The sequence below is a fragment of the Aeromonas cavernicola genome (assembly GCF_002795305.1).
Lineage (GTDB): Bacteria > Pseudomonadota > Gammaproteobacteria > Enterobacterales > Aeromonadaceae > Aeromonas > Aeromonas cavernicola.
Genome location: NZ_PGGC01000079.1, coordinates 1 through 41069, shown reverse-complemented (window position 1 = coordinate 41069; position 41069 = coordinate 1). Strand labels below are relative to the sequence as shown.

Annotated in this window: 40 protein-coding genes; 18 read left to right on the top strand and 22 right to left on the bottom strand. The window is 54.3% G+C overall.

The window, feature by feature from the left end; all coding sequences use genetic code 11:
• Positions 1 to 1358 (bottom strand): bifunctional phosphoribosylaminoimidazolecarboxamide formyltransferase/IMP cyclohydrolase (gene purH, locus CUC53_RS09085; protein ID WP_100293857.1); only part of this gene is annotated, 1358 nt, incomplete at its 3' end.
• Between the two features lie 420 nt (positions 1359 to 1778).
• On the opposite strand from purH, the gene zntR reads away from it, so the two are divergent.
• Entirely contained in the window at positions 1779 to 2213 is a 435-nt protein-coding gene (gene zntR, locus CUC53_RS09080; RefSeq protein WP_100293856.1) for a Zn(2+)-responsive transcriptional regulator, read from the top strand.
• A gap of 163 nt (positions 2214 to 2376) precedes the next feature.
• Positions 2377 to 2601, top strand: coding sequence for an alternative ribosome-rescue factor A (locus tag CUC53_RS09075; RefSeq protein ID WP_157798237.1), 225 nt, complete (start codon positions 2377 to 2379; stop codon positions 2599 to 2601).
• Positions 2602 to 2939: 338 nt separating this feature from the next.
• On the opposite strand, the gene CUC53_RS09070 is transcribed toward CUC53_RS09075, so the two are convergent.
• Both CUC53_RS09070 and CUC53_RS09065 read right to left on the bottom strand, forming a co-directional pair.
• Complete coding sequence (locus CUC53_RS09070) at positions 2940 to 4298, bottom strand: NCS2 family permease (RefSeq protein ID WP_100293854.1); 1359 nt, start codon at positions 4296 to 4298, stop codon at positions 2940 to 2942.
• A gap of 178 nt (positions 4299 to 4476) precedes the next feature.
• Positions 4477 to 4944, bottom strand: a complete 468-nt coding sequence (locus CUC53_RS09065; RefSeq protein WP_100293853.1) for an Rrf2 family transcriptional regulator — start codon at positions 4942 to 4944, stop codon at positions 4477 to 4479.
• Between the two features lie 110 nt (positions 4945 to 5054).
• On the opposite strand from CUC53_RS09065, the gene hmpA reads away from it, so the two are divergent.
• Positions 5055 to 6248 carry an NO-inducible flavohemoprotein gene (gene hmpA, locus CUC53_RS09060; protein WP_100293852.1) on the top strand — a complete coding sequence of 398 codons (1194 nt, stop codon included), beginning with the start codon at positions 5055 to 5057 and terminating at the stop codon, positions 6246 to 6248.
• A 98-nt stretch (positions 6249 to 6346) separates the two neighbouring features.
• Here hmpA and CUC53_RS09055 read toward each other — a convergent pair whose 3' ends face one another.
• From CUC53_RS09055 to CUC53_RS09045, 3 genes are all read right to left on the bottom strand, one after another.
• Positions 6347 to 6958 (bottom strand): tetratricopeptide repeat protein, encoded by a 612-nt coding sequence (locus CUC53_RS09055; protein ID WP_100293861.1) that lies wholly within the window; start codon positions 6956 to 6958, stop codon positions 6347 to 6349.
• A gap of 459 nt (positions 6959 to 7417) precedes the next feature.
• Complete coding sequence (locus CUC53_RS09050; protein ID WP_100293851.1) at positions 7418 to 8008, bottom strand: LysE family translocator; 591 nt, start codon at positions 8006 to 8008, stop codon at positions 7418 to 7420.
• 127 nt (positions 8009 to 8135) lie between these two features.
• Positions 8136 to 8732, bottom strand: coding sequence for a LysE family translocator (locus tag CUC53_RS09045; RefSeq protein ID WP_100293850.1), 597 nt, complete (start codon positions 8730 to 8732; stop codon positions 8136 to 8138).
• Positions 8733 to 8849: 117 nt separating this feature from the next.
• Here CUC53_RS09045 and CUC53_RS09040 point away from each other — a divergent pair, with 117 nt between their 5' ends.
• From CUC53_RS09040 to CUC53_RS09020, 5 genes are all read left to right on the top strand, one after another.
• The gene (locus CUC53_RS09040) at positions 8850 to 10232 is read left to right on the top strand and encodes an aminotransferase-like domain-containing protein (protein ID WP_100293849.1); all 1383 of its coding nucleotides are present in this window, start codon (positions 8850 to 8852) and stop codon (positions 10230 to 10232) included.
• 190 nt (positions 10233 to 10422) lie between these two features.
• A complete protein-coding gene (locus tag CUC53_RS09035; protein WP_100293848.1) occupies positions 10423 to 11337 on the top strand; it encodes an SAM hydrolase/SAM-dependent halogenase family protein in 915 nt (304 codons plus the stop codon).
• 366 nt (positions 11338 to 11703) lie between these two features.
• The gene (gene zur / locus CUC53_RS09030; protein WP_100293860.1) at positions 11704 to 12162 is read left to right on the top strand and encodes a zinc uptake transcriptional repressor Zur; all 459 of its coding nucleotides are present in this window, start codon (positions 11704 to 11706) and stop codon (positions 12160 to 12162) included.
• Complete coding sequence (locus CUC53_RS09025) at positions 12152 to 12613, top strand: chemotaxis protein CheX (RefSeq protein WP_100293847.1); 462 nt, start codon at positions 12152 to 12154, stop codon at positions 12611 to 12613. Before zur ends, CUC53_RS09025 begins: the two co-directional genes overlap by 11 nt.
• Before the next feature lie 4 nt (positions 12614 to 12617).
• Positions 12618 to 12845 (top strand): hypothetical protein, encoded by a 228-nt coding sequence (locus CUC53_RS09020; protein WP_100293846.1) that lies wholly within the window; start codon positions 12618 to 12620, stop codon positions 12843 to 12845.
• 208 nt (positions 12846 to 13053) lie between these two features.
• Here the strand turns inward: CUC53_RS09020 and hutZ are convergent, their stop codons facing one another.
• Both hutZ and CUC53_RS09005 read right to left on the bottom strand, forming a co-directional pair.
• On the bottom strand, positions 13054 to 13629 hold the full coding sequence (gene hutZ, locus CUC53_RS09010) for a heme utilization protein HutZ (RefSeq protein ID WP_100293844.1): 576 nt from the start codon (positions 13627 to 13629) through the stop codon (positions 13054 to 13056).
• Between the two features lie 254 nt (positions 13630 to 13883).
• On the bottom strand, positions 13884 to 15260 hold the full coding sequence (locus tag CUC53_RS09005; RefSeq protein WP_100293843.1) for an endonuclease/exonuclease/phosphatase family protein: 1377 nt from the start codon (positions 15258 to 15260) through the stop codon (positions 13884 to 13886).
• Positions 15261 to 15519: 259 nt separating this feature from the next.
• On the opposite strand from CUC53_RS09005, the gene CUC53_RS09000 reads away from it, so the two are divergent.
• A complete protein-coding gene (locus CUC53_RS09000; RefSeq protein ID WP_100293842.1) occupies positions 15520 to 15975 on the top strand; it encodes an RNA methyltransferase in 456 nt (151 codons plus the stop codon).
• Positions 15976 to 16059: 84 nt separating this feature from the next.
• Here CUC53_RS09000 and CUC53_RS08995 read toward each other — a convergent pair whose 3' ends face one another.
• Positions 16060 to 16683, bottom strand: coding sequence for a TetR/AcrR family transcriptional regulator (locus tag CUC53_RS08995; protein WP_100293841.1), 624 nt, complete (start codon positions 16681 to 16683; stop codon positions 16060 to 16062).
• 405 nt (positions 16684 to 17088) lie between these two features.
• Between CUC53_RS08995 and leuA the strand changes: the two genes are divergently transcribed.
• The 5 genes from leuA to CUC53_RS08970 all read left to right on the top strand — a co-directional run bounded on the left by leuA (position 17089) and on the right by CUC53_RS08970 (position 22824).
• On the top strand, positions 17089 to 18651 hold the full coding sequence (gene leuA / locus CUC53_RS08990) for a 2-isopropylmalate synthase (protein WP_100293840.1): 1563 nt from the start codon (positions 17089 to 17091) through the stop codon (positions 18649 to 18651).
• Positions 18648 to 19733, top strand: coding sequence for a 3-isopropylmalate dehydrogenase (gene leuB / locus CUC53_RS08985; protein ID WP_100293839.1), 1086 nt, complete (start codon positions 18648 to 18650; stop codon positions 19731 to 19733). Before leuA ends, leuB begins: the two co-directional genes overlap by 4 nt.
• Before the next feature lie 32 nt (positions 19734 to 19765).
• Positions 19766 to 21163, top strand: a complete 1398-nt coding sequence (gene leuC / locus CUC53_RS08980) for a 3-isopropylmalate dehydratase large subunit (protein WP_100293838.1) — start codon at positions 19766 to 19768, stop codon at positions 21161 to 21163.
• A 12-nt stretch (positions 21164 to 21175) separates the two neighbouring features.
• Entirely contained in the window at positions 21176 to 21775 is a 600-nt protein-coding gene (gene leuD, locus CUC53_RS08975) for a 3-isopropylmalate dehydratase small subunit (protein ID WP_100293837.1), read from the top strand.
• A gap of 113 nt (positions 21776 to 21888) precedes the next feature.
• Complete coding sequence (locus tag CUC53_RS08970; RefSeq protein WP_100293836.1) at positions 21889 to 22824, top strand: hypothetical protein; 936 nt, start codon at positions 21889 to 21891, stop codon at positions 22822 to 22824.
• A 137-nt stretch (positions 22825 to 22961) separates the two neighbouring features.
• Here CUC53_RS08970 and CUC53_RS08965 read toward each other — a convergent pair whose 3' ends face one another.
• The 3 genes from CUC53_RS08965 to pepA all read right to left on the bottom strand — a co-directional run bounded on the left by CUC53_RS08965 (position 22962) and on the right by pepA (position 28028).
• The gene (locus CUC53_RS08965) at positions 22962 to 25826 is read right to left on the bottom strand and encodes a valine--tRNA ligase (protein ID WP_100293835.1); all 2865 of its coding nucleotides are present in this window, start codon (positions 25824 to 25826) and stop codon (positions 22962 to 22964) included.
• A gap of 64 nt (positions 25827 to 25890) precedes the next feature.
• Complete coding sequence (locus tag CUC53_RS08960; protein WP_100293834.1) at positions 25891 to 26346, bottom strand: DNA polymerase III subunit chi; 456 nt, start codon at positions 26344 to 26346, stop codon at positions 25891 to 25893.
• Positions 26347 to 26519: 173 nt separating this feature from the next.
• A complete protein-coding gene (pepA, locus tag CUC53_RS08955; RefSeq protein WP_100293833.1) occupies positions 26520 to 28028 on the bottom strand; it encodes a leucyl aminopeptidase in 1509 nt (502 codons plus the stop codon).
• 172 nt (positions 28029 to 28200) lie between these two features.
• On the opposite strand from pepA, the gene lptF reads away from it, so the two are divergent.
• From lptF to ybaK, 3 genes are all read left to right on the top strand, one after another.
• Positions 28201 to 29313, top strand: a complete 1113-nt coding sequence (lptF, locus tag CUC53_RS08950) for an LPS export ABC transporter permease LptF (protein WP_167386723.1) — start codon at positions 28201 to 28203, stop codon at positions 29311 to 29313.
• Positions 29314 to 29416: 103 nt separating this feature from the next.
• Positions 29417 to 30487, top strand: coding sequence for an LPS export ABC transporter permease LptG (gene lptG, locus CUC53_RS08945; protein WP_100293832.1), 1071 nt, complete (start codon positions 29417 to 29419; stop codon positions 30485 to 30487).
• 191 nt (positions 30488 to 30678) lie between these two features.
• On the top strand, positions 30679 to 31149 hold the full coding sequence (gene ybaK / locus CUC53_RS08940) for a Cys-tRNA(Pro) deacylase (protein WP_100293858.1): 471 nt from the start codon (positions 30679 to 30681) through the stop codon (positions 31147 to 31149).
• A gap of 128 nt (positions 31150 to 31277) precedes the next feature.
• Here the strand turns inward: ybaK and CUC53_RS08935 are convergent, their stop codons facing one another.
• The 9 genes from CUC53_RS08935 to CUC53_RS08900 all read right to left on the bottom strand — a co-directional run bounded on the left by CUC53_RS08935 (position 31278) and on the right by CUC53_RS08900 (position 39573).
• Positions 31278 to 31640, bottom strand: coding sequence for a DUF2061 domain-containing protein (locus CUC53_RS08935; protein ID WP_100293831.1), 363 nt, complete (start codon positions 31638 to 31640; stop codon positions 31278 to 31280).
• 272 nt (positions 31641 to 31912) lie between these two features.
• Positions 31913 to 32440: a hypothetical protein gene (locus tag CUC53_RS08930; protein ID WP_100293830.1), complete on the bottom strand. Its 528-nt coding sequence runs from the start codon at positions 32438 to 32440 to the stop codon at positions 31913 to 31915.
• A 220-nt stretch (positions 32441 to 32660) separates the two neighbouring features.
• Positions 32661 to 33734, bottom strand: coding sequence for a PIN domain-containing protein (locus tag CUC53_RS08925; protein ID WP_100293829.1), 1074 nt, complete (start codon positions 33732 to 33734; stop codon positions 32661 to 32663).
• A gap of 94 nt (positions 33735 to 33828) precedes the next feature.
• Positions 33829 to 34440, bottom strand: a complete 612-nt coding sequence (locus tag CUC53_RS08920; protein ID WP_100293828.1) for a hypothetical protein — start codon at positions 34438 to 34440, stop codon at positions 33829 to 33831.
• A 38-nt stretch (positions 34441 to 34478) separates the two neighbouring features.
• The gene (locus tag CUC53_RS08915; protein WP_100293827.1) at positions 34479 to 35624 is read right to left on the bottom strand and encodes a DUF3800 domain-containing protein; all 1146 of its coding nucleotides are present in this window, start codon (positions 35622 to 35624) and stop codon (positions 34479 to 34481) included.
• Positions 35625 to 36199: 575 nt separating this feature from the next.
• Positions 36200 to 36367 carry a hypothetical protein gene (locus CUC53_RS18970; RefSeq protein ID WP_167386722.1) on the bottom strand — a complete coding sequence of 56 codons (168 nt, stop codon included), beginning with the start codon at positions 36365 to 36367 and terminating at the stop codon, positions 36200 to 36202.
• Positions 36343 to 37212, bottom strand: coding sequence for a 23S rRNA (adenine(2030)-N(6))-methyltransferase RlmJ (locus CUC53_RS08910; protein ID WP_100293826.1), 870 nt, complete (start codon positions 37210 to 37212; stop codon positions 36343 to 36345). The genes CUC53_RS18970 and CUC53_RS08910 overlap by 25 nt, the downstream gene beginning before the upstream one ends.
• Positions 37206 to 37652: a DUF2390 domain-containing protein gene (locus CUC53_RS08905; protein ID WP_100293825.1), complete on the bottom strand. Its 447-nt coding sequence runs from the start codon at positions 37650 to 37652 to the stop codon at positions 37206 to 37208. Before CUC53_RS08905 ends, CUC53_RS08910 begins: the two co-directional genes overlap by 7 nt.
• Positions 37653 to 37659: 7 nt before the next feature.
• Positions 37660 to 39573 carry an ABC transporter ATP-binding protein gene (locus CUC53_RS08900; RefSeq protein ID WP_100293824.1) on the bottom strand — a complete coding sequence of 638 codons (1914 nt, stop codon included), beginning with the start codon at positions 39571 to 39573 and terminating at the stop codon, positions 37660 to 37662.
• 152 nt (positions 39574 to 39725) lie between these two features.
• Between CUC53_RS08900 and CUC53_RS08895 the strand changes: the two genes are divergently transcribed.
• Positions 39726 to 40139 (top strand): CBS domain-containing protein, encoded by a 414-nt coding sequence (locus CUC53_RS08895; RefSeq protein WP_100293823.1) that lies wholly within the window; start codon positions 39726 to 39728, stop codon positions 40137 to 40139.
• 70 nt (positions 40140 to 40209) lie between these two features.
• Here CUC53_RS08895 and CUC53_RS08890 read toward each other — a convergent pair whose 3' ends face one another.
• Positions 40210 to 40749, bottom strand: coding sequence for a gamma carbonic anhydrase family protein (locus CUC53_RS08890; protein WP_100293822.1), 540 nt, complete (start codon positions 40747 to 40749; stop codon positions 40210 to 40212).
• Positions 40750 to 41069: the final 320 nt, after the last annotated feature.

Sequence of the window (41069 nt, the reverse complement as noted above, 5' to 3'; positions counted from 1 at the left end):
TAAACGCGGCTCATCTGGCCATCGCCGACGCCGATGGTTTGGCCATCTTTGGCGTAGACAATGGCATTGGATTTGACGAACTTTGCCACTTTCCAGCAGAACAGCAGATCTTGCAGCTCGGCGGCTGTTGGCTGGCGCTTGCTGACCACCGTCAGGTCGCCCAGGGTCACCATGCCGAGATCCCGCTCCTGCACCAGCAGGCCGCCATTGACGCGTTTTAAGTCAAATCCTTGCGCCGGTGCCGTCCATTGACCGCATTCGAGCAGCCGTACGTTCTGCTTGGCAGCGACCGCGTCGCGGGCCTCCTGACTCACGCTCGGGGCGATGATCACCTCAACAAACTGACGCTCGACGATGGCCTTGGCGGTGGCGCCATCAAGCGGCCGGTTGAAGGCGATGATGCCGCCGAAGGCCGAGGTGGGGTCGGTCTGGTAGGCACGATCATAAGCGCTGAGCAGTGTCTCCCCGATAGCGACGCCACAGGGATTGGCGTGTTTAACGATGACACAAGCAGGCTCGCTGAACTCCTTCACACACTCCAGCGCTGCATCGGTATCGGCGATGTTGTTGTAGGAGAGCGCCTTGCCCTGCAGCTGTTGGCTGCTGGCGATGGAACCGGGGGCGGCATCTGCTTCGGCGTAGAAGGCGGCAGCCTGATGGCTGTTTTCGCCGTAGCGCATGTCCTGTTTCTTGATGAACTGGCTGTTGAAGGTGCGCGGGAAGCGGGACTCCTCGTCACCCTCCTTGTTGTCACCGTAGGAAGGAACCATGTTGCCAAAGTAGTTGGCGATCATGCCATCGTAGGCGGCGGTGTGCTCGAAGGCCGCAATGGCCAGATCGAAACGGGTCGCCAAGGTCAGGCTGTTGCCGTTGCTATCCATCTCGCGAATAACCCGATCGTAGTCGGCAGCATTGACCACGATGGCCACATCTTTGTGGTTTTTAGCGGCGGAGCGCACCATGGTCGGGCCGCCAATATCGATGTTCTCGACCGCATCGGCGAGGGTGCAATCGGGCTTGGCCACGGTGGCGGCGAAGGGGTAGAGGTTGACGACAACCATGTCGATGGGGGAGATAGCGTGCTGGGCCATGATGGCGTCGTCCTGATCGCGACGGCCCAAAATGCCACCATGCACCTTGGGGTGCAGGGTTTTAACCCGACCGTCCATCATCTCGGGGAATCCGGTGTAGTCGGAGACCTCGGTCACCGGTAGGCCCGCCTCCGCCAACAGCTTGGCGGTACCGCCCGTGGAGAGCAGGGCCACCCCACGCTCATTGAGTGCCTTGGCAAATTCCAACATGCCAGTCTTATCAGACACACTCAGCAGTGCACGGCGAATGGGTCGAGCTTGTTCCATCACTCTATCGTCCTCAACATAACGGGGACCATTCCATGGGCGCTGAGGCTCAACACAGAGAGTCCCCAAATAAATGGAAGTGGGGGATTTCGCAAACCACTCTTCGCCAGCGGGCCTGTTGCTGATAAAAGTGTTTTAAGAAATGCCCGTTTGACACGGCGCTCTCTTGTGGGCGCGTATTCTACACAAAAAATGAGATGCGTGGTGAATTTTTTGCAACGGCAAAGCCTTGTCCGACAAGGTGTTAAACGTTTTCTGATTGATTTTTCGAAACGTTTGTATTTTCAGTGTTTTCAGCAAAATAAAGTCCTGATAACGGCTTTTATCTATCTCTTTTACCCTCTTGGCTGGTAATGCACGGGTAAAGTAGTAATAGTGAATGCCACTGCTTGGGTGGCTGGGTACGTAAGAGGGCAAGGGATGTATCGAATTGGAGAATTAGCCAAGGTCTGTGGGGTGAAGGCGGATACCCTGCGCTTTTACGAAAAAAATGGCCTGATTGCGCCAAGCGTTCGTAATGAGTCTGGCTACCGCCTCTACAGCGAGCAAGACAAGCGGCGCTTGGAGTTCATCATTCGTGCCAAGTCAGTGGGGTTTTCCTTGGCCGATATTGGTGAGCTACTCGATCTTGATACCCATAAAGCCAAGGTGACCTGCCAAGAAGTTAAAGCGGTGGCTGACAGTAAGTTGGCTCAAGTGGAGCAAAAACTAAGTGAGCTGAGCCGCTTTCGTGACAATTTGCGCGAGCTTTCCAACATCTGCTGCGGCGGGCCTCGCTCGGCAGAGCATTGTGCGATTTTAGAGGTGTTAGAGTCAGGAACTCCCGCTCGCCATGAGCAGCATGCCCATGAATAGCTCTGGCTACGGTGAGTGTGGGGGCGGTTGTTGCCTTGGGCGTTTACTGCCACAATCGTCGCCGCGTTAGCCCATACAAGGGCTGATGTGAGGCTGTGTGTGCCGTTCAGTCTCCCGTATTCAGGTTTTATCATAAGGAGCCACTGTGGCTAAACAACGGGGTATCCCCGCAACTCTCGCCTCCCGTCAGGAAGCACTCCCCACGGTCAGTTATGCCCATCAGCGCGGCGTGATTAACGATAACCACCAGCACGCGTTACTGGGCGATCCGCTGTTTCGCAGCCGGGTCGAACCGAGCAAGAAGGGGAAGGGCAGCTATCGGCGTCACGCCAAGCACGGCACGCGGTGGGAGCCCGGCCAACAGCGGATGGTCATGGTCTGCTGCTGAGCGGGTTTCTGGCGTAGCGGTCGTCACTAGCGGGCGACAGGCCCAATAAAAAAGCACCATCACGGTGTAATGCCAGTCAGTTAAGCACTTTTATGACTAAATATTCGAGATATTGAATATCAAAAGTAGCTCCATGATTAAAGAGTCAATTTGGCTCCAACCCTTGCCCTGACTGGCATGCAATAAAAAGAGGGAGGCATCATGCCTCCCTCACTCGTTAGCCCTTATACCCCGCGGGTTGGGACTCAAATTCTCTTAACTGACTTGCATTAACCATCACGGTGCTTTTTTATTGGGTGTTCCCCCACTCTGCATAACAGGTGGGGGAAGGTGGCCGGTTAAATTGCCCAGCCGCCGGCGTAGAAGGTTACCAGTGCAACGGCGATGATAACGGTGCCGAGGTTGAGCTTGCGCCACTCGGCCGCAAACAGCCGGCCGACCACTAGCGCCACAAAGCCCAGCATGATGCCGGTGACGATGTTGCAGGTCAGGACGATAAACACCGCGCATAACATGCCAGCGAGTGCATCGATCGAGTCGTTAAAGTCCAGCTTGGTGACGTTGCCTAGCATCAGGAGACCAACGTACATCAGGGCCGGTGCGGTGGCGTAAGCCGGTACCAGATAGCTCAGTGGTGAGAGGAAGATCATCAACAGAAACAGCACGCCAACCAACACTGCGGTTAAGCCAGTTTTGCCTCCGGCGGCGGTGCCCGCAGCGGATTCGATGTAGACAGCCGCTGGGGCGCCACCGACGGCACCAGCCACCAGGCTACTGACGGAGTCGGCAGTGAGGGCCTTGCCGCCGCTGATGATGTGACCACGCTCGTTGATCAGGCCCGCTTGACCTGCCACGGCGCGGATGGTGCCGGTGGCATCAAACACCGCCGTCATCACCAGTGCCAGTACGGTGGGCAGTACTACCGGATTGAGGGCGCCCAGCAGATCCATGCTACCGACCAGCGAGCCTTTCTCGCCAGTCAGGCTTGGCATGGCGAAGAAGCCTTGCCAGGTCACCTTCGGATCGAAGATAAGGCCAAGGATCGAGATGGCGATAATCACCATTAAGATGCCGCCGGGTACTTTGCGCCGCTCCAGACCGAAGATGGCTGCGAGTCCCAATACGGTCATGATGACAGGAAAGGCGGTGACTTCACCGAGCTGGACCGGTAGCCCAGCCCCGTCATTCTTGATCACCATTCCTACCCCGTTGGTGGCGATCAGCAGCAGGAACAGGCCGATGCCAATACCGGTGCCGTGGGCAATGCCGGAGGGCAGGTTATCTAAAATCCACTGACGCACCCCAGTCACACTGATCAGGGTGAACAAGATCCCCATCAGGAAAATAGCGCCTAGCGCGACCGGAATACTCAGCCCCTGACCCAGCACCAAGCTGAAGGCGGTAAACGCGGTCAGGGAGATGGCGCAACCGATAGCCATCGGCAAGCGAGCCCATAGCCCCATCAGCAGCGAGCCAAAGGCGGCGATCAAGCAGGTGGCAACAAACACTGGGCCTTGCTCAAAGCCGGCAGCTCCCAACATGTTGGGCACGACTATGATGCTGTAGACCATCGCCAGAAAGGTGGTCAACCCCGCGACCAGCTCTTGGCGTACGCTACTACCGCGGGCAGAAATGGAAAAATAAGCGTCCAAAAAGCCGCGTTGCGTCGAGGGAGCGGCCGTATCTTGCTGTGCCATGACTAATCCTGAAAGTGTGAGGGAAATCGTTTGCGTTAAGTGGCGCGCAAAATAGCAAAAATTTGTGGAAAAGGCAGCGAAAAACCACCTTCCTCTTGATAAAACTGCGATTTGACGTCGTTCGGCACTGGCTCAATACCCGCGATCTGACAGTTGGTCACTTCCGTTTAACATCGGCTTAGCAGTCTTGCTCATCTGGCTCGAGTGACAGGGTGGGGATCACCGCACCAAACACCTGCTGTAACTCGCTACGATTAGCCAGCAAGTCTTGCAAGGTATAGCCATCCATCACCGTTAAAAATGCCGCCATTGCCTGTTTTAGCGCCCCTTTTAGCAGACAGACTGAGACGATATGGCAGGTTGGGGCATGACAATCAATCCCATCGAGGTTCCCTTCTAACCCTCGGATCACCTGGCCGATATTGATGGTTGCTGGCGCGCAGGCGAGGCGGATACCGCCATGCTTCCCCCGCTGGGATTGCAGATACCCCAGTTTTACCAATTGGTTCACTACTTTCACCATGTGGTTGCGTGAGACGTCATACATGGCGGAGACCTTGGCCACGCTAGAGAGTTCGCCCTCCGGCAAAGTGGCTAAATAGATCAACGCTCGCAAGCCAAAGTCGGTATAGCTAGTTAGTTTCATAGTGGCGGTATCGTGTCGCGTAAAAATGGATGATTGCATCAAATAAAATAAGCATTTAGGATGTCACTTATTAAGTGGTATTTGAAATGTTCAATTAAGTGAGGCTCCCAATGCTAGATCAAACCACCATTGCCGTCATCAAAAGTACTATCCCTTTGCTGGAATCCGCTGGTCCAGCGTTAACCCAGCACTTCTATCAGCGGATGTTCAGCCACAACCCTGAGCTGAAAGATATTTTCAACCTCGCGCACCAACGTAGTGGTGGTCAGCCTTTAGCGCTGTTCAATGCAGTCGCGGCTTACGCGAAGAATATCGACAACTTGGGCGCACTGACTGGCGCGGTGGAGCGGATTGCGCACAAGCATACCGGATTCCTGATCCAGCCAGAACAATATCACATAGTAGGTAGTCATCTGCTTGCGACGCTCAAAGAGCTCGGTGGAAGTGCCGTCACTGACGAGGTGCTGGAGGCTTGGGCTAAAGCCTATGGCGTGCTGGCTACTATCTTCATTGGTCGAGAAAGCGAAATCTATCAAGAAAAGGCCCGCCAAGCGGGAGGATGGCAAGGCACTCGCTTGTTTACCATCCAGGAGAAGCGAGCCGAGAGTGAGCTGATTACCTCGTTCGTGCTGACCCCCAGCGATGGCCAGCCGGTACTGGCTTATCAGCCGGGGCAGTACCTCAGTATTAAGTTGACCCATCCGACCCTTGAGTATCAGGAGATCCGCCAATATTCCCTGTCGGATGCCCCCAATGGCCGTGACTATCGCATTAGTGTCAAACGTGAAACGCAGGGGCAAGTCTCTAACCTGCTGCATGATCACGTGCAGGTTGGTGATCACATCGCGGTGATGCCGCCGACGGGGGATTTCTATCTGCAAACCGACCGCCACACCCCAGTGGTATTGATCTCGGCGGGGGTTGGCCTCACTCCCATGCTGAGTATGCTCAATCAGCGGCTCGCCGAGCCGAGCGATGCTGATCTGACGTGGCTGCATGCCTGTGAGCATGGCGCCTTACATGCGTTCAAAGAGGATATCGCCGCCAAGTGCCGTCAGCATCCACGACTCGTCAGCCGAGTTTGGTATCGCGTGCCCGCCGCAGGGGATCAACAAGGGCAGGATTATGACTTCAGCGGCACCATGACGCTCGCCGCTGTTAGCGAGCGGATTGACCCCAAAGCCCACTACTACTTTTGTGGACCGCTGGGTTTTATGCAGGGGATAAAACAGCAGCTCCTACAAGCGGGTATCCCTACCGAGCAGCTCCATTATGAAGTTTTTGGGCCGCATCAAGATCTGTAAGCGAGGAAACACCCTATAACAAGATGAGGGACTGGCCTGTCACGGCACGGCGGCTAGACCCGGGCCCATGGCGTAACTGCCATGGGCCATTTTGTTGATCAACGCATCGACTTGGCGCGAGTCACCACCGCAGCAGGCATACGATCCGCTAATTGGCTCAACAGGCGGGTTGCTTGCTGATGCATGGCTTGATCCCCAATGACTGATTGATGTAACCAGCGGTAGGCATCTTCATAATCGAGTGGGCTGCCCATGCCCTGTAGCAGCATCTCAACCCATTGGATCTGCGCTCGTAAGAAGCCTAAGTTAGCGGATTCGCGCATCAGGGTTTCAGCTTGCGCCAAATCCTGTTGTACCAAGGTGCCTTTCCAGTAGTAGCGACCGAGCTGTTCTAAGGCGGGTGCTAAGCCCTGATTCGCCGCATCCCACAAATATTGCACCCCGAGCTCGGGATTAGCCTTGGTGCAGACCCCCCAAGACAACATGTCGCCCCAGAGAAACTGGTAAGCAGGCACCTTCATCACCGAGGCGCGTGCTTCAATATCTTGCACTAGTTGGCAGCGATCTCGCGTGAGCTGCTTAAGATGACGCCCTTTCTCAATCCAATTGAGGAGATCGTCTTGGCGATAGAGCGGCACAGCCTGCAAATCACCTGCTGCCAGCGGGGTGCTGGGGGGAGGAGACGATGTTGTTGGCTTATCTTTCGTCACTGGTGCAACCAAAGGGATAGCTGCCGCTGGTGGCGGTGCTCCAGCGGCATCAGATGGCTTGCTTGCCACGGCCGAAAAAGAGGGCGGGGTCGCCCCGCTAGCGGCAGGGGGGAGCAGCGTACTGATAGTGGCTGGCTGACTGGTGGTCACGGCTGGACTAGGCGCGGCTGCTGAGGCAGCGTCGGCGCCATAAAGCACAGGGGTGAATGAGGCAAAGATAATAAGGATCAAGGTTTTCATGATAAAGATCTCCTGCTGCCCTCTGTTATCGGCGCCATCTTTCATCCCCTTAATGCTGCGATCTCTTTCACTGACCACCGTGGTGAGCAATGTGGCGCTGGGGGAGGCCGTTTTTTGCGCTTGCACTCACTCCTGCGCTTAATCAGTAGCGTTGCCTGCGCTCGTTGCCATCAAGGCCACTCGTTGTCATAAAAGTTACCCACTAGCCAGCTGCAGCACCTAAAGCCAGATCATCAATACGCAGGCTGCTGTTGCGAGCCCCATGCCAAGGTTAAAGCGGCGCCAGCCACTGGCGGTGCGGATGAGGCGGCGAACTTGAGCACCAAAAAGCACCCAAAAAGCCCCCGTGTAGAGGCCGGTGATAAAAAAGACCCCCAACACCCAACTGGCAGAAGGCCAATAAGTATCGCCCGCCAAGGTGAAACCGCTGATCGCCGAGATCGCCATCATCCAGGCCTTCGGATTGAGCAGTTGTAACATAGCCCCTTGATGTGCGGGGATCAGTGGCCGATTACCGTCGGCAGGGCCACTGGCGGTTGCCACTTTCCACGCAAGCCACAGTAAGTAGGCGGAGCCGATAAGCTTAAGGCCCTGATGCAGCAGGGGGATTTTTTCAAACACGACCCCCAACCCGAGTGCAGTGGCCAAGATCATCAGATTGATCCCCCCCACCACCCCGACCAATAAAGGAAGGGTACGGCGAAAGCCCTGCGCCGCGCCCGCACTGGTGAGCAACATATTGTTGGGCCCCGGCGTACCGCAGGTGATCAGGGCGAAACCTGCTAAAGGCAGCAACCAATTCAGATCCATCTCAACCTCTTGCGTGATAGAACACGTCAGCCACGCTGACCAAGGGTGCCAATATGCAGAGTCCTCGCCCTTATCACAAGTCAGGAAATTCGTATTTTTTGCATAACTATCCAAACTCTCCCCAATGTTAGTACCACAGCATCACCACACACAGCGCGGTTAACAGGCCAAGGGAGCCATTAAATCGGTGCCAGCCGCGATCGGTGTTGATCCAACGACTTAATTGGTAACCAAATAGCACCCACACAAAGCAGATCGGAAAACCGGCGAGTGGGAATGTCAGCATAATGCCCCGCAAACTCGGCCAATAGCTGGTGCCGGGCAGACTGAAGAGACTGATGGCAGAGATCCCCATCATCCACGCCTTGGGGTTAATAAACTGAAATGCCAGCCCTTCTAGCAAGGTCAATGGACGAGCCCGCCGCGCAGGATCGCTAGGGGCCCCAGCGATAGCAATTCGCCACGCTAGCCATAGCAGATAGAGGCTACCAAAGATCTGCAGCCCGAGCCGTAGCAGGGGCCAGCGCTCAAACAGGGGATAAAGCCCCAGCGCCAGCACCAGCTGCAACACCGGTTGTCCTAATGCTACCCCGACCAGATGAGGCAGGGTACGGCGTACGCCGAAGTTGGCGCCAGACGCAGTGAGCATCAAATTGTTGGGGCCTGGTGTGCCACAGGTGAGCAAGGCAAAACCAAACAGGGTGGCATACCACTCAAACGTCATATTGAACTCCTTACAGTGCACATATTGTATCGATACAATGTGCTGATTGTGGTTGTTGATGGGCTGAAATCCACGCTATATTGCCGATAAACTTCGATCAATGGATTTATTGTCACCATGACAATCTGGACCCCAGACCTCACTGCCTTCAGTGGCCCCCTCTATCTGAAACTGGTTAAGGCCATCGAGCAGGCCATTCATGAGGGGGAACTCCCTCCCCAAACCCGTTTGCCCACCCACCGAGCGTTAGCTGATCGCTTAGGCGTCACGGTCGGTACAATCACTCGGGCTTATAGTGAAGCAGAGCGACGCGGATTACTGGCTGCTCGGGTGGGGCGCGGTACTTGGGTCAAGGGGGCACAAGATGACCCTGTCAATGGCTGGGTGATCCGCAAAGACGAGCAGGAAGGGACCCGCATCGAGTTATGGCAAAACCTGCCCGTCCCGCTGGATCGAGCCGCGATCATCCGGCCCATGCTGGCAGAGATAGCCAATGGGGAGCTCAATAGCCTGCTCGGCTATGACAATGAGGCGGGCAAATCAGGCCAGCGCCAGTTGTTTATCAACTGGCTAGCGGATCAAGGGGTTAACGGCAGTGAAGAGTGCTTGATGTTCAGTCATGGTGCTCAGCACGGCATTATGTTGGCCTTGGTTGCGACGGGGTGTGTGGGGGAGACGCTACTGTGTGAAGGGCTCAGCTATCCGGGGATGTTGGGGACGGCGCGCCAGCTAAAAAATCAGGTGGTCGGAGTAGCATTGGATGACGAGGGGATCGTGCCTGATGCGCTCGACGCCACTTGCCGCACACGGCGTGCCAAATTGCTCTATTTGACCCCTACTTTGCAAAATCCCACCACCGCAACCATGAGCTTGGAACGGCGCCACGCCATTGTAGCGATAGCTCGTCGCCATGATCTATGGATCATCGAGGATGATGTTAATGGCCTCTTACCGCAGGATCCCATGATACCGCTGGTTAATTTGGCGCCTGAGCGGGTTATCTATCTGGGCAGTTTGGCCAAGATAGCCTGTGGCGGGCTGCGGGTTGGTTTTGTGCTCACCCCGCCAGCGTTGCGCAATGCTTTTGCCCAAGCCATGCGGCTATCAAGCTGGATGGTCAGCCCCATCTTAATTGAGCTGGCATGCAAGCTCGTCAGTGAGCGCCACATCATGCACCTAGTGGAACAGCAACGGCGAATTTTAACCGGCCGTGGCGAGCTGTTGCGCCACTTACTGCCAGAAGCCCGCTGGCAGATTGGCTCCATGCACGCATGGCTCCCACTACCAGAACCTTGGCGCAGCCAAGAGTTTGCCGATGCTGCAGATGCGCTTGAGGTCGGGGTAGCCAGTGGTGAGCACTTTGCAGCTGGCCAGTTTGCAGCAGTTCAAGGCGTGCGTTTGAGCCTGAGTCAACCCGCCAGCGACCAGCGTGTTGCCGAGGGGTTGAGCCGGCTGGCGCAGCTGCTGCGAGGCAGCTTGCCGACTAATCCACTGCTCTAGCTAGCGATCATGTCAGCCAAGATACCCATTGGTTAAGCGAGCCCACACTGTGTGTGATAACCATAGGTGGCATTACTAACAAACTGAACATAAAGGATTTCCTCTATTTAGCCCGCAGATAAAGATTGCAAAGTCAGCGTTGAATGGCATTCTAGCCATCTAAATGGCTGTAATAGATAGGAGAGAAAAGATGGATTTTCGCCGTGTTCCCCAGGCCGTCGCGCTGGCGCTGCTGCTGACCAGTGGCATCGCCTCTGCTAATCAAGCACTGGTATTCCAAACCGATTTTGGTCTCAAAGACGGGGCTGTCTCCGCGATGAAGGGGGTTGCATTTGGTGTAGACCGCACTCTACCCCTCTATGACCTGACCCATGAAATCCCAGCTTATAACATCTGGGAAGGGGCCTATCGCCTTTATCAGACCCTCAATTACTGGCCCAAAGGCACGGTCTTTGTAAGCGTGGTCGATCCCGGTGTCGGCACAGATCGCCAATCGGTGGTGCTCAAGACCAAGAGCGGCCACTACATTGTCTCGCCGGATAACGGCACCCTGACGCTGGTGGCCGAGCATTTTGGCATTGAGGCGGTGCGCAAGATTGACGAACAAACCAATCGCCTCAAAGGGTCTGAGAAGTCTTATACCTTCCATGGCCGTGATGTTTACGCATATACCGGTGCACGGCTCGCCTCCGGCTCCATCAGCTATGAACAAGTCGGCCCCTTGCTTGCCGCAAACGTCGTGCAAGTTCCCTATCAACCTGCGGTAGCAGAAGCTGATGGCACCCTCAAAGGCACCATCCCTATTCTTGACGTGCAGTACGGTAATGTCTGGACCAACATCGACGACGTGCTGCTCAGCAAAGCGGGGATTAATAAAGGCGATACCGCCTGCATCAAGATCCGTGAAGGGGCTGTGGTGAAATATGAGGGCAAAGCTCCTTACGTCAGTAGCTTTGGCGATGTTGCAGAAGGGCAGCCACTGGTCTACCTCAACAGCTTGTTACAAGTCTCTATCGCGCTGAATATGGAGAGTTTTGCTGCGCAGCATCAGGTTTCCTCTGGTGCCAACTGGCATGTCAGTCTGAAGAAGTGTAACGCGACCTAAGTGTTCAACAAACACCCTGCCGATGGTAATAAGCGGCAATGGTCACTGAGCCGTGTCAGCCTGCACCTTACCCTACTGGTGTCGGCCGACAGGACGTATTAATCCAGCGGTAAAAGATAGGATTTGGGCATGAGTGGCGTAATCCGCTGTGCCCATCTTGGCGATCTTAGATACGCTGCGAAAACGATATGTCACGCAATAACGCGGCGTGCCGATATGGTGTCAGTCATGAACCAGCAACAATAACAGTGCCGTATCGATATAAGGTCACCGAATATGCGCGCACCAGCAAATGAAGTTTGTCGCCGAGCCATGCCACCCCCTATGATAATATTCGCCTAATTAAGGGGGGGTATTTGGGCGATGATGAAGCAAGAACAACTTTTACAACAAGCAGAACGAATTTGTGGACAACGTGGCAGCCGTTTCACTCCCACTCGACGTCAGGTGTTTCGCCTGCTGGCCGCTCATGGTAATGCGATCAGTGCCTACGATTTATTGGCACAATTGCAACAAACCGAAGCGCATGCCAAACCACCGACGGTTTACCGAGCCCTTGATTTTTTGCTTGAACAGGGTTTTGCACATAAAGTGGAATCTCTCAACGCTTTTATTATTTGTTGTCACTTTGACCATGCCCACCCAATGCAGCTATTAATTTGCGATCGCTGCGGTGATGTGGTTGAGCTAAATGATATGGCGATTGATCACGCATTTACTAAACAGGCTTTGCAGTACGGCTTTACGATTACCAATAAGACCTTAGAAGCCCATGGCCAGTGTGCACATTGCACATCCACCTTAGGAGAACAACATGAAGGCTGATTTCATTAATCCGTTTCTGATCTCCCTGCTCAACGTGATCTCAACCATGGCGCAGCTGGAGCTGAAACCCGGCACGCCAAAACGAAAGGTTGACGAAGTGGCTCGCGGTGATGTGTCTGGCTTGATTGGTATGGTCGGCCCGCAGCATCGTGGCTCACTCTCGATAAGCTTCGAAAAAGGGCTGGCACTGGAAATAATGCGCCGGATGTTGGGTGAAACCGCCACCACCATCAATGAGGATGTGACTGACATGGTGGGGGAGATCACCAACATGGTCGCCGGTGGCGCGAAGCGGATGCTGGATGAGAAGGGCTATGAGTTTGGGATGGCGACCCCGATTATTGTCTCAGGCCCCAGCCATACCATTACCCATGGTGCTGACGGCACCAAAATCATGATGCCTTTTGAGTCAGAATACGGTCGCGCGACCATCGAAATCTGCTTCGAGTGATCCTATGTGGTGGGCACTGAAATGGTTCTTTATTAGCTGGGCCTTGTTGCTGATGCTGTCAGATATCCAGATCAGCACCTCGCTCTACCAGTACCAGCAGAACCGGGTGCTGATTAATATCCCCCGCTGGCAAGCCAACCGGCCTTGGGCGACGCTGCAATGGCATGTCGGACGCATAGAGGCGCATTGGTATGGCCTAGCGGGTAAACCGGCGGCGATATTAGATCAATGATATAGCAGGCCAAGCCTTGCTACATAAGTGGCTCGGTGCCATTGACCAACCGACGTTGCAATCCACATCAGCTCACGATCAGCCCATCCCACCTGGCTGCCATACCATCTCAGGTCATGCTTTCCTAGCCCTAGCCCTAGCCCTAGCCCTAGCCCTAGCCCTAGCCCTTGGCATTGCCAGCTCAGCAGAGCTGGCGAGCTAAGTCGCATCAGTGCTTAGTTGCAGGATCAGGAGGAGCCCGCTTGGTAGCACCTTTGGTTGGGGCGGGCCCGATAGCTTGATGTCCTGTGATCAACTGAACTGGGCCGAGTAATTGATCGCCGGAGACGCAAAATGCTTGGCCAAAGCCTTTGACGAACAACCCTTGCTCGGGGGTGAGGCAATACAGCACAAAATCTTGCAGCTGAGCGAGTCCTAACACTATTTCTCCAAAGCGCTCTTCGAGTGCCTCGATCGCCTTGGCCCCGCGTTCACTATCTCGCGCAACCCAGTGTGCTTGTGCATCGAACGTCAGGCGTTGGCGGGCAAATAGCTGGCGGGCTGAGCCTTCATCTTCGATCAGCATCAGGGACACCTTCGGCACCAGCTGCAAGTTCCGCCCATGGCGAGCGAGCTCTGAGATCAGGACGTAATAACCATCTTCTAACAGCACAAAGGGGGCATAACTGGCATTAGGACAGCCAGCGTGGTCGACCGTGGCCAGCTGCAAGGTTCGGCAACGATCGCGAAAGTCGTCAATTTCTGCTTGCAAACGGCTCGATTGCCGCTCCTGATACTCGCTCATGCGTCGACTTCCTCTTGAGATAGGTGGCTTGATGTGGCTGGCTATCGCACCGATAGTGCGACCCAAATGGATTTTATCTCAACGGTACCCTAGGTTGCCCCTGTTCTCCATCGTCATCTCTGGTGGTCACCTGTGGTGGCAGGCCTGGTGTGCAGCGGTCGTCACGGTTGTTCCCTCTCAAGGTAATCCTCAAGGTAATAGATAACGGGGCGCCACACTGGGCGCCCCGTTGTTCACTGCGGCAGTGCGCTGAGTTAGTCGAGCTTCAGATCGACCCACACCAATCGGTGGTCCGAACTGACCCCCTTGGCCACATCCGGCTTGCCATCCACTGTGGCATAGACCAAATGATAACCAGGCTCGAAGCTGGCAGGCCAGAAGATGCCACTGTCGAGCACTGCTAGGTTGGCGGAGGGGATCACATAATCGAGCTGCAGGGCACTGCTGTTGGTGATCCGCTCTGGGCTTGGGCGGTTATTGTTACGGCGGCATTCGGTGGCGTTGCGCAGGCACTCAGGGCCACCTTCGCTGACGGGGATCAGCGTGCCATTGGTGATGGTCTGATTGACTAATGGGCTATTGAGCACCGCCTGAATGGCGGTCAGATCGCCATCACCGGTCAGGGGGTCGGCATTGAGGTCGCCAGCGATGATGAACTTAGCGTTGCGTGCCAGCCCGCCTTGACTGCCCTTGTCATCGGTCATGTAGTCGAGCCCTCGAATATAATCGTGCCAGAAAGCGACTTCGGCGCGGTTGTGCTTGACGGTGTGACGTGCAGCGTTAGCGAAAATCGGCGGTGTTGGGTGTGAAATCAGAAAATGGATCACCTGCTCGCCGCCAGCGGTATTGATCCGCACCGGTACATCCACATGATTTTTCGACGAGAGCGGATATTGCTGCCATACCGCATCGTCATACCACGGGTCGCCACATTGGCGATTGGCTGGGATCGGCGCTCTTGGGTTGTTGCAGTCATCGATAATCGGGTTCTGCTCCCCCGGCATCTGGTGCCACTTGAAGTGCTGGAAGGTGCGGATTTGCTGAGTATCAATGGGGAATTTCGACAGCACCGCGAAGGCGTATTGACCGTGGTAGTTACCAAAGCCCCACGCATCGTCAGGACCACGGTTGGTGCTGCCGTCCAGATTGAGGTCATAGCCACTCATCAGGCCGGTATTGGTGGCAAAGCTTTGCAGCACTGGATAGCTGATAGCCGTGACGTCACTGTGCTGGGCGTGGGCCAAATAGTGATCGTTGAAGGCTTGTAGATCGGTGGTACTCTCCCCTTTACCGTCGTTGTCGAACTCGTTGAGCACGAACACATCTGGCCGAGTTCGCTGGATAATTTCCGCCACATTGCGGATCTGCTGCACATTCTTGGCTTTGGTTTGCTCGGCAGGCGTCAAGCTGGCATCCCCAGATTGGTAGCGGGCTAACAGCTGATCTTGTGCTTGACGGTTGAGTGCCAATTCGTCACTGAGCATGCCTGCCGCACTGCGATCAAACGAGAGGTTAAAGGTGGCAAAACGTACCATGGGATCGAGCACCTTGGGGCCATTGTCATTATTACAGCCTGCCATCATGCCAAGGGAAATGGCAGTAGCGAGCAGCATTTTGCTGATTGATTTCATTTTTATTTTCCGCTTTATCAACAGGTTACGCCTTAATATCTGGCGCCGCCATTATAGAGAGTAGATGTTACTCAATGGGGTGGGGCACTGGAAATTGTGAGAGGATTCACAAGAGCGAGAGCGGCAACTGCCTGCATCCACCATTACCTGCCTGGTGGCATGGGATTGCGGGGGCGATGTCGGTTGGCCATGTCTGCCGAGTGGCCCATAGCGCACCAGTGCACGATCGTTATAATGCCTCGCCACAGAGGAGAATGAGATGAACGAGTCAGGTTACTGCGCCATCGGATTGGTCAATCCTAAGTCGCCAGAGAATGTTGGCAGTGTCATGCGGGCGGCAGGTTGTTATGGCGCCAGTGAGGTGTACTACACGGGCAACCGATTCGAGTTAGCGCGCCGTTTTGCCACCGATACTCACCAGATGATCACCCAGATCCCCTTGCTAGGTGTCGATGATCTGCTGGCATTCATGCCTGCTGATTGCACGCCTGTGCTGGTGGATTTAATCGCGGGGGCCACCCCACTGCCTGAGTTCATCCATCCTGAGCGAGCTTTTTATATCTTCGGCCCAGAAGATGGCACCCTCAAGCCTAAGCAGTATGCCAAGGTGCAAGAGGTGGTCTATGTCCCCACCCAAGGTTGTATGAATCTGGCTGCCTCGGTCAATGTGATCCTCTACGATCGGTTGGCTAAGCGGATGATGGCGGGCCGCTGAACAAACTGGGAAACCGCGAAGGGGGCGGTGAGGAAACCTATCAGGGCAGCCAAGCTGCCCTGATAGGGTGGGGCGTTATGTCAATCAGATGACGCTACTGCGCAGCCCATTCTCCATCAAGCGGCAGTTATGGGCCGCCAGACGGGTCATAAACGCCTCGTCGACGGTCAAGCCGAAGACCTGCTCATAGAGATCTTTCATCACGAACGGTTGCCACATCATGCTCAAAAAAGAGACCTTCAGCATGTCAGGGTCCATGTGTTCGCCTAACTCCCCATTGGATTTCATGGTTTCCAACAAGGCATCAAACTGCGGAAGTTGGCGCTCTAACAGGCGATTTAGCACAAAATCTCGGCCGGGGCTCTTTTCGTTGGCTAACGCATTGGAGATAGCGGAGGTCAGCTCACTGTTGGGCGCCATCACCTGATAGTAGGTATTGAGCAGCTCATTTAGGCTATGGCCACAATGCTCATCTTGCCAAGCGTGTTCCAGCGGTTCAGCAACATGACCTAGCACCGCCTTATAGAGCCCCTCTTTACTGCCAAAGTAATAGTGGATCATCGCCAGATTAGAGCCAGCTAGCTCTGCAATTTCGCGGGTGGTGACCTTGCTATAGGGCATACTAAGAAAGCGGTCACGCGCAGCAGCCAGTAATCGATCACGAATATCAGAACGTCCGACCGGACGGCCTGGTCTACGTTTTTCCATGAAACACCTCAGAAAATTCAGTCTATGCGGATAAGTGGATCTGATTGTGCGAGGCAGGAAGCACAGCAGGAATGACCGGATAATCGGCGATGAACCGAATATGAAACAAGAAAATTTGCAGTCCTTTACAATTCGATTAAATAAACCGAGCGCTGACCGCTGCCGCTTGCGGTTGACACAGCCTAGAAATCTCGATATTGGTAGCAGGTCATTGACCATAGGATTGACGGCTCATGTATATTGTTACCCCGCTACTACTGCTATCCCTACACGCGTTCATTCGCGCGGGATCTTTGTAGCCGGGCTAACGCACAGCCGGAATTTACAAAAACCCGTGCACCCCGCACGGGTTTTTTTATGTCACCGCAGGTAGCACGTCACCGCACATAGGAAGAGGTAAATCACATGTCAGATCGTGTCATCATATTCGACACAACCCTGCGCGATGGTGAGCAGGCACTCGCGGCTAGCTTGACCGTCAAAGAGAAGCTGCAAATCGCGCAAGCCTTAGAGCGACTCGGTGTCGACGTGATGGAGGTTGGCTTCCCGGTCTCTTCTCCGGGCGATTTTCAGTCGGTGCAAACCATCGCTCGCCACATTAAAAACAGCCGCGTCTGCGCCTTAGCGCGCGCCTTGCCAAAAGATATTGATGCGGCGGGAGAAGCGTTGCGGGTGGCGGAGGCGTTTCGGATTCACACCTTTATTTCCACCTCCTCGATTCATGTGGAGAGCAAGCTGAAAAAAAGCTTCGAGGATGTGCTGGAGATGGGCGTCAGTGCCATCAAGTATGCGCTGCGTTATACCGATGATGTCGAGTTCTCTTGCGAAGATGCAGGCCGCACGCCGATCGATAACCTGTGTCGGATGGTGGAATCCGCCATCAAGGCGGGGGCACGTACTATCAATATTCCTGATACCGTGGGCTACACGGTGCCGACCGAGTTTTCCGGTATCATCCAGACCCTGTTCAATCGGGTGCCGAACATCGACAAAGCGATTATTTCGGTGCACTGTCACGACGATTTGGGCCTGTCGGTGGCGAACTCCATCGGCGCGGTGCAAATGGGGGCTCGCCAGATCGAGTGTACCCTCAATGGCATCGGTGAGCGGGCCGGTAACTGCTCGCTGGAAGAGGTCGCAATGATCCTCAAAACCCGCGCAGATCTGCTCGGGCTACATACCAACATTCGCCACAGTGAAATTCACCGCACCAGTACCTTGGTTAGCCAGATTTGCAACATGCTGGTGCAGCCGAACAAGGCGATTGTCGGGGCTAATGCCTTCTCTCACAGCTCCGGCATTCATCAGGATGGGGTGCTCAAGGCAAAAAACACGTATGAAATTATCACCCCCGAGAGCATCGGTTTAACCCAAAACAGCCTTAACATGACCTCTCGCTCTGGCCGCCACGTGATCAAACACCGGATGGAACAGATGGGATATGCCGAAAGCAGTTATGAGCTCGACGATCTCTATGAAAAGTTTTTGACCTTGGCTGACAAAAAAGGCCAGGTGTTCGATTACGATCTCGAAGCGCTCGCCTTCTTTAGCCAGATCCACGAAGAGCCAGAGCATTTCAAGCTCGAGTATCTGGGGGTGCAAAGTGGCAGCTCAGTACTGGCCACCGCCTCCGTGAAATTACGGGTAGGGCAAGATCTGGTGTGCGAAGCTGCCACCGGCAATGGCCCTGTCGATGCGGTCTATCAATGTATCAACCGCATCACCGGTTACGACATCCGGGTCGCTAAGTATGCGCTCAAGAGCAAAGGGGAAGGGGAAGATGCCCTCGGTCAGGTAGACATTGTCGCCGAGTACAAAGGCCGTAAATTCCACGGCATGGGGCTGGCCACCGATATCATCGAATCCTCAGCCCATGCGTTGCTGCATGTCATCAATAGTATCTGGCGCGCCGACCAAGTCGCCGAACAGCTGGAACGCAATCACACAATCAAGACGGAGACACTATGAGCAGTTATCGGATCGCAGTATTGCCGGGAGATGGCATTGGCCCGGAAGTGATGGCAGAAGCCATCAAGGTGTTGGCAAAAGTACAGGCCAAGTTTGGTTTCACCTTTGATTATCAGCACCACGACGTGGGTGGCATCGCCATCGACAATCACGGCACGCCGTTGCCAGCTAGCACCATTGCTGGCTGTGAGGCGGCCAACGCTGTGTTGTTTGGCTCAGTGGGTGGCCCTAAGTGGGAGCACTTACCTCCCAACGATCAGCCAGAACGCGGTGCCTTGCTGCCCCTGCGTGCGCACTTCAAACTGTTCTGCAACTTGCGTCCAGCCCGGCTTTACACCGGCCTTGAATCGTTTTCGCCGCTGCGGGCCGATATTTCAGATCGCGGCTTTGATATCGCTTGTGTGCGCGAGCTGACCGGCGGTATTTATTTTGGACAGCCCAAAGGTCGTGAGGGGGAAGGGGCAACCGAAAAGGCATACGATACCGAGGTATACCACCGTTTTGAGATCGAGCGGATCGCCAAGATCGCCTTTGAATCTGCCCGAGTGCGCAGAGCCAAGGTGACCTCCATCGACAAAGCCAATGTGTTGGCCTCCTCGATTTTGTGGCGTGAGGTCGTGAGTCAGGTGGCCAAGTCTTACCCCGATGTCGCGCTTAACCATATGTACATCGACAACGCCGCGATGCAGCTCATCAAAGACCCGTCCCAATTCGACGTGCTGCTCTGCTCCAACCTGTTTGGCGATATTCTCTCGGATGAGTGCGCCATGATCACCGGCTCGATGGGACTGCTCCCTTCTGCCAGCCTCAATGAGTCAGGTTTCGGTCTGTTCGAGCCCGCTGGTGGCTCAGCCCCCGATATCGCCGGCAAAGGGATTGCTAACCCGATCGCCCAGATCCTCTCCGCTGCCTTGATGTTGCGCTATAGCCTAGGCCAAGAAGCGGCCGCTCAGGCCATTGAGCAAGCGGTGGCCCAGACGTTGGCAGAGGGTTACTTCACCGCTGACCTGCATCAGGCTAATGCCCAGCATCCGGTACAGAGCACGGCGGACATCGGCAACCAGATCGCCGCCCGGATCTGAGCCACGCAATAGATAACAAGGAACCCAGAGCAATGGCTAAAACCCTTTATCAGAAAGTCTTCGATGCCCATGTGGTGCGCGAAGTGGACGGCGAAACGCCGCTTATTTATATCGACCGTCACTTGGTGCATGAAGTGACCAGCCCACAGGCCTTTGATGGTCTGCGTGCCATGAAGCGCCAGCTGCGGCGCCCCGACCTGACGTGGGCCACCATGGATCACAACGTCTCCACCACCACCAAGGACATCGCGGCCTCTGGTGAGATGGCTCGCATCCAGATGGAGACACTGGCTGCCAACTGTAAAGAGTTCGGGGTGCGCCTCTACGATCTCAACCACCGCTATCAGGGCATCGTCCACGTCATGGGGCCTGAGCTCGGCATTACCCTGCCGGGGGCCACCATCGTCTGTGGTGACTCGCACACCGCCACCCATGGTGCCTTCGGATCACTCGCCTTCGGCATCGGCACCTCCGAGGTGGAACATGTCATGGCGACTCAGACCCTGAAGCAGGGCCGCGCCAAGACCATGCGCATTTTGGTCAACGGCAAGCTGGCCGAGGGGATCAGCGCCAAGGATGTGGTGTTGGCCATTATTGGCAAGGTGGGCCACGCTGGCGGCACCGGCTATGTGGTGGAGTTTGCCGGAGAGGCCATCCAGAGCCTGTCGATGGAAGGGCGGATGACGGTCTGTAACATGGCCATCGAGCTCGGTGCCAAAGCGGGGATGATTGCTCCCGATCAGACCACCATCGATTACATTCGTGGTAAAGAGTTCGCCCCCAAAGGTGAGGCGCTGGAGCAGGCTATTGCTTACTGGCACAGCCTTAAGAGCGACGAAGGCGCTCATTTCGATGCACAAGTGGTACTCAACGCCGCTGATGTCGCGCCACAAGTCACCTGGGGCACCAACCCAGGGCAGGTGATTGCGGTCAATGAGCCGATTCCAGAGCCTGACTCGTTCAGTGACTTGATGGAGCAGCAATCGGCCCGTAAAGCGCTCGCCTACATGGGGCTGGAGCCAGGTCAGAAGCTCTCTGATGTCACCATCGACAAGGTGTTTATCGGTTCATGCACCAATAGCCGGATCGAGGATCTGCGTGCTGCTGCTGCCATTGCCCGTGGCCGTAAAGTCGCGGCGGGGGTACAGGCGTTGGTAGTGCCGGGCTCCGAGCAGGTGAAGGCGCAGGCCGAAGCCGAGGGGCTGGACAAAATATTCATCGAGGCAGGCTTTGAGTGGCGTCTACCCGGCTGCTCCATGTGCTTGGCCATGAACAACGATCGGCTACAACCGGGGGAGCGCTGCGCCTCCACCAGTAACCGTAACTTTGAAGGGCGCCAAGGTCGTGCTGGGCGTACCCATTTGGTTAGCCCCGCGATGGCCGCCGCCGCTGCGGTCAGCGGTCGTTTTGCCGACATTCGTTCACTGTAAGAGGGAATCACTATGACAGGTTTCAAGCAACACAAAGGGATCGTCGTGCCCCTCGACAGCGCCAACGTCGATACGGATGCCATCATCCCCAAGCAGTTCTTGCAGAAGGTCAACCGGATTGGATTTGGCAAGCACCTGTTCCACGACTGGCGCTTCTTGGATGATGAAGGGCAACAGCCCAACCCTGAGTTTGTGCTCAATCAGCCGCGCTATGTGGGGGCTACTATTCTGCTGGCCCGTGAGAACTTCGGTTGCGGTTCAAGCCGTGAACATGCGCCGTGGGCGCTGGCCGATTACGGTTTTAAAACCATCATCGCGCCAAGTTTTGCCGATATTTTCTACGGTAACGCCATCAACAACGGCATGGTACCGGTTCGCCTGAAGGATGCTGAGGTCGAGGCGCTGTTCCAGCTGGTGGCTGCCAATCCGGGCCAACAGATCGAGGTCGATCTGGAGGCAAATCAGGTGCGGGCAGGCACCCTCTGCTTTGGTTTTGAAATCGACGAGTTTCGCCGCTATTGCTTGCTCAATGGGCTCGATGCCATCGGCCTCACCCTACAGCATGAAGCGGCCATCAGCGCCTTTGAAGCCAACCAGCCAAGCTGGATCTAGGGCCTCTGGCCAAAAGATGGGTAGAATTAACAGGGAGCAATTGCTCCCTGTTTTTCGTTCCAGAGCTGGCCATCGGGGCGCAGGCGAGCGGGCCACAATAAGAGGAAAGGATGATGAAAATTGCCAAGGTCATCGCTCTACTGGGGAGCCTGCTGACTGTGCTACCGGCCAGTGCCGCCCAGACTTACTTCAACCAGCTCAATGACGGTGAGTATCAAGTCGGCTGGCAAGACCATGAAGGCAAGCCGCTGACACTCACCTATCGCTTGGAAAAAGGGAGCATTCCGCCCTTGGTCGCTTTTCGTCCCGCCAGAATGAAGGAAGATGTGGTGCAAGCGCTGCTAACGTCGGCGCGCCAAGCGCATCCCAACGTGCAATTTTTGTTGTCTCGCCCAAGCCTTGACGTGCAACTGAAAAGCCGTCAAGCAGAGCAGGCTCAGAAAGCCATGGCGTGGCTGGTGTCGGAACGTAAAAAAGAGGAAGCCGCGTGGCTGCAATCCCACTATTTCCACTATTTTACCCCCCCAGATGGTCAGTTAGCCATCAAGCAAGATCATGTGCGCATCGCCTTAGAGAGCCGCGCTGAGCTAGCCCCGCTCGCCAGTCAGTTAAAGCAGGAGGGGGCGCATGAAACAGAGACTCGCCAGAAAACGGTGGCACATATGCTCACCTTTGTGCAGAGCATCCCTTACCTCACCTTGGATAGCTTGGGTGGACGACTCGGCAAAGGGTTTCTCACGCCGCGTCAGGTGTTAGCGCAAAATCGGGGGGATTGCGACAGCAAGGTGACCCTGATGGCGGCCATGCTTGCTCAGCTGTTTCCAACCCTAAAACAAGCGATCGTGATTGTGCCGGGTCATGCCCTACTTGGGGTGGCGCTGCCTGCTCAACCTGGGGAGGCGACCCTCGCCCATGGCGGTGAGCGCTATGTGCTGCTAGAGCCTACCGGCCCAGCCCTGTTGCCCGTTGGCCAGATAGCTCCCGCCAGCAAAATGTTGATCGACAGCCAGCAAGTGAGTACCGAGGCCGTCAACGTACCGAAGGGGTGAGGGGATTGGCAGAGTGCAATGGAAACCTTGCGATAGGGGATCGCTTACACCCGCTATCTAGCGTCTAACAACATGCCCCACCAAGGTGGGGCATGTTCGTTGCACCGCTTAACGCGGCTGATGACGGGCGCAGTGGCTTACAGCGCGGCGATCTCGGCCTGCTGAGCTTCCAGCTTGGTCAGCTGGAGACGGTAATCGTCCAGCTTTTCGCGCTCTTTGGCGATGACCGCTTCCGGCGCCTTGGCGACGAAGGCGTCGTTGCCAAGTTTGCCTTCGATGCGACCGCACTCACCCACCAGACGGGCCACCTCTTTGGCCAGACGGGCCAGTTCGGCGTCCTTGTCGATGAGACCGGCCATCGGGATCAGTAGCTCTGAGCTACCGATCAGCTTCTTCACTGACAGCGGGGCGGTTTCACCATCCGCCAGCACGCGGATGGAGTCCAGACGGGCCAGCGACTTGAGGAAGGCCTCGTTGTCATTGGCGCGCTGGGTATCTTTGGCATCGCACTGGAGCAGCACGTTGAGCGGCACGCTCGGCGCCACGTTCATCTCGGCGCGGATGTTGCGGATGCTGACGATGAACTCTTTCACCCACTCACTATCCGCCATCGCGGCTTCGTCCACCTTGGCGGCGTCGAACTCCGGGAATGCCTGCAGCATGATGGTGTCGGCGTGCACGCCAGCCAGCGGAGCGACCGATTTCCAGATGGTCTCGGTGATGAACGGGATGATCGGGTGCGCTAGACGCAGCAGGGCTTCAAGGACACTGACGAGGGTGTGGCGGGCTGCGCGCTGCTCGGCCTCGGAACCCTTGGTCAGCACCGGCTTGGTCAGCTCCAGATACCAGTCACAGAACTGGTTCCAGATAAACTCGTACAACACGCCTGCGGCGATATCGAAGCGGTAGGTATCGAGCGCGGTACGGAAGTCACGGATGGCCACTTGCAGCTGGGACTGGATCCAGCGATCCGCCAGACTGAACTGCATCTCGCCGCCCTTACCTTGCGACGAGAAGCCACAATCCTGATCTTCGGTGTTCATCAGCACATAGCGGGAGGCGTTCCACAACTTGTTGCAGAAGTTGTTGTAGCCGTCCAGCCGCTTCATATCCCAGTTGATGTCACGTCCGGTAGAGGCCAGCGCTGCCAGGGTGAAGCGCAGGGCGTCGGTGCCGTGTGCCTCGATCCCTTCCGGGAACTGCTTGGCGGTACGCTTACCGATCTTCTCGGCCATCTGCGGCTGCATCATGTTGCCGGTGCGCTTCTCCAGCAGATCGTCCAGCGAGATGCCGTCGATCATGTCGAGCGGGTCCAGCACGTTGCCCTTGGACTTGGACATTTTCTGGCCCTCTTCGTCACGGATAAGGCCAGTGATGTAGACGGTTTTGAACGGGACTTGCGGCTGGCCGTTTTCGTCTTTGATGAAGTGCATGGTCATCATGATCATCCGGGCAATCCAGAAGAAGATGATGTCGAAGCCGCTCATCAGCACGTCGGTCGGGTGGAAGGTTTTGAGCGCTTCGGTGTTGTTCGGCCAGCCCAAGGTGGAGAAAGTCCACAGGGCGGAGCTGAACCAAGTATCGAGCACGTCTTCGTCCTGACGCAGTACGGTCACGGCCGGAATGCTGTGCTTGGCACGCACTTCCGCCTCGTCACGGCCAACGTAGACATTGCCGGCCTCGTCATACCATGCCGGGATGCGGTGACCCCACCACAGCTGACGGGAGACACACCAGTCCTGAATGTCGCGCATCCAAGAGAAGTACATGTTTTCGTACTGCTTGGGCACGAACTGGATGCGGCCATCTTCCACCGCTTCGATGGCGGTCTTGGCCATCGGCGCCACGCGCACGTACCACTGGTCGGTCAGCATCGGCTCGATGGGCACACCACCGCGATCGCCGTAGGGTTGTTGCAGTACGTGATCCTTGATCTCGGCCAGCAGGCCCAGCTCATCCAGCTTGGCCACAATGGCTTTGCGGGCGGCGAAGCGCTCCAGACCAGCGAACTCGGCCGGCAGGGCGGCGTCATAGGCGGTGCTCGGGTTGCCGTTGCTGTCGACTACTTCGGCCTCGGCACGGACAAAGGCGTCCAGGGTGAAGATGTTGATCATCGGCAGGCTGTGGCGCTTGCCCACTTCGTTATCGTTGAAGTCGTGGGCCGGGGTGATCTTCACGCAACCGGTGCCCTTCTGCATGTCGGCGTGTTCGTCGGCAACGATGGGGATCAGACGGTTCACCAGCGGCAGCAGGATGTGCTGGCCGATCAGCGCCTGGTAGCGCGGGTCTTCCGGGTTCACGGCCACGGCGGTATCGCCCAGCATGGTCTCCGGACGGGTGGTGGCGACGATCAGGTAATCCTTGCCTTCGGCGGTCTTGGCACCGTTGGCCAGTGGATAACGAAGGTGCCACATGTGGCCCTTGATCTCGCGGTTTTCCACTTCCAGATCGGAGATGGCGGTGTTGAGTTTCGGATCCCAGTTCACCAGCCGCTTGCCGCGGTACATCAAGCCATCTTCGTAGAGACGGACGAACACTTCCTGCACGGCGGCGGAGAGACCCTCATCCATGGTGAAGCGCTCACGCTCCCAATCCACCGAGTCGCCCAGACGGCGCATCTGGCGGGTGATGGTGCCGCCAGACTCTTCCTTCCACTGCCAGATCTTGTCGATGAAGGCATCACGGCCGTAGTCGTGACGGGTCTTGCCCTCTTCTGCGGCGATCTTGCGCTCTACCACCATCTGGGTGGCGATACCGGCGTGGTCGGTCCCTGCTTGCCACAGGGTGTTCTTGCCCTGCATGCGGTGGTAGCGGATAAGGGTGTCCATAAGGGTCTGCTGGAAGGCGTGCCCCATGTGCAGGCTGCCGGTGACATTCGGCGGCGGGATCATGATGCAGAAGGAGTCTTTGCTGGTGTCGCCGTGAGGCTTGAAGTAACCCTGGGCTTCCCAGTGCTGATAGAGCGCCTGTTCGATGGCGTTGTGATTAAAAGTCTTTTCCATGGTTTCGCCGTAATCTGGATGGATGGAGTCTGGTGTTGATTCTTTCTGGATCAATTGGTTGCAGTCATGGCTGCGCCGGATCCGGTGCGGCAAGGACGGGCTGATCCCTCATTTCGAGGGTATGGCCTGCCTGGCGATAGTGCTTGTAGCGCTCGCGGGCTTGCTGCTTTTGTGTTTCATCAGTGGGGACGAAATCTACCACTTGAGGGAAGTGTCCTGCAAACAAAGGCGTCTGCTTGGTCAGATTGATGAGACGGGCATAGCGCCGTGTCGGCGGTTGATAGCCAATCTCCACTGGTGCCTGACCGCTTTCCCCTTGTAGCTGGTGCGGCACGAAGCGATCCGGCGGTAATTGCCATAACAGCTCGTCAAGGCGCAGAGCTTGAGCTTCATCCTCACACAACAGGTAGAGATGGCCTGCGCCCCATGAATCAGCCGCCAGTTGGCAGGCTAGCCGCTCGACAGCACCAGCCTGTGGGTCATCTGGTTCACTCATGAGGTAAAAAGTGACGTGGCTCATCGAATTGATCCTGTTTGTGGTAACGATGGGGTGACTGTCTTGTTGAGCTGATGGGGCAGTGGCGGCCCGCTACTCACTGATCTAACAATGAAATAAGGAAGAGGGGAGCCTCTTCCTTGTGATGCAGGGTAATGCCAACCCTTGTGATGCTGATACCACAAGGGACAACAGCGTTACTCTTTCTCTTCGATATCCACCCCAGCCCGGTTTAGCAAAAACTGGGTCAGCAAGGGCACCGGTCGACCAGTTGAGCCTTTCTCTTTACCGCTTTTCCACGCTGTACCCGCAATGTCCAAGTGGGCCCAGCTGTACTTCTTGGTGAAGCGCGATAAAAACGCAGCGGCGGTAATGGTGCCTGCAGGTCGACCGCCGATGTTGGCCATGTCGGCAAACGGGCTGTCGATCTGCTCCTGATACTCTTCAAACAGCGGCAGACGCCAAGCGCGATCACCGGCTTGCTCAGAGGCATTGAGTAGCTCATGGGCTAGCGGATTGTGATTAGCCAGCAGCCCCGAGGTATGGTGACCCAGTGCAATGATGCAGGCCCCGGTCAGGGTCGCCACGTCGATGACAGTTTCTGGCTCGAAGCGATCCACATAGGTCAGCGCATCGCACAGCACCAGCCGACCTTCTGCATCGGTGTTGAGCACCTCGATGGTCTGGCCAGACATGGAGGTGAGAATGTCACCTGGGCGATAGGCGTTGCCACCTGGCATATTCTCGCAACCTGCCAGCACCCCGATGACGTTGAGCGGCAGTTGCAGCTGGGCCAGCGCGTGCATGGTGCCGAGCACGGAGGCAGCGCCCCCCATGTCGTACTTCATCTCATCCATGCCGTCAGCGGGTTTGATCGAGATACCACCGGAATCGAAGGTCAACCCTTTACCCACCAGCACAATCGGCTTGGCGTCGGGGTGGCCCTTGTATTCGATGATGGCCATCATGGCTTCGTTTTCAGAGCCACGGGCCACTGCCAGATAAGCGTTCATACCAAGTTCCGCCATCTCTTGCTCACCAATCACCTTGGTGGTGATGTTGTCAAAAGAGTCAGCCAGCCGCCGCGCCTGAGAGGCAAGATAGGCAGGGTTACAGACGTTGGGCGGCATGTTGGCCACATCGCGGCAAATACGCATCCCTTTAGCCACCGCCAAGCCATGGGCGATGGCTTTTTCACCTATGGTCAGTTCTCGGCGCGTCGAGACATTAAAGACCAGTTTGCGCAGCGGGCGACGGGGCTCAGCTTTGTTGGTTTTGAACTGATCGAAGCTATAAAGACCTGCTTTGGTGGCTTCTACTGCTTGGCGTACCTTCCAGTAGGTATCCCGCCCCTTGACGTGCAGCTCGGTGAGGAAGCAGACCGCCTCCATGGAGCCGGTTTCATTGAGGGTGGTGATGGTCTTGTTGATGATCTGTTTGTACTGACGTTCGTCGAGCTCTCGCTCTTTACCGCAACCGACCAGCAGTACCCGCTCACTGAGCACGCCGGGTACTTGGTGGAGCAGTAGCATTTGGCCTGGTTTCCCTTCTAGGTCACCACGGCGCAGCAGCGAACTGATGTAGCCATCGCTGATTTTGTCCAGCTGTTCGGCAACCGGTGAGAGACGACGAGGCTCAAACACGCCGACCACGACGCAGGCGCTACGTTGCTTCTCAGGACTGCCACTCTTTACACTGAACTCCATGGAATCTCCTACATCCTAAAGACAAAAGGCACCTTTTATTGAATAATGCGGTGCTTGTTGGGGTATCAGAGGCGGAGCGAACAGCCACTGGCTCCGCAGTTCAAACTGGTAAAAATCCAGCACACGGCCCTATTTTTCAAGCATTCGGCTAAAAACACAAGTTTACTTGGGAATGACTGTGATCGTTTTCCGATATTTGTTCAGGGAAACCCTGAAAACTCAGCTAGCAGTGTTATTTGTATTGCTGCTTATTTTTGTCAGCCAACAGTTTATCCGAATCATCAGCGATGCCGCCGACGGTGAGGTGCCAACTCGTCTTGTTTCGACGCTACTGCTACTTAACCTGCCCAACATGGCCTTGTTGATGCTGCCAATTAGTCTCTTTTTGGCCATCTTGTTTGCTCACGGGCGCCTCTATGCCGAAAGTGAAATGACGGTGATGCATGCGGTGGGTTTCAGCCATCGCTTTGTGATGCGCAGTGCCATGTTGCTGGCGTTGTTGACCGCAGCGGTTGCGGCGTTTAATACCGGCTGGATCGCCCCGCAGGCGAAAGAGCGTGAGTATCAGGTTATCGATAAATTTAAAGCCGATCCTGGGATCTCATTTCTCCAAGCGGGTCGGTTTATGGAGCTCGATAAAGGGCGATTAGTCGCATACATCCAAGAGTTGAACGATAACGGCTCTGCACTGCAAAAAATCTTTGTCCTGCAGCGGGCTGAAGAGGGCAAATCGCCCTCCGTGGTGGTGGCCAGTGAAGGGGTGGTGAGTGTCGATGACAATGGCTTGCAGTGGCTAACGCTGAAAGATGGCTCCCGCTATGAAGGGGACTTTTCCGGTAAGCAGTTCCAGATCTCCGATTTCAAAGAGTACGGCTTGGTTATCCGTCAGCAAGAGCTGGAGTATTCCAGTCGCAAGGCGGCGGCCAAGCCCACTATGGAGTTGCTGGGGACGCAAGATAATAGTCTGATGGCCGAGCTGCAGTGGCGTATCTCATTGCCACTCTCGATCCCCGTGCTGACCTTTTTGGTAGTGCCCCTAGCCCGCGTTAACCCGCGTCAGGGGCGCTATGCCAAGTTATTGCCAGCCATTTTGCTCTATCTCTCTTATTTCTTACTGCTCAGTGCAGCCCGCTCCGCTATTGACAGTGGTCGTTTACCTTACTGGCCTGGCATGTTTTTGGTGCCACTGGCTTATATCTTGGTGATCGGTTTGCCCCTCAATATGCAGGGCACAAGTTGGTGGAATGGCCTGAAAGGGCTGTTTTTTAATAAAAAATCGGCCTAATGCTCGCCATTAGATGATGGTCGCCAGCGCAGCGTGACGGCGCTGGCGCGACGGTATTTCAGAGGAACGTTTGCATGACATTGCAAGTTTGGAGTCTCTCCTGATGTTTGGGATTCTCGATAGGTATATCGGTCGGGTCATTTTTATGTCGGTCCTGCTGTGTGAAATCACCTTGGTGGGGCTGGCCGCGCTGATCAAATATGTGGAGCAGCTCAAGTCGGTCGGGGATGGCAACTACGACATGCTCAGCGCGCTCTATTATGTGGTGCTTTCTATGCCCAAGGAGGCGGTGCTGTTCTTTCCGTTGGCTGCCCTGCTGGGTGGGTTAATCGGGCTGGGCCAGCTGGCGACGAGCTCTGAGTTGGTGGTGATGCAGGCCGCTGGGCGATCCAAAATCAGCATTGTGATGGCCGCCCTCAAAACCGCGGTGCCACTGATGATCGTGGTTGGATTGATGGGGGAATATATCGCCCCAATAGCCAAACGCATGGCCGATGACATTAAGGCTGGCGCCCTGTCTGAGGGACGTTTGACTGTATCTGCTTATGGTGTGTGGGCGCGTGATGGCAATAACTTTGTCAACATCAATGGGGTGCGTAACGATGGTGCCTTAACGGGGATCACCCTCTACCGTTTTACGCCTGAGCGCAAATTGATCGATGTGGTGCAGGCGCAAGAGGGGGTTTTTGAGCAACATCACTGGCAATTAAAAGCGGCGACGGTGACTCGTTTTGATGACCCTACCCAAATCCAGAGCGAACAACACCCGCAGATGGCATGGTCTTCTGAATTGACCCCCAAACAGTTGGGGGTGGTGAGTATTGATCCCGAGAACCTCTCCGTCGCTGGGCTGCTTGATTACATTGGTTATCTCGATGCGAACAAACAAGATGCTGGGCGTTACAAGTTAGAGATGTGGCGTAAGTTGCTCTCGCCTTTTTCTGTGATCGCCATGATCCTGCTTGCCTCTTCCTTTATTTTTGGTCCGTTGCGCTCGGTCAGTATGGGGGCGCGGATGCTGATGGGGATCATGACTGGCTTCGCCGTTTATGTGAGCGATCGGGTATTTGGCCCGATCAGCTTGGTCTATGCGGTGCCGCCGATCCTGGCTGCGATTGCACCGAGCCTGCTGTTTGGGGGCGTCTCGTTTTATATTCTCAATCGCAAGCAATAGCCCACTCGCTGTGATGGGGTGCAGGCCATGATCTGAAGCTGCCCGCTACTGACCTAGTGTCCCCGCGTTCAAAAGACCAAATGTGCCACATCGTGAGCCCGTTTGGTCTGCTAGTCAGCCTTGTATCTGCGATGGCGTTAGCACAGACTGGTTGCCCTGATTTTTGTGCAATTCAACGGATGGCCGCCCTGATGACCCCCGCTATTAATCTGTTAAAGCAGCTTAACATTCCGTACACCCTCTATCCCTACCCATGCGACGCCCACGATGATTTTGGGAAACACGCCGCGACCCAGCTTGGTTTGCCGTTGACGCAGGTGTTCAAAACGTTGATCGCGTATCACGACAAACAGGCCGTAGTGGCGATTGTTCCCTCATCTGGTCTGTGTAACTTGAAGCAGTTAGCCAAAGCGACAGGCCTCAAAAAGGTGGAGATGATGAAGCCGGCGGATGCTGAAAAATTGACCGGTTACAAGGTGGGAGGGATCAGCCCCTTAGCGCAGAAAAAAGGGTTGCCCACCGTGCTTGATGACTCCGCCATGCAATTTACCGAGATCTTGGTCAGTGGTGGTAAACGTGGCCTCTCGGTGGGGGTCTCTCCCCATGCGATGGAGCGCTTATTGAAGTGGGTTGTGGCGCCGATTGGTGAGCCGCATCCATAAGCCGTCGTTATTTTCCTTTGCCTTCTGCCATAGACATTGAGCATGACAACGAGCGGCAATCGAGGGCTGTGATGGTTGTCTCCCTTAATGCAATGCACTAGGTAATAGTGCGATGCACAAGCTAATCATCACACCAGAGCCACCGTTTGGCGGGCCCGCCACAGCCGCTCGTGGAAGAAGAACACCACGGTGTTGATGGCAGGCTCGATCATCGCCATGACCCCGCCGGTGAGCAGCTCACCGCTGAGCAGGTAGGCAACCCCGAAAGCGACGGAGAAGTGGACCACGGCAAAGCCACATGTTTTGGCTTGCAGGCTATGACGAGGCTTGAATTTGTGCCAGCCGAGATCATGAAAGTAGAAGGCGACCGTGTTGACGGCTGGCTCGATCAGGGCGATCAGGCTGGCAATCAGCAGCTCACCGGTCAGCAGGTAAGCCACGGTAAAGGCGACACCGAAGTGCAGGATGGCAAAGCTGATGGTCTTTTTCATGATGGCGGTTCCTCTCTGGTGATGATGAGAGTATCCGCCGAAATGAGATTAAATGAAAACTATTCTCATCTATTGCCAAAATAGAGAGAACCTATCAACGGGCGAGTGGCCGGTGCGCTTCAGCGGTTGCCAATCGCAACCAAGGCGATAAAGTACAGGTTCTTCACACTTGCCCATGAACAAGAAGACCTTGGACACCCATCCTTTGGGTTCTGGCTATGCTGCGCCTTGCTCAGAAAGGTGGGTGTCCCAGATTTGTGCCCGTTACTTTGTTACGGCCAATCGGGAACGTTTTTGTAAAGAGAGCTGGTGCCAAGCAGCCGCTTGGTACTGCTCACATCAGCCTCAACATAATTGGCAAAATTATTCATTGCATAGTCAGCAAGCTCTTGTGCACTTATCTGTAAACTCATGTCACTCGGTTCAACGACTTGCAGCCACGCTGTCCTGCCAGCCTCTACAGCGATAACGGCATAAAGATTGACCTGAGCAGATCGGCAGACTAGCGCGACGCCATCGATAATCTGCGGTTTATTGCCGCTATTCAGGCAGTGGTCGAAGAAGTCAGCATAGATGCCCACAACACCAGGCAATTTGACCGTTAATTTTTCCTGGATAGCATAGGAGGAGCGGAAAAACTTACCTCTCGGAAAATCAAATGTGTCATCAACCGAAACCATGAGAACGCTGAATTTGTCATGTGCGAACTCAATTCCCGATGCAGGTGTGTTCTGGGAAGGGTTGGATTGGCAACCAGCTATCAAAAATGCACTGGCAACTACAGGTATCAGGTTCTTCATTTTTTCCTCGATTTCAGTACTTCATGCACATTTCAACGCATTTCGGTCATGAGGCTATTAAAAGACCTTGGACACCCATCTTTTGGGCTCTGGCTATGCTGCGCCTTGCTCAAAAAGGTGGGTGTCCCAGATTTGGTTCTCAACCTCTCACTAAAAAACATAACGCCCGTGTAATAGGCGCGAGCTTGCGATCATCCTAATTGACGCGTTTGTTAAATTTTTAGTACCAATCTTGCTCATTTTCTTCAACAGAAACTTCAATACCGCCGGATGTTCCAGCAATATAGAGACCATCATCCTCGGCGTTTACTAGTTCGCCATCAATAAACTCATAATGCAGAAATATCTCAACGGTAAATGTAGTTGATATTGTGCTTGTTCTTGAAGTGCTGTCGAATGTATACATTCGACCATCTTCGCGATCATAGATGCCGTTGTTAAAGTCTGGGCCAGTCACCGTCACTTCAAATTCCACATCTATATCAAAGGTGATTTGGCTTTCTTCGTCGTCGATATATAGTACTGATGGATCTATGTCTCCAAGATTTGTAACAGTTAGACCATCATCAACTTCTGCGTCTTCCCAAGTTGAAGAGTTATATACCTCGCATTCCTCAAGAAACTCAGTGATTTTCTGCTTTATAGATGCTTCGTTTGTTATGAAATACTGTTTTACTTGCTCGTGTCTTACGTTGGTATGGGTGGTATAGATATCTAGGAGCTTATCTAATGATTCAACCGAAATAAAATTCGGGTCGCCATCGCAATACGCTTTCATGTCTCCATCATCAGATATAACGTATATTTTTTCGTCCTCTTCAAGATGTGATTTCAGCGACAAGATCGAAATTGCATCCGGAAACTCTGATTTTTTCTTTCCATCGCCAAACGGAGGAATTTTATCAAAATATAAAAACAACAACTCTTCTGCATTAACACCATTGGCTTCTACAGTATCTGTAGCGCAGGCATTCATGAAATCATAAAATACTTCTTCTGATTTTTTGTAGATATCTTCATCCGAAATCTCCTCAAATAACCCCTTAATTTTCTCATCATCAAGAGATGATAGAAGGCGAGCTTTTCTTCGAAAGGTTTGAATAGCGCTTATAGCATCTTTAACGGACAATTCTATTTTAGATTTTACTTCTCGCTCTACGACGCTCGTGGACACATGAAACAATTCTTTCTGTTCACAATATTTCCTGAAAGACTTAAATGCAGGGCCGTCGAAGTGAAGGCCAGCCTTAACGAATGACTGCGTATCAATGAATACCTTTCTAGTCTCTAGCACGATTATTCGTCCCGAAATTTAACGTTGGGTTAAGGGGCGGGCTTTAGCCCGTCCCAGTGAGCGAAGCGAACGGTTTGAACCTATTGTTAGAAGGTCACTCCTCGATTTGGCGTAACGTGTATTCAATGCTTGGGCCACTGAATGCTCTAGTTGTTACCTTGAAAGTTCCACTGAGAGGAAGTGATTGCGTACCTGTTCCGCCGTAACTCCAGCGAAAAGTAGACGGATCAATTAATTCAATGCGTAAGGTGTCAAGACATTTGACCTTGGAAAGAATTTGTGGGGAAAAGCTAAGGCCTTGAGATTTCTCACTGTAGATTGCACTTTTGAGGTCGGCGCTATCAAAGTCTTTCGAAAAAGTAGGTAGGCCAAATGAGTAGAAGGTGTTCCCTTCGTCACCTTCAGAGTGGCCTGGTATTTTCATATCACAGGCTTGGTGAATTAAATAGTTAATAGGGAGAACTGCATCCATAGCAATGGATGAGTTTATAGTTACTTTGGCTCCATTGTTTCTGTCTAGGAACTCGCGAAACTGATCGATATCCTCATACACAAGTGGAATCCAGTCTTCGTCATATACTTCTGGCTCATTTGAAATAAAAAGTGAGCCAAATTCCTTGAGAGCAAGAATGGCGCCGGCGAGAGCGCCAATAGCTATAAGGCCCTTAGATATTTTTTGCGCTCTAGTTATTATCAGGTTAGCCAATTCTCAATGACCTTCTAACGCTTCAAACACCGGTGCAGCTATGCTGCATCCGCGTGATTTGACTTGTTATATTCTCCGAACATGAACTGTCTATGCTTTTCATGTTCGCCCATGGACATGACGTAAAAAAGAAACTCTTTATTTTTAATATCTGACTTGGATATCAAGTCAGATATTAGCTGTAAACAATGTTGCTGATGGCTAGTTAGTGATGATTTAACTTTATCTAAATCACTAAGTTTTAAATTGTTTATGAACGTGAAATAATTTTTAAACAGGCCACATAACACATCTGAAACTTGCACCTCAAGGTATGAGTTTGAGTCAACAAATTCGTAATTAATGCTACTGAGCTCCTTGTCATAACCTTCATATTTCTCAAAACACTTTTGAATTTCAAATTCATTATCTAATACATGCTTCGAGCCATTGAAAAGCTTTATTCTTTGGTTGTAAAAGATCGAAAATCCGTCAATTAATGACCCCACTTTATGGTCATACACAAAAAAGTACTCTTCAATATTACGGCACATATCGAACAGCTTAGAAAGACTTAACAAACTAAATGAAGTTCTTTTATCTACAATTTTCCTCGCCCTTGCCTCTGGCTTAGAGTATTTTTTTGCTAATTTATTCAACCCTTTATTAAAAGAAGCTGCATCTTTAGGCTCTACTTTTGGATAGGTATACTTTGATAGCAAGCTCAGGAAATTAGACTTATCCATTTTCATTAGCTCATATAGTGCATCCTTATGATAGTCAAGGTACATTCTCTTTCCGCCAGCAGGTGAATAGTTTAGACCTCCATATTTATCTACATGCTCACAACAATCGTCAATGATATCCACTAAAGACCAGTATTCGATATTGATGTTGTCATAATGAATATAATAATCACTTTTAAGCAGCCACTCTAATATAGTCACCAGCTTTTGAGATTTTAGGTTATCTAGAAATCCACCTTTCGCAACCTGTTTGAACTTCAATTCTTTAGCCGATGGAGGAAGCTTAAGAGCATTTAAAAGTTCTTTGATATCGCTTTCTGCAACATCACCTTCGTGCACTATTCCTGCAAGAACAAAGCACGGCGATGGATTAGAATGTGAGTCCGTATTAAATCGTTTTCCTTTGAGAAAAAGCTTTCGAATATTGTTTGATTCATCATAAAAAAATGTATAACTCATTCACCAAACTCCCTGGAGAATATAACAGTGATTAGATGGAAAGCGGTATTAATCCGTTAGCAGAGCATTCCATATAACTCCGTAACATTCTCACTGCCGCCAAGTAAAAACAACTATTAAATCATAATGTTACCTGTTTTCTTCTTATGCTGGGCGTATTCGCTTGACTTCCTCTTTTTGCGCCACCGTTACTACTGTGTAAAAAATCAGTTCTCAGGGCACTCTTGGCAAGCGCCGCCAAAGCACGCCTGCGTGAGCGGGTCAGAAATCAGCATAAGGCTGTCACCATGTTGACTGGGCAGTCGTAGGCAACGTTCGCTTATCCATTCCATCTTGCATGGCTACCGCCCCTGAATTACAGCCTCCGGTCTGCTGCGTTTAACCAACGGGATGGGGTTGGCATGGCTCATGGGGTGACTCCGACGAGGCTTTGTTGCCAATTGGCTATAGTACTGGCCTATTGGCCAAGGGAAAGAGGGATGCGGGGAATTTCTGAGCCAGATCAATTAATTAACCAATAACGGCTGGTTTGGTGTGCAGAGGGGATGCGTGGCCGCCATTGGTGAGGAAAAGAGTTAGTGGGTAAAGCGGTAGCGGGTAAAAAACAAAGAAGCCCCTGAACGGGGCGTCTCTTTGCTGGCCATGCCGCAACGGTGAACGGCTTGGCTGAGCGACTTGCTGGCGCGTTGGCCGGGCGCCAGAGCGTGCTGGTGCTGGCTTACTCTGCGACCTTGTTCAGCCACTCCACCTTGTATTGGGCGCCGGCACCCTGTGCCAGCTTGGCACACAGTGGTTTGAGGAAGGCTTCAATCTGCTCGTCCAGCAGCCAAGGTGGGCTGATGATCAGCATCCCTGAGCCGTTCATGCCCCAATCGCTGGTCTGAGCGGCCACTTCCAGCTCGGCCACCAGCACGTTGCCGAAGTTTTCGCGCTTGATGGCGCGCAGCATGTCGCGGGATTTGTCCGCCTCCTGCCCAAGGATCGGATACCAGAGGGCGTAGATACCGGTCGCCCAGCGCTTTTGCGCCTTTTTCAGGGTATCGACCACGGCGAAGTAATCTTCTTTGAGCTCATAGGGCGGATCGATCAGCACCAGCCCGCGGCGCGGGGTGGGGGGCAGCAGGGCGATCAGCCCCTCGAAGCCATCGCGGTGGTGGACGGCCACGCGGGGGTCGTAACCCATATTGGCGCGCAGATCTTCCACCTCGTTGTTGTGCAGCTCCATCAGCGCCAGCTTATCCTGCTCGCGGGTGAGGCGGCGGGAGAGCTCCGGCGAGCCGGGGTAGTAGTTCAGCTCGCCGCTGTTTCCTTCTTGAGCGGGGTTCATCTCCTCGATGACGGCGAGATAGGGGGCCATGGTAGACCACTGGGCCCGCTCATCCCACAGGCGGCCGATGCCGTCGGCATACTCGGCCTTCTTCTGCGACCAGTCGCCGCGCAGGTCGTAGAGACCGCCACCGGCATGGGTGTCCAGCACGATGAAGGGTTTCTCCTTCTTCTTGAGGGACTCGATGATCAGGGCCTGAACGGCGTGTTTCAGCACATCAGCATGGTTGCCGGCGTGAAAGGCGTGGCGGTAGCTCAGCATATTAGATCTCTGAGGGGGCCCTGCTGGGCACCCAGTCGTGATAGATAGGTTGATAAATGGTGGCCGTGGCCATGAAACAGGGGGAGGTGTTGCAAGGCGTGCAATAACGCAGCCTGTTGCTGGCGCTCCAGCAGCAGCTCTTGACTCAAGCAGGCCTGATAGGCTTGTGTATCCCCAGCGCTTTTTAGCTGCTGGCGCAGCTGACGTAGCGGCTGTAACAAAGGGGCAGTATCCGCCAGCGCAGAGGCGAGGGCGGTGAGTTCCCCTGCAATACCATGCCGATCTAACCAGTGCAGCAGCAGAGCGAGATTGACGTTACCGCCCAGCGTCTGCACGGTGAGCCAATCTTGACTGCGTTCACCATAGATCTTGCCACTCCAGTGCCAAAAATGGTCTGCGCTGGGGAGTTCATTCAAGGCCACTGTGTTGCGAGTGTTCATCTGTGACTTACTGTGCGGCGAATGCCTGCTCTAGGGCTTCTAGCTCTTCACCTAGGCTGATCCACTCCAGCTCGATCTCTTCCAGCTGCTCCTTGAGGGGGCCTTGGGATTTGAGCAGCTCGGAGAGCTTGGTTTTAGCGCGCTCTTCGTAGATGGCAGGGTCGGCCAGCTGGCTTTCGATATCGCCAAGCTTACCTTGCAGCTTCTCCATGCTCGCTTCGAGTTTTTCCAGCTTCTGGCGCAGCGGACGGGTCTGCTGGCGGAACTCTGCCTCGCGTCGTTTCTGATCCCTGCGCGCTACCGCCGAGTTGGCAGAGACTGGGCCATCCGCCGGTTTGGCGTTGGCCTCTTTCTCCTGCTCGCCGAGCCACTTGTGGTAATCGTCCAGATCGCCGTCGAACGGCTCGACCCGGCCACCGTGCACCAGATAGAAGTCATCGGTGGTGGTGCGCAGCAGGTGCCGGTCGTGAGACACCACCACCATGGCCCCTTCGAAGCCTTGCAGCGCCATGGTCAGGGCGTGGCGCATTTCCAGATCTAGGTGGTTGGTTGGTTCATCCAGCAGCAAGAGGTTGGGCTTTTGCCAGGTGATCAGCGCCAGCACCAGCCGCGCTTTTTCGCCGCCGGAGAAGGGGGCCACCTTGTCGAGCGCCTTGTCACCGTGAAAACCGAAGCTGCCCAGATAGTTGCGTAGCTCCTGCTCGGTCTTGTCCGGCGCGAGGCGGGCCAGATGATCGAGCGGGGTATCGTCAAGACGCAGGGTCTCCAGCTGATGCTGGGCGAAGTAGCCGATGCTGACCCCAGCGCTCACCTCCAGCTTGCCCGACAGCGGTGGGTTGGAACCCGCCAGCATCTTGATAAAGGTCGATTTACCGGCGCCGTTGCGACCGAGCAGACCGATGCGCGAACCCGGCACCAGATTGAGTTTGATCTTCTCCAAGATCACCTTGTCGCCGTAACCGGCAGAGAGGTTTTCCATGGCGATCAGCGGGGTCGGCAGGGCCGACGGCTCGCGAAACTCGAAGCTGAACTCGGAGTCGGCGTGGGCGGGCAGGATCTTCTCCATCCGCTCCATCGCCTTGAGACGGCTCTGGGCCTGACGGGCCTTGGAGGCCTTGTAGCGGAAGCGATCCACATACGTCTGCATGTGGGACATCTCCCGCTGCTGCTTCTCGTACATCGACTGCTGCTGGGCCAGCTGCTCGGCGCGCTGCAGTTCAAAATCGGAGTAGCCGCCGGTGTATTCGTTGAGCTTGCCGTTCTCGATATGGATGATGCGGCTGATGACCGAATCGAGGAAATCGCGGTCGTGGGAGATCAGCACCAGCGTGCCCTGATAGCTCTTGAGCCACTTCTCCAGCCAGATGACGGCGTCGAGATCTAGGTGGTTGGTCGGTTCATCGAGCAGCAGCAGATCGGAGCGGCACAGCAGAGCCTGGGCGAGGTTTAAGCGCATGCGCCAGCCACCGGAGAAGCTGCGCACCGGCGAGCTCAGCTGCTCGTCGCTGAAACCGAGGCCGTGCAACAGTTCGGCGGCGCGGGCGCGAATGCTGTAGGCACCGATGGTATCGAGGCGACCATGCAGCTCGGCCACCAACAGGCCATTGTCATCCTGCTCGGCTTGCACCAGCTGGGCTTCCAGTGCGCGAAACTCCTTGTCGCCGTCGATCACGTAGTCGAGCGCCGAGCAGTCGAGCGCAGGGGTCTCCTGGGCGACGCCTGCGATCTGCCAGCCAGCGGGCAGGCTGAAGCTGCCGCTGTCGATGGCCAGCTCGCCCCGTACCAGTGCAAAAAAGGTGGACTTGCCACAGCCGTTTTTGCCCACCAGACCCACTTTGTGGCCGGGGTGAATGGTGGCGGAGGCGTTGTCCAGCAGCTTGCGGCCGCCGCGGATCAATTCGATTTGACTGGCAACTATCATGGGTGGGATCTGCTTGCTCAAAATGGAGGAGAAAAACTGGCGCGGATCTTACGTGAAATGACACAGATTTGCACTTGCACAAGGGAAGCTACTGGCCGAGCTGATAAAAAGATGCCATAACAAAGGTGACTAGCATATTGACAGGGGGATGTATGCTGATTAGCGATATTATGACGACTCGAGTCGCCACTGTATCGATGGATGATAGGCTTTCTGTCATCAAGGACATCTTCGAACAAGCGCACTTTCATCATCTGTTGGTACTAGAAGAAGATGAGTTGGTTGGGGTCATTTCGGATCGCGATATGCTGCATGCGATCAGTCCCTATCTTGGTTCAGAAGCTGAAACCCATCGTGATGCCGAAACACTGAATCGACGAGCTCATCAAATCATGAGCCGTCATCCTGTCACCATCTCCCCTCATCGGCCTGTACGCGAAGGGATGGCCCTGATGTTAGAAAAAGGCGTTTCCTGTTTACCGGTACTAGAAAATGGTCTGTTGGTTGGGATAATCAGCTGGAAAGATTTTTTGCGAGCAATGTTGATTCAGATTGATGAGCAATAGGTATGCTCACCAAGGGCTAGGGTGTGTAAAGGCTGATGACTTCCTAGTGCTCATCAGCCTTTATCAAGGACTAATTAGCCTGTAAATATTCATCTTTTAGTTGGACATAGTTCTGTGCGGAGGCTGTTAAGAACGCTGTCTCTTCTGGCGTGAGGGGGCGAGCCTGTCTAACCGGATTACCTATATATAAGAAGCCAGACAAAAGTCGCTTCCTCGGTGGTACCAAACTACCGGCACCTATCATCACCTCATCCTCCACAATTACCCCGTCCAACACGATGGCCCCCATACCGATAAGTACTCGGTTGCCGATGGTGCAGCCGTGTAGCATTGCTTTATGGCCGATTGTCACATCCTCACCAATGAGCAGCGGATAACCATCTGGATTGTCACTGCTTTTGCGAGTGAGGTGGAGAACTGCCCCATCCTGCACATTACTGCGGGCCCCAATATGGATAAAGTTCACATCTCCTCTTGCCGCCACCATGGGCCAGATACTGACATCGTCGGCTAACTCAATATCGCCTACTAATGTAGCGCAGGGATCTACATACACACGTTGCCCCAACTGCGGGTATTTTTCTTTATAAGGTCTTAGTCTTACATCCATATTGGCTTCCTTTTTTCAATTAGGTTGGTAGCTAGAGAGCTGATTTTGTGGATAAGTTTGTATAAAAGCTGTGTTTGGATATGAATAACTCAATAAATGCTAATTTTTGCAATTTTATTGTATTTCACCCCTTGCCAATGTGAGCTAGATCCCTATAATGCGCCTCCATCGACAGGGCAAGCGGCAACGCAGAAAGCTGGGTCGATAACCTCGAAAAGCCTTTGAAAATAAGGCTTGACTCGAGAAAGCGGTTGAGTAGAATGCCACTCCCGCAGCAACACACTGTTGCGTCGCTCTTTAACAATTTGAATCAAGCAATC

What these genes read in the sequence shown, in the direction of transcription:
- leuD (WP_100293837.1), top strand. Translation starts at nt 21,176, where the DNA reads ATGACAGGTTTCAAGCAACACAAAGGGATCGTCGTGCCCCTCGACAGC.
- CUC53_RS09070 (WP_100293854.1), bottom strand. Translation starts at nt 4,298, where the DNA reads ATGGCACAGCAAGATACGGCCGCTCCCTCGACGCAACGCGGCTTTTTG.
- zur (WP_100293860.1), top strand. Translation starts at nt 11,704, where the DNA reads ATGAAGCAAGAACAACTTTTACAACAAGCAGAACGAATTTGTGGACAA.
- leuC (WP_100293838.1), top strand. Translation starts at nt 19,766, where the DNA reads ATGGCTAAAACCCTTTATCAGAAAGTCTTCGATGCCCATGTGGTGCGC.
- CUC53_RS09040 (WP_100293849.1), top strand. Translation starts at nt 8,850, where the DNA reads ATGACAATCTGGACCCCAGACCTCACTGCCTTCAGTGGCCCCCTCTAT.
- CUC53_RS08970 (WP_100293836.1), top strand. Translation starts at nt 21,889, where the DNA reads ATGAAAATTGCCAAGGTCATCGCTCTACTGGGGAGCCTGCTGACTGTG.
- CUC53_RS08930 (WP_100293830.1), bottom strand. Translation starts at nt 32,440, where the DNA reads ATGAAGAACCTGATACCTGTAGTTGCCAGTGCATTTTTGATAGCTGGT.
- CUC53_RS09005 (WP_100293843.1), bottom strand. Translation starts at nt 15,260, where the DNA reads ATGAAATCAATCAGCAAAATGCTGCTCGCTACTGCCATTTCCCTTGGC.
- CUC53_RS08905 (WP_100293825.1), bottom strand. Translation starts at nt 37,652, where the DNA reads ATGAACACTCGCAACACAGTGGCCTTGAATGAACTCCCCAGCGCAGAC.
- CUC53_RS09045 (WP_100293850.1), bottom strand. Translation starts at nt 8,732, where the DNA reads ATGACGTTTGAGTGGTATGCCACCCTGTTTGGTTTTGCCTTGCTCACC.
- lptG (WP_100293832.1), top strand. Translation starts at nt 29,417, where the DNA reads ATGTTTGGGATTCTCGATAGGTATATCGGTCGGGTCATTTTTATGTCG.
- CUC53_RS08900 (WP_100293824.1), bottom strand. Translation starts at nt 39,573, where the DNA reads ATGATAGTTGCCAGTCAAATCGAATTGATCCGCGGCGGCCGCAAGCTG.
- CUC53_RS08935 (WP_100293831.1), bottom strand. Translation starts at nt 31,640, where the DNA reads ATGAAAAAGACCATCAGCTTTGCCATCCTGCACTTCGGTGTCGCCTTT.
- pepA (WP_100293833.1), bottom strand. Translation starts at nt 28,028, where the DNA reads ATGGAGTTCAGTGTAAAGAGTGGCAGTCCTGAGAAGCAACGTAGCGCC.
- hutZ (WP_100293844.1), bottom strand. Translation starts at nt 13,629, where the DNA reads ATGAGCGAGTATCAGGAGCGGCAATCGAGCCGTTTGCAAGCAGAAATT.
- CUC53_RS08910 (WP_100293826.1), bottom strand. Translation starts at nt 37,212, where the DNA reads ATGCTGAGCTACCGCCACGCCTTTCACGCCGGCAACCATGCTGATGTG.
- CUC53_RS08890 (WP_100293822.1), bottom strand. Translation starts at nt 40,749, where the DNA reads ATGGATGTAAGACTAAGACCTTATAAAGAAAAATACCCGCAGTTGGGG.
- ybaK (WP_100293858.1), top strand. Translation starts at nt 30,679, where the DNA reads ATGACCCCCGCTATTAATCTGTTAAAGCAGCTTAACATTCCGTACACC.
- hmpA (WP_100293852.1), top strand. Translation starts at nt 5,055, where the DNA reads ATGCTAGATCAAACCACCATTGCCGTCATCAAAAGTACTATCCCTTTG.
- CUC53_RS09050 (WP_100293851.1), bottom strand. Translation starts at nt 8,008, where the DNA reads ATGGATCTGAATTGGTTGCTGCCTTTAGCAGGTTTCGCCCTGATCACC.
- CUC53_RS08960 (WP_100293834.1), bottom strand. Translation starts at nt 26,346, where the DNA reads ATGAGCCACGTCACTTTTTACCTCATGAGTGAACCAGATGACCCACAG.
- leuA (WP_100293840.1), top strand. Translation starts at nt 17,089, where the DNA reads ATGTCAGATCGTGTCATCATATTCGACACAACCCTGCGCGATGGTGAG.
- CUC53_RS09000 (WP_100293842.1), top strand. Translation starts at nt 15,520, where the DNA reads ATGAACGAGTCAGGTTACTGCGCCATCGGATTGGTCAATCCTAAGTCG.
- CUC53_RS08965 (WP_100293835.1), bottom strand. Translation starts at nt 25,826, where the DNA reads ATGGAAAAGACTTTTAATCACAACGCCATCGAACAGGCGCTCTATCAG.
- CUC53_RS08915 (WP_100293827.1), bottom strand. Translation starts at nt 35,624, where the DNA reads ATGAGTTATACATTTTTTTATGATGAATCAAACAATATTCGAAAGCTT.
- CUC53_RS09035 (WP_100293848.1), top strand. Translation starts at nt 10,423, where the DNA reads ATGGATTTTCGCCGTGTTCCCCAGGCCGTCGCGCTGGCGCTGCTGCTG.
- CUC53_RS09065 (WP_100293853.1), bottom strand. Translation starts at nt 4,944, where the DNA reads ATGAAACTAACTAGCTATACCGACTTTGGCTTGCGAGCGTTGATCTAT.
- leuB (WP_100293839.1), top strand. Translation starts at nt 18,648, where the DNA reads ATGAGCAGTTATCGGATCGCAGTATTGCCGGGAGATGGCATTGGCCCG.
- CUC53_RS09020 (WP_100293846.1), top strand. Translation starts at nt 12,618, where the DNA reads ATGTGGTGGGCACTGAAATGGTTCTTTATTAGCTGGGCCTTGTTGCTG.
- CUC53_RS09025 (WP_100293847.1), top strand. Translation starts at nt 12,152, where the DNA reads ATGAAGGCTGATTTCATTAATCCGTTTCTGATCTCCCTGCTCAACGTG.
- CUC53_RS08895 (WP_100293823.1), top strand. Translation starts at nt 39,726, where the DNA reads ATGCTGATTAGCGATATTATGACGACTCGAGTCGCCACTGTATCGATG.
- zntR (WP_100293856.1), top strand. Translation starts at nt 1,779, where the DNA reads ATGTATCGAATTGGAGAATTAGCCAAGGTCTGTGGGGTGAAGGCGGAT.
- CUC53_RS08995 (WP_100293841.1), bottom strand. Translation starts at nt 16,683, where the DNA reads ATGGAAAAACGTAGACCAGGCCGTCCGGTCGGACGTTCTGATATTCGT.
- lptF (WP_167386723.1), top strand. Translation starts at nt 28,201, where the DNA reads ATGACTGTGATCGTTTTCCGATATTTGTTCAGGGAAACCCTGAAAACT.